The sequence below is a fragment of the Candidatus Binataceae bacterium genome, from assembly GCA_035508495.1.
Classification (GTDB): Bacteria; Desulfobacterota; Binatia; order Binatales; family Binataceae; genus JASHPB01.
In genome coordinates this window covers 56473-113243 of the sequence record DATJMX010000030.1, presented here as the reverse complement: position 1 = coordinate 113243, position 56771 = coordinate 56473, and the positions used below count along the sequence as shown (strand labels likewise).

61 protein-coding genes and 1 tRNA gene (1 of these 62 running past the window's edge) are annotated in these 56771 nt (G+C 62.0%); 10 read left to right on the top strand and 52 right to left on the bottom strand.

The genetic code is table 11. The annotated features are described in order from the left end of the window. Positions 1–7 precede the first annotated feature (7 nt). From VMA09_10565 to VMA09_10555, 3 genes are read right to left on the bottom strand one after another with little or no spacing between them, the layout of a single operon-like run. Positions 8–889 carry a transglutaminase family protein gene (locus VMA09_10565; protein ID HUA34037.1) on the bottom strand — a complete coding sequence of 294 codons (882 nt, stop codon included), beginning with the start codon at positions 887–889 and terminating at the stop codon, positions 8–10. An 8-nt stretch (positions 890–897) separates the two neighbouring features. Next, positions 898–3480 carry a circularly permuted type 2 ATP-grasp protein gene (locus VMA09_10560; GenBank protein ID HUA34036.1) on the bottom strand — a complete coding sequence of 861 codons (2583 nt, stop codon included), beginning with the start codon at positions 3478–3480 and terminating at the stop codon, positions 898–900. A 57-nt stretch (positions 3481–3537) separates the two neighbouring features. Then, on the bottom strand, positions 3538–6861 hold the full coding sequence (locus tag VMA09_10555) for a transglutaminase family protein (GenBank protein ID HUA34035.1): 3324 nt from the start codon (positions 6859–6861) through the stop codon (positions 3538–3540). 244 nt (positions 6862–7105) lie between these two features. On the opposite strand from VMA09_10555, the gene VMA09_10550 reads away from it, so the two are divergent. Beyond that, positions 7106–8242 (top strand): LLM class flavin-dependent oxidoreductase, encoded by a 1137-nt coding sequence (locus VMA09_10550; protein HUA34034.1) that lies wholly within the window; start codon positions 7106–7108, stop codon positions 8240–8242. Positions 8243–8316: 74 nt separating this feature from the next. On the opposite strand, the gene VMA09_10545 is transcribed toward VMA09_10550, so the two are convergent. The 4 genes from VMA09_10545 to VMA09_10530 form a co-directional block, all read right to left on the bottom strand. Beyond that, positions 8317–8877: a class I SAM-dependent methyltransferase gene (locus VMA09_10545; protein ID HUA34033.1), complete on the bottom strand. Its 561-nt coding sequence runs from the start codon at positions 8875–8877 to the stop codon at positions 8317–8319. Between the two features lie 38 nt (positions 8878–8915). Next, the gene (locus VMA09_10540; GenBank protein HUA34032.1) at positions 8916–9899 is read right to left on the bottom strand and encodes a c-type cytochrome; all 984 of its coding nucleotides are present in this window, start codon (positions 9897–9899) and stop codon (positions 8916–8918) included. A gap of 252 nt (positions 9900–10151) precedes the next feature. Further along, on the bottom strand, positions 10152–10970 hold the full coding sequence (locus VMA09_10535; GenBank protein ID HUA34031.1) for a hypothetical protein: 819 nt from the start codon (positions 10968–10970) through the stop codon (positions 10152–10154). Positions 10971–11189: 219 nt separating this feature from the next. After that, positions 11190–11274 (bottom strand) — tRNA-Leu (locus VMA09_10530). Positions 11275–11446: 172 nt separating this feature from the next. Between VMA09_10530 and VMA09_10525 the strand changes: the two genes are divergently transcribed. Both VMA09_10525 and VMA09_10520 read left to right on the top strand, forming a co-directional pair. Beyond that, complete coding sequence (locus tag VMA09_10525; GenBank protein ID HUA34030.1) at positions 11447–12046, top strand: hypothetical protein; 600 nt, start codon at positions 11447–11449, stop codon at positions 12044–12046. 104 nt (positions 12047–12150) lie between these two features. Then, entirely contained in the window at positions 12151–12825 is a 675-nt protein-coding gene (locus tag VMA09_10520; GenBank protein ID HUA34029.1) for a hypothetical protein, read from the top strand. 225 nt (positions 12826–13050) lie between these two features. Here the strand turns inward: VMA09_10520 and VMA09_10515 are convergent, their stop codons facing one another. Together VMA09_10515 and VMA09_10510 are read right to left on the bottom strand one after the other, a co-directional pair. Beyond that, positions 13051–14073 (bottom strand): hypothetical protein, encoded by a 1023-nt coding sequence (locus VMA09_10515; protein ID HUA34028.1) that lies wholly within the window; start codon positions 14071–14073, stop codon positions 13051–13053. Further along, a complete protein-coding gene (locus tag VMA09_10510) occupies positions 14051–14266 on the bottom strand; it encodes a hypothetical protein (protein ID HUA34027.1) in 216 nt (71 codons plus the stop codon). The genes VMA09_10515 and VMA09_10510 overlap by 23 nt, the downstream gene beginning before the upstream one ends. Positions 14267–14332: 66 nt before the next feature. Here VMA09_10510 and VMA09_10505 point away from each other — a divergent pair, with 66 nt between their 5' ends. Beyond that, complete coding sequence (locus VMA09_10505) at positions 14333–16300, top strand: RNB domain-containing ribonuclease (protein ID HUA34026.1); 1968 nt, start codon at positions 14333–14335, stop codon at positions 16298–16300. Positions 16301–16485: 185 nt separating this feature from the next. Here VMA09_10505 and VMA09_10500 read toward each other — a convergent pair whose 3' ends face one another. From VMA09_10500 to VMA09_10340, 33 genes are all read right to left on the bottom strand, one after another. Continuing rightward, the gene (locus VMA09_10500) at positions 16486–16968 is read right to left on the bottom strand and encodes a nuclear transport factor 2 family protein (GenBank protein HUA34025.1); all 483 of its coding nucleotides are present in this window, start codon (positions 16966–16968) and stop codon (positions 16486–16488) included. 556 nt (positions 16969–17524) lie between these two features. Then, complete coding sequence (locus tag VMA09_10495; GenBank protein HUA34024.1) at positions 17525–17719, bottom strand: helix-turn-helix domain-containing protein; 195 nt, start codon at positions 17717–17719, stop codon at positions 17525–17527. 295 nt (positions 17720–18014) lie between these two features. Further along, entirely contained in the window at positions 18015–18857 is an 843-nt protein-coding gene (locus tag VMA09_10490) for an LLM class F420-dependent oxidoreductase (GenBank protein ID HUA34023.1), read from the bottom strand. 141 nt (positions 18858–18998) lie between these two features. Further along, positions 18999–20210, bottom strand: coding sequence for a methyltransferase domain-containing protein (locus tag VMA09_10485; protein HUA34022.1), 1212 nt, complete (start codon positions 20208–20210; stop codon positions 18999–19001). Then, the gene (gene efp / locus VMA09_10480) at positions 20211–20774 is read right to left on the bottom strand and encodes an elongation factor P (GenBank protein ID HUA34021.1); all 564 of its coding nucleotides are present in this window, start codon (positions 20772–20774) and stop codon (positions 20211–20213) included. A gap of 290 nt (positions 20775–21064) precedes the next feature. Next, on the bottom strand, positions 21065–22327 hold the full coding sequence (locus tag VMA09_10475; GenBank protein ID HUA34020.1) for a hypothetical protein: 1263 nt from the start codon (positions 22325–22327) through the stop codon (positions 21065–21067). Between the two features lie 263 nt (positions 22328–22590). Then, on the bottom strand, positions 22591–22824 hold the full coding sequence (locus VMA09_10470; protein ID HUA34019.1) for a GlsB/YeaQ/YmgE family stress response membrane protein: 234 nt from the start codon (positions 22822–22824) through the stop codon (positions 22591–22593). A gap of 19 nt (positions 22825–22843) precedes the next feature. Continuing rightward, entirely contained in the window at positions 22844–23449 is a 606-nt protein-coding gene (locus VMA09_10465) for an HNH endonuclease signature motif containing protein (GenBank protein ID HUA34018.1), read from the bottom strand. A gap of 30 nt (positions 23450–23479) precedes the next feature. After that, entirely contained in the window at positions 23480–24139 is a 660-nt protein-coding gene (locus VMA09_10460; GenBank protein ID HUA34017.1) for a ferritin-like domain-containing protein, read from the bottom strand. A gap of 18 nt (positions 24140–24157) precedes the next feature. After that, the gene (locus VMA09_10455) at positions 24158–24313 is read right to left on the bottom strand and encodes a hypothetical protein (protein HUA34016.1); all 156 of its coding nucleotides are present in this window, start codon (positions 24311–24313) and stop codon (positions 24158–24160) included. 3 nt (positions 24314–24316) lie between these two features. Further along, positions 24317–25051, bottom strand: coding sequence for an enoyl-CoA hydratase-related protein (locus VMA09_10450; GenBank protein ID HUA34015.1), 735 nt, complete (start codon positions 25049–25051; stop codon positions 24317–24319). 50 nt (positions 25052–25101) lie between these two features. After that, positions 25102–26649, bottom strand: coding sequence for an AMP-binding protein (locus tag VMA09_10445; GenBank protein HUA34014.1), 1548 nt, complete (start codon positions 26647–26649; stop codon positions 25102–25104). Positions 26650–26705: 56 nt separating this feature from the next. Continuing rightward, the gene (locus VMA09_10440) at positions 26706–27452 is read right to left on the bottom strand and encodes an enoyl-CoA hydratase/isomerase family protein (protein ID HUA34013.1); all 747 of its coding nucleotides are present in this window, start codon (positions 27450–27452) and stop codon (positions 26706–26708) included. Then, the gene (locus tag VMA09_10435) at positions 27452–29008 is read right to left on the bottom strand and encodes an amidohydrolase family protein (protein HUA34012.1); all 1557 of its coding nucleotides are present in this window, start codon (positions 29006–29008) and stop codon (positions 27452–27454) included. Before VMA09_10435 ends, VMA09_10440 begins: the two co-directional genes overlap by 1 nt. Positions 29009–29056: 48 nt before the next feature. Next, positions 29057–29200, bottom strand: a complete 144-nt coding sequence (locus VMA09_10430; GenBank protein ID HUA34011.1) for a hypothetical protein — start codon at positions 29198–29200, stop codon at positions 29057–29059. A gap of 44 nt (positions 29201–29244) precedes the next feature. After that, on the bottom strand, positions 29245–30273 hold the full coding sequence (locus tag VMA09_10425; GenBank protein HUA34010.1) for a glycine cleavage T C-terminal barrel domain-containing protein: 1029 nt from the start codon (positions 30271–30273) through the stop codon (positions 29245–29247). Positions 30274–30416: 143 nt separating this feature from the next. Next, on the bottom strand, positions 30417–30806 hold the full coding sequence (rsfS, locus tag VMA09_10420; protein ID HUA34009.1) for a ribosome silencing factor: 390 nt from the start codon (positions 30804–30806) through the stop codon (positions 30417–30419). Between the two features lie 81 nt (positions 30807–30887). Next, the gene (gene nadD / locus VMA09_10415; GenBank protein ID HUA34008.1) at positions 30888–31526 is read right to left on the bottom strand and encodes a nicotinate-nucleotide adenylyltransferase; all 639 of its coding nucleotides are present in this window, start codon (positions 31524–31526) and stop codon (positions 30888–30890) included. Positions 31527–31549: 23 nt separating this feature from the next. Continuing rightward, positions 31550–32806: a glutamate-5-semialdehyde dehydrogenase gene (locus VMA09_10410; GenBank protein HUA34007.1), complete on the bottom strand. Its 1257-nt coding sequence runs from the start codon at positions 32804–32806 to the stop codon at positions 31550–31552. Beyond that, positions 32803–33948: a glutamate 5-kinase gene (proB, locus tag VMA09_10405; GenBank protein ID HUA34006.1), complete on the bottom strand. Its 1146-nt coding sequence runs from the start codon at positions 33946–33948 to the stop codon at positions 32803–32805. The genes VMA09_10410 and proB overlap by 4 nt, the downstream gene beginning before the upstream one ends. After that, positions 33936–34949, bottom strand: coding sequence for a GTPase ObgE (gene obgE / locus VMA09_10400; protein ID HUA34005.1), 1014 nt, complete (start codon positions 34947–34949; stop codon positions 33936–33938). The genes proB and obgE overlap by 13 nt, the downstream gene beginning before the upstream one ends. Positions 34950–35263: 314 nt before the next feature. Then, entirely contained in the window at positions 35264–36289 is a 1026-nt protein-coding gene (locus tag VMA09_10395; GenBank protein ID HUA34004.1) for an LLM class F420-dependent oxidoreductase, read from the bottom strand. 86 nt (positions 36290–36375) lie between these two features. Beyond that, entirely contained in the window at positions 36376–36660 is a 285-nt protein-coding gene (gene rpmA, locus VMA09_10390; GenBank protein HUA34003.1) for a 50S ribosomal protein L27, read from the bottom strand. A gap of 4 nt (positions 36661–36664) precedes the next feature. Then, a complete protein-coding gene (gene rplU / locus VMA09_10385) occupies positions 36665–37039 on the bottom strand; it encodes a 50S ribosomal protein L21 (protein HUA34002.1) in 375 nt (124 codons plus the stop codon). A gap of 90 nt (positions 37040–37129) precedes the next feature. After that, positions 37130–37327: a hypothetical protein gene (locus tag VMA09_10380; GenBank protein HUA34001.1), complete on the bottom strand. Its 198-nt coding sequence runs from the start codon at positions 37325–37327 to the stop codon at positions 37130–37132. A gap of 216 nt (positions 37328–37543) precedes the next feature. Continuing rightward, on the bottom strand, positions 37544–38383 hold the full coding sequence (locus VMA09_10375; GenBank protein HUA34000.1) for a VacJ family lipoprotein: 840 nt from the start codon (positions 38381–38383) through the stop codon (positions 37544–37546). A gap of 93 nt (positions 38384–38476) precedes the next feature. Further along, positions 38477–39145, bottom strand: coding sequence for an ABC transporter substrate-binding protein (locus VMA09_10370; protein ID HUA33999.1), 669 nt, complete (start codon positions 39143–39145; stop codon positions 38477–38479). Positions 39146–39164: 19 nt separating this feature from the next. Beyond that, positions 39165–39767, bottom strand: coding sequence for an outer membrane lipid asymmetry maintenance protein MlaD (locus VMA09_10365; protein HUA33998.1), 603 nt, complete (start codon positions 39765–39767; stop codon positions 39165–39167). Positions 39768–39785: 18 nt separating this feature from the next. Further along, a complete protein-coding gene (locus tag VMA09_10360; protein HUA33997.1) occupies positions 39786–40262 on the bottom strand; it encodes an MlaD family protein in 477 nt (158 codons plus the stop codon). Positions 40263–40274: 12 nt separating this feature from the next. After that, a complete protein-coding gene (locus tag VMA09_10355; GenBank protein HUA33996.1) occupies positions 40275–41084 on the bottom strand; it encodes an ATP-binding cassette domain-containing protein in 810 nt (269 codons plus the stop codon). Between the two features lies 1 nt (position 41085). Then, positions 41086–41856 (bottom strand): MlaE family lipid ABC transporter permease subunit, encoded by a 771-nt coding sequence (locus tag VMA09_10350; GenBank protein ID HUA33995.1) that lies wholly within the window; start codon positions 41854–41856, stop codon positions 41086–41088. A gap of 22 nt (positions 41857–41878) precedes the next feature. Next, positions 41879–42526 (bottom strand): 2-phospho-L-lactate guanylyltransferase, encoded by a 648-nt coding sequence (cofC, locus tag VMA09_10345; protein ID HUA33994.1) that lies wholly within the window; start codon positions 42524–42526, stop codon positions 41879–41881. Positions 42527–42599: 73 nt separating this feature from the next. Then, positions 42600–43385, bottom strand: coding sequence for an alpha/beta fold hydrolase (locus VMA09_10340; GenBank protein ID HUA33993.1), 786 nt, complete (start codon positions 43383–43385; stop codon positions 42600–42602). 111 nt (positions 43386–43496) lie between these two features. Here VMA09_10340 and VMA09_10335 point away from each other — a divergent pair, with 111 nt between their 5' ends. After that, positions 43497–44471, top strand: a complete 975-nt coding sequence (locus VMA09_10335) for a tetratricopeptide repeat protein (GenBank protein ID HUA33992.1) — start codon at positions 43497–43499, stop codon at positions 44469–44471. A 195-nt stretch (positions 44472–44666) separates the two neighbouring features. Here VMA09_10335 and VMA09_10330 read toward each other — a convergent pair whose 3' ends face one another. From VMA09_10330 to VMA09_10320, 3 genes are all read right to left on the bottom strand, one after another. Next, entirely contained in the window at positions 44667–44900 is a 234-nt protein-coding gene (locus VMA09_10330) for a hypothetical protein (protein HUA33991.1), read from the bottom strand. Continuing rightward, a complete protein-coding gene (locus VMA09_10325) occupies positions 44888–45154 on the bottom strand; it encodes a hypothetical protein (protein ID HUA33990.1) in 267 nt (88 codons plus the stop codon). The genes VMA09_10330 and VMA09_10325 overlap by 13 nt, the downstream gene beginning before the upstream one ends. Before the next feature lie 81 nt (positions 45155–45235). After that, positions 45236–47149, bottom strand: coding sequence for an exonuclease domain-containing protein (locus tag VMA09_10320; protein HUA33989.1), 1914 nt, complete (start codon positions 47147–47149; stop codon positions 45236–45238). Positions 47150–47437: 288 nt separating this feature from the next. Here VMA09_10320 and VMA09_10315 point away from each other — a divergent pair, with 288 nt between their 5' ends. Then, positions 47438–48181, top strand: a complete 744-nt coding sequence (locus VMA09_10315) for a DNA alkylation repair protein (protein ID HUA33988.1) — start codon at positions 47438–47440, stop codon at positions 48179–48181. A 108-nt stretch (positions 48182–48289) separates the two neighbouring features. On the opposite strand, the gene VMA09_10310 is transcribed toward VMA09_10315, so the two are convergent. Further along, the gene (locus VMA09_10310) at positions 48290–48592 is read right to left on the bottom strand and encodes a GYD domain-containing protein (protein ID HUA33987.1); all 303 of its coding nucleotides are present in this window, start codon (positions 48590–48592) and stop codon (positions 48290–48292) included. 141 nt (positions 48593–48733) lie between these two features. Here VMA09_10310 and sufT point away from each other — a divergent pair, with 141 nt between their 5' ends. From sufT to VMA09_10295, 3 genes are all read left to right on the top strand, one after another. Next, positions 48734–49270 (top strand): putative Fe-S cluster assembly protein SufT, encoded by a 537-nt coding sequence (gene sufT / locus VMA09_10305; protein ID HUA33986.1) that lies wholly within the window; start codon positions 48734–48736, stop codon positions 49268–49270. Positions 49271–49367: 97 nt separating this feature from the next. Further along, positions 49368–49604: a hypothetical protein gene (locus tag VMA09_10300; protein HUA33985.1), complete on the top strand. Its 237-nt coding sequence runs from the start codon at positions 49368–49370 to the stop codon at positions 49602–49604. After that, positions 49597–49944, top strand: a complete 348-nt coding sequence (locus tag VMA09_10295) for a type II toxin-antitoxin system PemK/MazF family toxin (GenBank protein ID HUA33984.1) — start codon at positions 49597–49599, stop codon at positions 49942–49944. Before VMA09_10300 ends, VMA09_10295 begins: the two co-directional genes overlap by 8 nt. A gap of 509 nt (positions 49945–50453) precedes the next feature. Here the strand turns inward: VMA09_10295 and lipA are convergent. The 6 genes from lipA to VMA09_10265 all read right to left on the bottom strand — a co-directional run bounded on the left by lipA (position 50454) and on the right by VMA09_10265 (position 55629). Next, positions 50454–51317 (bottom strand): lipoyl synthase, encoded by an 864-nt coding sequence (lipA, locus tag VMA09_10290; GenBank protein ID HUA33983.1) that lies wholly within the window; start codon positions 51315–51317, stop codon positions 50454–50456. A 5-nt stretch (positions 51318–51322) separates the two neighbouring features. Further along, on the bottom strand, positions 51323–52027 hold the full coding sequence (gene lipB / locus VMA09_10285; GenBank protein HUA33982.1) for a lipoyl(octanoyl) transferase LipB: 705 nt from the start codon (positions 52025–52027) through the stop codon (positions 51323–51325). Between the two features lie 239 nt (positions 52028–52266). Further along, positions 52267–53679 carry a dihydrolipoyl dehydrogenase gene (gene lpdA / locus VMA09_10280; GenBank protein HUA33981.1) on the bottom strand — a complete coding sequence of 471 codons (1413 nt, stop codon included), beginning with the start codon at positions 53677–53679 and terminating at the stop codon, positions 52267–52269. 29 nt (positions 53680–53708) lie between these two features. Further along, positions 53709–54449, bottom strand: a complete 741-nt coding sequence (locus VMA09_10275) for a thiamine pyrophosphate-dependent enzyme (protein HUA33980.1) — start codon at positions 54447–54449, stop codon at positions 53709–53711. After that, positions 54433–55083 carry a ribonuclease HII gene (locus VMA09_10270; GenBank protein ID HUA33979.1) on the bottom strand — a complete coding sequence of 217 codons (651 nt, stop codon included), beginning with the start codon at positions 55081–55083 and terminating at the stop codon, positions 54433–54435. Before VMA09_10270 ends, VMA09_10275 begins: the two co-directional genes overlap by 17 nt. Positions 55084–55089: 6 nt before the next feature. Continuing rightward, entirely contained in the window at positions 55090–55629 is a 540-nt protein-coding gene (locus VMA09_10265) for a PH domain-containing protein (GenBank protein HUA33978.1), read from the bottom strand. A gap of 335 nt (positions 55630–55964) precedes the next feature. On the opposite strand from VMA09_10265, the gene VMA09_10260 reads away from it, so the two are divergent. Further along, positions 55965–56771, top strand: partial view of a carotenoid oxygenase family protein gene (locus VMA09_10260; GenBank protein ID HUA33977.1) — the 5' portion only. It continues 600 nt past the right edge of the window; the window shows 807 of its 1407 coding nt (coding positions 1–807); its start codon is at positions 55965–55967; its stop codon lies off the right edge, out of view.

Sequence of the window (56771 nt, the reverse complement as noted above, 5' to 3'; positions counted from 1 at the left end):
GCGCCCATTATTCGACAGTCATTCTGACCAGCTCCGGCGGCGTCACGCGGACATCCACGTCGATCGTTTGATCGCCGCCGCCGAGCGCCACGCCCTTTACCGGCGGCACGTCTGAGTAATCGCGGCCCCAAGCGAGCGTCACGTGGCGGGTCGAGGGCAGCACGTCGTTGGTCGGATCGATGTCGAGCCAGCCGAAGCCCGGGCAAAAGATCGATAGCCACGCGTGCGAGGCATGCGCGCCGATCGCGTTGTCGCCCGTGCGAAGGTACCCGCTCACATAACGCGCCGGCAGTCCGAGCGCGCGCAGGCACGCGATCATCACGTGCGAATAGTCCTGGCATACGCCGTGCCGCGAGCGCATCGCCTCGGTCACGGGCGTCGTCACCGTCGTCGCATCCTGGTCGTACTTGAAATCGGTGAAAATTCGATGGCAAAGGTCCACCGCGCATTCGAGAATCGGCCGCGCCTGGGTGAACGATTGTTCGGCGTACGCCCTGAATTCCGGAGTCGGCGGCACGCGCGGCGAATCGAGCACAAACTGGTAGGCTTCGAAGGTGTCGGCGCTGTCGTGACGCGCGATCGCCTCGCGCACCTGCTCCCACGGCGGCGTCAGCCCCGGATGAATCGCCTGTCCCGCACCGGTTTCAACCAGGCTCGACGCGGTGATCCGCAAAGTCTCGTGCGGCTGATCGATGATGAACGCAGTCACCGGATTGCCGAAGTAATCGGTGCGCGCAACCGACGAATCCGGACGCGGCTCGATCGTCAGCTCATGCTCAATCAACGACTGGCCGTGATCGCTGCGCGGCGCCAGGCGCACTTCGGTGTGGCACAGCGCGACCGTCTCGCTGTAGGTGTAGGTGGTGGTGTGAATCGCGCGCAGGATCATCGTCGAAGCTAGGATGCGGGCAGTTGCCGCGACGCGATCGAATGGTCGAAGTAATCGCGCGCGATCGTTTCCGAAAGCAGTTTCAACCCGTTGCCAACTCCGCCTAGCAAGTTGTCAATTGCGCTCCGCTCGCCGTCTTCGCTCTGCCGAATCAGCTCGGACGCGTCGCCGAGCTGCACCGCCGTGAGCATCGGCACCACGACTCGCCATTCCGCCGAGCGATGCGCACGAAGGCTCTGCTTGGGCAGCTCCTCGACGTGCTCGCGCAGCCGCGCGAGCTGGAACGCCGCTGAACGAGGGTTGGCTTCGTCGAGCAGCAGCAAGTCGAGCACCAGGTCGGCCTGCATCGAAGTGAGGTAGCGCGAGCGATACGTCAGCGAGCTGTCTGCTATTTCAAGCAGCGCCTGCAGCTCGCCCGAATCTTCGTCGCCGCCGAGACTGAGTCCGCTGCGGAGTATCTCGACCACTTGCAGCGCGCGCTCGAGCCGGCGGCCGATATCGAGAAAGCGCCAGCCGTCGCCGCGCGTCATGCTTTCCATCGCGAGACCGCCGAACGCGCTGAGCGTCATGATCGCGTCGTCGAGCAGGCTGCGCGCGCTGGCCATCCTCAGCGGATCGGCTTGCGGCGGCGCGCTGAACTGCTGATCGAACCGATTCAGCACGCGCCACGCATCGGCCGAAAAGCGATCGCGCAGGAGCCATGCGACACGGCGCAATTGCTCGAGCGTCCAGCCGAGGCTGGTCTTCTCCTCCGAGTCGTAGATCATCGCGAGCATCTCGCGCTCGAGCGCCGTCTCACGCCCGTTGGCCGCTCCGCCATTTGTCGAGGCGAGCAGCTTTTGCGGCAGATGCCCGAGTGAGCACAAAATGCGCACCCCTGCTTCGAGACCGGCCGCGCTCGCCGGATCGGATTCCTGCAGCCGCGACAAAATCGCGCGCGCGATGCGCACCGCCGAGTCGACCCGCTCGACGTAACGGCCGAGCCAAAACAGATTGTCAGCGACACGGCTCGGCAGATCGAACGTCGCCCGATTCACTTCAACCGATGTCGACGCGCTCGTCAGCAGCGTGGTCTGCGGCGTCGGGCCGCTCGACAGCACCCAGGTATCCTTGCTGCCGCCGCCGTGCTGCATCGACGCGACCAGCGAATCGAGGCCCGCGGTCATGCGCGTGAGCCCGCCGGGCATCACGATGTACGAGCCTTCGCTCGCGGTGACGTAAACGCGGAGCACCAGATGGCGCGGCGCGAGGTGACCGCCCTCTTCCCACACCGGCACAGTGGAAAGCGACACCTGCTCCTGCGCGACGTAGTTGCGTGGCGTGCGGCGGATTCGCTCGGCGAGTCGCTCCCGCGCCTTGGCGGTGAGCTTGGCGCCGAAGATCGATTCGCGGCGCGCGCCGAGAAACGTCGGCTTGATCACGAGGCGCGAAATATTCTCCGTGACATAGGCGAGCGGCTTCTCCTGTCCGCACCACCACGTCGCAACCGTCGGCATCTTCAGCTCTTCGCCCAGGAGATGCCGGCAGAGGCTCGGCAGAAACGCGGCCGATGCTGCCGATTCCAGCAATCCCGAGCCGAGCGCGTTGACTACCGCGACGTTGCCGAGCCGCACCGCCTGGACGAGGCCGGGCACGCCGAGCACGGAATCCTCGCGCAGCTCGAGCGGATCGCAGAAGCTGTCGTCCTGCCGCCGCATGATCAGATCGACCGGCAGAAGCCCGCCAAGTGTCTTCAGGAATACGCAGTTGTCGCGGACCGTCAGGTCGCCACCTTCGACCAGCGTGTAGCCGAGGTAGCGCGCAAGAAACGCGTGCTCAAAATAAGTTTCGTTGTATGGACCAGGAGTGAGCAGCACGATACGCGGGTTATCGCGATGGCGCGGGACCAGGCTGCGCAGCGTCTCGCGAAAGGCCTGGAAATAATCCGCCAGCCGGCGCACGTGGCTGGCACCGAAAACGTCAGGCAGCACCCGCTGCGAAACTAGCCGGTTCTCGAGTGCATAGCCCGCGCCCGATGGCGCCTGCGTGCGATCGGCAATCACCCACCATTTGCCGTCGGGCGAGCGCGCGAGATCGGCAGAGTAATTGTGCAGGTAGATATTTTCGGGAACGTTGACGTTGCAGCACGCGCGCAGGAATCCCGGGCTGCGAAAAACCAGCTCGGGCGGGAAAAGATTCTCGCGCAGCAGATTCTGCGGGCCGTAGAAATCCGCCAGCATCGCATTGAGCAGCGTCGCACGCTGAACCATCGCGGCATCGATCGCGGCCCATTCGCGTTCGTCGATCACCAGCGGCAGGGGATCGAGCGGCCACGGCCTGTCGGTACTGCGCGGATCGCCATAGACGTTGTAGGTAACCCCGTTGTCGTGCAGCAGGCGGCGGCCTTCCTGCCAGCGGCGCGCGAGGCCCGCCGCGCCCATCATGGCGACCGACTCGGTGAGCCCGCGCCAATGCGGCCGCACCTGGCCTTCGGCCGTGAGCATCTCATCGTGGAAACTCGCGCTCGATTGATATCCCCACGCGGCGGCGAGATTCTGCGCTACGGCGGCCTCCGCCCCGTTCATCTCCCCGTCCTCTATTCCGCGAGCCATGAAAATATCGTACGACTTTGCGCCGCTCGAAGCCTTATAACCCAGAAATGCAGTGTTCTAGTAGCCGCCGTTGCTTGAAATGGAAAGCGTTCGCCTTAGATCAAGGGTGGTCGGGAACTGCGGATTAAACTCATGCGGCGGCGGTGGAATCGGACCGGGCGTGTGCCCGAACGGCAAGAAACGCGTGGCACGACGCGTTTCGGCCGCGTTGGCGTTGACAGGGAAGGTTTCATAGCTGAGACCACCCGGATGCGCGACATGATAGGCGCATCCGCCCACGGAGCGTCCGCTCCAGGTGTCGTAGAGATCGAACACCAGCGGAGTGTGTACTGGAATCGTCGGATGCAAGCACGACGGCGGCTGCCACGCTCGATAGCGCACGCCTGCCACCCACTCCCCACGCACTCCCGTTGAATGCAGCGGCACGCGGCGCCCGTTGCAGGTCACGATCAGACGATCGCCGGTGAAGCCGTCGATCTTTACCTGCAAGCGCTCTACCGATGAATCGACGAAACGCGCCGTGGCGCCGCCGGCCGGCTCCTCGCCCAGCACGTACCACGGCTCAGTTGCCTGTCTCAGTTCAATACTCACTCCCGAATAGTTGACGCGGCCATAAGTGGGATATCGAAACTCGAAATGAGGCGCGAACCAATCGGGATCGAATGCGTAACCGGCACGGCGCAGATCGTCGAGCACCTCGCGAAAATCCGCGGCCACGAAGTACGGCAGCATGAAGCGATCGTGAAGCTGCGTGCCCCATTCTATCGGCGCGCGCAGGTACGGCTCGCGCCAGAACCAGGCGACGCAGGCGCGCACGAGCAGTTGCTGCGTCAGGCTCATACGCGCATGCGGCGGCATCTCGAAGCCGCGCATCTCGAGGAGTCCGAGGCGTCCCGTCGTCGAGTCGGGCGAATATAGTTTGTCGATGCAGAACTCCGTGCGATGAGTATTGCCGGTGAGATCGACCAGGATGTGTCTGAATATCCGGTCCACCAGCCACGGCGGACAATAATGTCCGCCCGGATTCGGAATCTGCCCGAAGGCGATTTCAAGTTCGTAGAGATTGTCAGCGCGCCCCTCATCGATTCGCGGCGCCTGGCTGGTCGGCCCAATGAACATCCCCGAGAACAGATACGACAGCGCGGGATGATTCAGCCAATAGCCAATCATGCTGCGCAGCAAATCGGGACGTCGCAGGAACGGACTGTCACCGGGGGTCGCACCGCCGAGCGCGAAATGATTGCCGCCGCCGGTTCCCGTATGCCGCCCGTCGAGCATGAACTTCTCAGTGCCGAGCCTGCATTGGCGCGCATCATCGTAGAGCGTCGTGGTTACATCGACGAGTTCTTTCCAGTTGTGCGAGGGATGGACGTTGACCTCGATCACGCCCGGGTCGGGTGTGACGGACAGACGATTGATGCGGTAGTCGGGCGGGGGCGTGTAGCCTTCGATCACCACCGGCGTCTTGAGATGCGCCGCGGTGTCCTCGATCGCCGCGAGCAGATCGAGATAGTCCTCGGTGCTCGTCACCGGCGGCATGAATACGTGCAGACGGCCGCCCCGCGGCTCGACGCAGAGCGCAGTCCGCACCACCCACGGCGCGGATTCGCCGGACTTCGGCTTGCGATCGCGCTCCCCGCCGCGGCGCGATTGCAGGGCAGGATCGGCCGGCGAGATTCGCTGCGGCACGGGCAGCGGCGTATGTATCGCCATCGGATCGACGGTGAAGAAGCCCTGCGCGTCCGTCGTGCTGACCCATGGCAGACTCGGCATCGGCAGCCTGAGCCCGACCGGAGAATCGCCCGGTGTGAGAAAAAGATGCTGCCCGCGGAGCATCCAGATTCCCGTCTGCCACTCCGGTCCACTCTTGCCCCATCCGCGCTGCAACGGCAGCACGAAGCCGACGGGCTCGTTCAGACCGCGCTCAAACACGCGGCGCACGCGCTCGCGCTCGCCGGCATCCTCGAGATGGTTGTCAATTGGATCAACGTTGACAGGCAGTTGACGCTCGCGTTGCAGATAGTAGAGCGGGTCCTCGAAGGCCGGGTTGGCGTAGCCGGGATCGACGCCGAGCCGAACGGCGAGGGTCTCGGAAAAGCGCTGCGCGTCGATCGGACCGAATGACGACGGAACTTCGGCGCGCGCGATAAGCTGGTCGTCGCGCCACATCGGCACGCCGTCCTTGCGCCAGTAGCAGCTCAGCGCCCATCGCGGCAGCGGCTCGCCGGGATACCATTTGCCCTGGCCGTAGTGCAGCAGACCGCCGGGAGCGAAGCGCTTATGCAGGCGGCGCAGCAATTGCTCGCTCAGCCGGCGCTTGTCGGGACCGAGGGCGGCGATGTTCCATTCGGCGCCGTCCATGTCGTCGATCGAAACGAAGGTCGGCTCGCCGCCCATCGTGAGCCGGATGTCGCCGGCGCTGATCTCGCGATCGACCTGGTAGCCAAGCGCCTCGATACGGCTCCACTGCTCATCCGTATACGGCAAGGTGACGCGCGGATCCTCGTGAATCCGCGTCACCGACATCTCATGGTTGAACTCGACCTGGCACGGGCCGACGGCACCCGTGACAGGCGCGGCCGACGATGGATCGGGACTCGCGGCGAGCGGGATATGTCCCTCGCCCGCGAACAGTCCCGAAGTCGGATCGAGGCCGATCCATCCCGCGCCGGGAAGGTAAATCTCCGTCCAGGCGTGAAGGTCGGTGAAGTCCCTGCCGGGTCCCTCCGGGCCTTCGAGCGGCTTCACGTCGGGCTTGAGCTGGATCAGGTAGCCGGAGACGAATCGCGCGGCGAGGCCGAGTTTGCGCAGAATCTCGACCATCAGCCACGCGCTGTCGCGGCACGATCCGGTTTTGAGCGTGAGCGTTTCCTCGGGAGTCTGGATTCCCGGTTCGAGGCGGATCACGTAGCCGATTAGTTCCTGGAGCTGCTGATTCAGGTGGACCAGGAAATCAACACTGCGCAGCGGGGTGAGATCGATCCCCTTGAGGAGCGCGCGCAGCTTCGGACCGACCTCGTGCGTTTCGAGATACGGCGCGAGCTCCTTGCGCAGCTCCGGCGCATACTTAAACGGGATCTTTTCGGCGTACGGCTCGAGGAAAAAATCGAACGGATTGATAACCGCGATTTCGGCAACGAGATCGACCTCGACCGAAAAGTGATCGACGAGCTCGGGAAACACGGCGCGCGCGAGATAGTTGCTCTGCGGGTCCTGCAGCCAGTTGATGAAATGACCGCGCGGCTCGATCTTCAGCGAATACGCAACAATTGGCGTGCGGCAATGCGGCGCGGGCCGCAGCCGAATCACCTGCGGCGACAGCGTGACAAGACGATCGTACTGGTACTCGGTCTTATGGTGTAGCGCGACTCGGATCGACATAACTGCTGATGAACTTCGCGGCGAGCGATACGACAACGATCGCGACTCGACCGCACCCTGCGCAATGAACGAATCAATATTGCAGAGTCATGGCAACAGAGAGGGTCGCACCAAGCAAACGCGTCGCTCGCTAAGCGCGGGCATTGTCGGATTGACAAGTAAACAGCCGTTCACTACGCTCACGAGCATCAGGTAAACGAGCATTTACCAACGCGCCGCACGCTCGCGGGAAGGAATCTTGCCAATGGAATTCGCGCTGCAATACGAGCTTCAGCGAAGCCGTCCGCACTACGACGGCTTCATGTGGGACATCTACCATCAGGCGACCGAGCAAGTGAAACTGGCGGATCGCCTCGGCTACCACTCGGTGTGGACAGTTGAGCATCATTTTCTCAACGAATGGTCGTACTCGTCGGCGCCCGAGGTCTGGTACGGCGCGCTCAGCCAGGTAACGAAGCAGATTCGCCTCGGCCATGGCGTCTGCCTGCTGCCGATCCCATTCAACCATCCTGCGCGGATCGCGGAACGAATCGCCGTGCTCGATATCATGTCGAACGGGCGCGTCGAGTTCGGCTCGGGCCGCTCGATCACCGAAGCAGAGCTCGACGGCTTCCAGGTGCATCCCGAAGATTCCAAGCCGATGTGGGAAGAAGCGATCGCGGCCATTCCGAAAATGTGGACGCAGGAAAAATTCTCGTGGGACGGCAAATACTTCAAGATGCCAGAGCGCGAGGTGATTCCGAAGCCGGTGCAGAAACCGCATCCTCCGATTTGGGTCGCGGCCACTCAGCCCACGACGTGGGAAGCGGCCGGTCACCGCGGCATCGGCGCGCTCGGCTTCGGCATCTCAGAGCCCGGCATCCTCGACGGCCTCGTTAAGAAGTACAAGAACGCGCTCAAGAGCTGCGAGCCGGTCGGCTCCTTCATCAACGATCGGACCGCGGCCGCGACGGTCTGCGTATGCGCACCGACGCGCGAGGAAGCGATCGGGCTTGGCAAGGAAGCGATCGACTTCACGACCCGCAAGGGCGCCGAGCTCTTCACGCCGTTCGCCAATCGCGAGGTCAAGGGCTACGAGTACTACAAGAAGATGGCCGAGCAGGCGGTCGCGCTCGGCGACTATCGCATGTCGCACGCCGATTTGGAAAAGCGCATCGAGGCGGGCGCCGTGATGGTCGGCGATCCCGAGGACTGCCTCAAAGTAGCAAAGATGTACGAATCGGCCGGCGTCGATCTGCTCCTGATGCTGGTTCAGGTCGCTGCGCTGCCGCATGAAAAGGTGATGCAGACGATCGACCTGATCGGCAAGCACGTGATGCCGAAGCTATCCACCCGCAGCAAGGTGATCCAGATCGAAGCCGCAGCAGCCGCCGCACGCTAATCTGAATTCGATCAATCGCGACGAGGGGCGGAGAGCAAATCTCCGCCCCTTCCTTTTTTGCGATCGAAAGCAATTCAGCGTGCGCCGCTCGCAGATCGTGAAGCCGGCTTACTGAAAACCACGCAATAGTAATGAAGGAAAAGACTGCTCGGACACGCGTCGGTGAAACGAGTTTCGTGGAAACCGGCGGCGGTTAGCTCGTCGATGAGTACATTCTCCGGGATGCCGTGGCCGCCGCGGTTGGAGGGCACCCCCTTGGGCTTCCACGGCGCGAGCCACCACGACGGCCGAAAGTCCTGAATCGCGAGCACTCCGCCGGGACGCAGCGAATCGTAGATGCTCGCGTCGGTTTCGATCGGGCGGGTGAAGTGATGGTAGACACCGGTCATGAAAATCACATCGCAGCAGTCGCGCGGCAGGTTGGTGTCGGTGACGCTCGCTTTGATCACGCTGACATTATCGAGATTGGCGCGCTCGACGCGCTTGCGGATGCGGGCGAGTTTCTTCGGCTCGATCTCGGTCGAATAGACGTGCCCGCCCGGGCCAACCTGCCTGGCCACTGCGACCGTCATGCGGCCGTTGCCCGCACCGATTTCGCCGACGCTCATTCCCGGCATCAACTGTAATCCGAGCAGCGTTTCTGCTCGCTGTAGATCCTCGTCGACGCCCTGCGCTAGCGCATCATGCCACCCATCGGCATCTCCGACATTCCAGGCATATCGATCGCCATCCCCATCCGCTGCTGCGCGCGCGCTTCGCGGCCTGCGTTGTCCATCGTGGATGCTGACTTGGCGAGACTTCGCACGAACGCGGCGACGGCCCAGGTCTGATCAGGCGAAAGCGAGTCGGCGTAAGACGGCATCGGAGTGCCGTTCAATCCGGTGCGGACCGTCAGAAAAATCTGCGCGAGACTAGAACCGCGGCGAAAAATCCCGTCATGAAAATCGAGCGGGCGAATCGGATCACCGCTTGCGTCCTTCAGCGATGCGACCGAGGGTCCATCGCCCCTACCCTCGGCGTCGTGACATTCAACGCATCCCGCGTCGCTGAAAATCTTTTTGCCCTGCTCGACGAGCTCAGGCGTTTCCCGGGGTTGCGTTGGAATCTGGATTGATGCGCTCCTGGCTTCCTTTGCGAAGCGAGGCGAGAAGCCCTCGACGTATGCCACCAGCGCCCAACGATCGCGCTCCGAGAGACTGATCCACGGGACCATCGCGGTTCCCTGGAGTCCGCCCGAAATCACTTTCCAGATATCCTCGTCGGCCGGCAGCGTGCCGGTCGGTGTCGAGTGAAATTCGAAGACGCCCTTGGTGAAGTCGCGTGGCCGCGGCGAGAGTTCGTCGGCGCGCCGCCCGGCTCCATTGCCCTTCGCGCCGTGACAAATCGTACAGTGCTCTCCATAAAGTAGCTCGCCGTGCGCAAGCAGCCCTGCATTGAAATTCGGTTGCGGCTCGGTCGGCGATACGCTGATTTCCTCGCCGTTCATCCAGGCCATCAGCTTCGGCATCGAGCCCATGTGCCCGCCGCTCATCATCTGCCCCATGTCGCCGCCCATCATTTGCGCATTGGCGGAGGACGAGAGCGTGCACGCGAAGATTGCGGCGATCGCGAATTCGGTCGCAATCCGGGCAATCTCGAAAAAGCTGATTCGGTTCACTCTTTTCGATCCCCTGCGCCATGGTCCACGCGTCTGCCTCGCACAGCAAGACGATGAAGCCCTGTGAAACAAACAGCACCCCCCGTTTGCCTCTTTCATGCCTTGATTGTTCTCTAAAACTCTCGCGATCGTCCGCGATATTTCGAAATTCGTTTCAGGAGAGCGACTCGCCGCGCGATCTTGCGCGAGAATCGGACCGCGGCACGTAACTCTGGTTTGCCGCAAACGGCGAGGAGCTGGAGGAGCGTCTCGTCAGGGTGCGTCGGTGCTGAATGCTATCTTGAAGTCATCGCTCGCAAACGGGTAGACATGCACCATCCAGGCGAAGATCTGCTTGTGGAAGGTGCCGCCGGCCGCCTGGCAGTCGGCCTCGGTTGAAATCGTGCCGGTAAAGCCGAATCGCGGATCGGCCATGTAACCATAGCGTTCTTCGGCGCCGTGGTTGATGCCGTCCATTGCGCTGGCGGCGGTGCGCTTGGCGTGAATCTCACCAGCCATGACTTCCTGCTCGGTGATGCCCTGCGGCAGACAGATGTTCGTATGCGCATGCCATCGCACCAGGCCCAGCGGAATCAGCTTATCGAGTTGGCCGGGAGTGTCGCTCGCGGGAGCGTCGTACATCGCCCCCACGAGTTTCCATCCGCCGAAGGTTTTCTTCTCGTAGAGCAGCGAGCCCGGCCGGGCGAGATCGAAGTCGCCGGCGTATTCAGCCGCGGTCCGCGGCCGGTTTGCGAAGTGGTACACGTCCTGCGGAACGGTTGGCAAGAAGGGTTCGTAGCCGTCGGCTTCGGCGACCTTGTAATCTTCGTAGCGGGAGAGGTTGTCGCGCATGACGCGGATAATTTCCTGGCCGCGCGCGGTGTCCGCGGGAGTCGGAGCGCGCAGGTCGGTCATCGTCATGTGCGCACCCATCGTCATGTGCGCGCCCATGCCCGCCATCGCATTGGAGTTATTATCATTGCCGGAACCCATGTCCATTCCTTGCATGTCGTCGGCGCGAATCGAAGTGAATGACATGGCGACGACGGCGGAAACTGCGGCAACGATGAGAGCGCGTTTGATATTGCCCATGTTTCACCTCGCGTACCGGCAACTCGCAGGTTGACAACGGCAATTACGCTATCAGATCTCTTGTCTCCCACTACCAGACAATAACACAAGCCCCGTGGTACGGGCATCGTTCGAAACGCCCAGCACCGCCTGATCTTCCAAATACTATGCCCAGGGAACTGGAACGGCAGGTAGAGGCCAAGCGACACAAAGTGTCGCATCTCTGTTGGGGAATCGAGCTGCCGGGGGCGGGACTCGAACCCGCACGGGAGTTGCCTCCCAGAGGATTTTAAGTCCTCTGTGTCTGCCTTTTCACCACCCCGGCCCTGAGCCTCGCGCTTTATGGCGCGTGACTCGATCTCTTAAATCATAAATGCCCTGCTCGACGAAGGTTCCAGGCGGCCCTTCCCATGTCCCACAAAATGCATGTTGCCGCGCGTGCCGCGACGATATAGTCCGATCAGGCGGAAGCTCCAGCCGCATGGTCGAAAATCATCATGAAAACGTCGACGGTCATGTTGTTGCTCGCGATCGTCGCGGTCGCATGCTCGAGCAAGACGCCGCCGCGCGATGTCGCCCAGACTGAAGAGGAGCTGTCTGACGCCGGATTCAACACCGTCATATTGCAATCGCAGGATGACCTTTCGATCGCCGACACTCTGCCCAAGCGCGAAATGCATTACTACGACGCGGCAAATGGCCCTGTCTTCTGGTATTACGACCCCGACGGATGCGGATGCGTTTACGTCGGCAGCCTCGCCGACTATCAACGCTACCAGATGGCGCAACAGCACGAGAGCGACGTCGCTGCATACCTGGCCCAGTCCGACGATTCGCAGGTGACATCGCTGTACGCATTGAACCCGTTCATCTTTCCCGCGCCATTCGTCTATGCCGTTGGCACCAGCTTTAGCTACAACGCGTGGCTCTATTCTTGGCCGCCGCACGTGCCGCCGCCACATCCTTATGGTCCGATTATCATTGGCGGCGCACCGCACGGCGTCCCAATCGGCACGCCCATCGGACATCCCGCAATCGGATTCGGATTCGGAGGTCACGGCGGTTTCGGCGGACACGGCGGAGGGCATGGCCGCTAATATCGACTTGAAACGCACCGATGCCGGGCATCGTATATCGTAATGCGCGTTCGCGCGCGATGGTTTTGGAATATCTTGCAGCGAGCTAGACTTATTTTCTTACGATGACTCGAAAGCCGAATTGGCTGTGCCCTGTCGCCATCTCATGCGCGATTGCGCTGGCCGGATGCGGTGTCGCGCGCGCGCCTATCGATTCGACGCCGAAGCACGTCGCAACGCCGCAGCAGGGCCAGGTGTCCGTATCCGTGCAGGCACAGAAGCCGGTGGGTGACGTGACTCCGGTCTACGTCTCAGTGGCGAACGGCACCGACGATCCGCGCTCGCTCGTGCCGTCGCAGGTTTTTGCGCTCGATGAAAACGGTGAGCGCGTCGCCCCGATCCCGCCGCTCGAGGCCGCGCGCCAATCCGGAAACGCGCGCGAGCTGGAATCCGCTGTTGCGAGCTCCGCGCTAAGCGGCGCGGTGGCCGGCGGAGTGGGTGCCGCGCTCGGCGCCGCTGCGGGCTCGGCTTTCGGCGCGGTCGGCCAGGGATCGATCGTCGGCGCAGCCAGCGGCGCCGGATGGGGTATGTTCCGCGGTGCCGAGAATGGACAAACGAAGGCCGATCAGCAGGCTCTGATGCAGATCGAAGCGCTGTCGCTCAAGCCTGAGGAAGTCCGCAAAAACTTCACCGTCAGCGGCTATGTTTTCTTCCCCAAGGGCACCTACAGCCAGGTCGAGATGCTGATGATCAATCGCGAGACGGGAGACACCGAAAGCGTCCGCGAAGCCTGGCGATAACCGGATCGCATAACAATCCAAAGAAATTTAGTCGCTCTGTATTCAGAAAAAATGCGGGTCGTACAAACTTCCCTTCCCGGTGCGGGAAGGGAAAGAGGGTTAGGTCGTTTTTACTTCTGAGTGGAAGAAAATCCAGAAATCGACCTAACCCCTGGCCCCTTCCTGCATCGGGAAGGGGGATCAGAATCTCCGCGCCTTACTTAGCTTCGGAACGATTGGGAGCGGTTACATCATCGACGAGATGATTACTAACGAGCCCTGGCCTTTGCCTTTTTCGGCGGGGTCCGCGATTACCATCTTGCCGCCGACGAACTTCATGTCAGTCGGATCCATCAGGCCCGATGCGTATGGGCGTGCGAGGCCTTTTTCGAGCCGATACACCGCGCCGTCGCGCTCACCGTTGTTTTCGCTTATCAGCTTGCCGGTATCGACGATGAAGAACACGGTGTCATAGGTCCCGAAGCTCGCGGGCGAGTAGCCAAAGCCCGAAGGCCGGGTGAATCCTACCAGGTAAGGGTCGTCCTTGAGCTTGCCATCAGGGCCGGCGACTCCGATACGGCCAACCTTAGCGCCGCCTGCCATCTTGGGACGCATCCCGATCAGCATCATGTTGGGCGCCTTGGGGTCCGATGCGGGCGCGAAACCGATCGTCGTCAGCTCGAACGCGACCGGCTTGTCGTAGGTGCCAAACGGCGTGGCTTTGCCCGACGAATCGATCGCATAGATTGTCGCGTTGCCGGTCGTCGCAGCGTAGAGCTTGCCCGCAAACGGCGTCCCGCCCGCCCCGAATTCAAGGTCGCGGCATCCGCTCGCTCCGGCTGGCAGCTTCGCGAAACTGCTCACGTCACCTGATTTGCTGACCTTATCGACCTCGCATGGTCCTTTGATATCGGTGGCGTTGAGAACGTAGTAATCACCCGCCGACCCGAATCCCGCTGGGGCGATCGCGACGCCGGCCGGATTCTTGAGCTTGGTCTTGGGCGCGATCGGCGTAGCCTTGCCACCCATCGTCACTGTATAGAGGCCGCCAGCCTGGTCCGAGACGATCAGATTGCCATTGTCGACGGCGAGAAAGTACGGCGCGACCACGCTGCTTTTGAGCGGCTTTATTTCGAACGGGATTTCAACATCGAGTCCGGCTGCGAGTGCGGCCGCGCGCATGATACCTGGGCCGCTCGCGAAGATCGCGACCGCCGCAATAAGCGCTGCGAAGAGGAAGTGCCGGTTATTTCTTGTTTTCAAGTTCATCAAGCGCCTCATTTACGAAGTATTTCTGGTCCGGATCGCGATCGTCGAGCTCCGCCTTGCGCCGCGACACCCATTCCGCCACTGCGATCAGCGCCGTTTCCTCCACCGTCGGGATACCCAGCGCCTGCGCGACGAGGTCGAGATTCTCCGCCAATTCGTCGGGAACTTCGATTTCGATCCTTCTGCCTGCCATCGGTTCGCCCTTCCATATAGTCTTTGCTAATGGGGGTCGTCAAAATGATTTCGGACGCCCCCGATCATGCATCAAACCAGCGCGCCAAAATACGCCGGCAATCTGATCGACTATCTTGACCAGGGGCGCTTTGAGAGTGCCTTTGTTATTCGCGATCAGGAGCGTCACGTCGCGGTCGTCGATTCCGCCGGCCGCGAGCATCTGGTGCCGCGCGATCTCGTGATGGCGCGTTACCCCGAACGCCATATCGATCGCGCGGCGGCGGCGCAGGGAATCGAGGCGCTCAAGGCCGAGCGGGCCGAGCTCCACTCCGAACTCGACATGGAACTGCTGTGGGGCGTGATCAGCGAACAGGGCCGCAGCTTCACCGCGCAGGAGATGGCCGATCTGTTTTTCGGGCGGCATTCCAACGTGGGAACCTCGGTGATGCTCGAGACGCTGCTCAACGATCGCGTCTATTTCGTGCGCCGGCACATGGAGTTCACCCCGCGCTCGCCCGAGCAGGTCGAGCGCCTGCGCGTTCAGGCGAGCCGCGTCCGCGCGCGGGGCGACGATTATAAACGCACGCAGAAAATAATCCGCGACGTGCTGAGCGGTGCGGCAGCCGAACCCGCCGACGATGTGCCTGCGCTAATCGAAGAGCTCACCAAGTACCTCAAGAATCCGTTCACGCGATCCCGCGAGCTCACCCAGATGCTCACGACGGCGGTGCCGGAGGTCGATACCGCCGACGTGGCCTTCGCGGTGCTCGAACGGCTCGGCGCTCATCCTCGCGTGCCGCGTTTCGCACTCATCGCAGGATTGCGCACGGAATTCAGCGAAGCCGCGATGAACGAGGCGGCTGCGGCAATTCCCGGTCCGCGCGCCGTGATGGACGGCGGATATGCGATCACGCTCGACGACGCGGACACGGTCGAAGTCGATGATGCGTTGAGCTGCGAGGTGCAAAGCGACGGTTCGACGCGAGTGCGGGTTCATATCGCGCTCGTTGCCGACTTCGTGAAAAAAGGCGGCGCACTCGATAACGAGGCTGCCGCGCGTGCGACCACCGTTTACCTGCCCGAGACAACAGTGCGGATGCTCCCCGACGTCCTCGGCTGCGACACTGCCAGTCTGCTCGCGGGGCGGGAGCGGCCGGTGCTGACGACCGACGTGACGCTTTCGCCTGAAGGCGAACTGCTGAAATCGTCGATCTATCCGGCAACGATTCCGATCGTCGAGCGTGTCGACTACGACCGCGCCAATGCGATGCTCGCCAACGAGGGTGAGAACTCGAACGCGGCTGGCGCCGTGCGGCGCCTGTTCAGCATGGCGATGCAGATGCGGGAGATTCGGCGGCGCGCGGGAGCGATGCTCACGCAGCGGCGCGAGTCCAAGATTCGCGTTCGCAACGGGCGCGAGATCGAAATTCAGATCCTCGACTCCGGATCGCCCGCGCGCGTGCTGGTCGCGGAGTTCATGGTGCTTAGCAATTTCGTCGCGGCCCGCTATGCGGCAGAGAATCGCATCCCGATCATTTACCGCGTCCAGCCGCAAACCGGGCTCGACTATGCGATGCAGCGGCCGCGGCTATCGCTCTATCCCGAATATCACGCGGGAATCGGACTCGATTACTACGCCCAGCTCAGCTCGCCGATTCGGCGCTACGCCGACCTGGTGCTGCAGCGCCAAATCCTGGCCGCGCTGGCGGGCGAGCCGGCGCCATACAACGCCGACGAATTGCTGGCGGTGCTCGCAGGCGCCGAGAGCGCCGAGGATTCATTCCGCGAACTTGAGCGCCGCGCAAAACGCTACTGGACGCTGCGCTATCTCGAAGAAAACAGCATCGGAGTGCCGCTCAAGGCCTGGGCCACGCGCGATGGCGCCAGCGCCGAGCTAATTGACTACGCAGTCCGCGGCACACTGCACAACGCTCCATCGCTATCGAACCAGGCGGAGATCCTCGTGCAGGTAAGCCGCGTAGATCCGCTGCGCGGCTGGCTGGCATTTGACTATATAGGCGTGGGAGATCGAGAGGCGCGTCGCGCGCCGTAGCATCGAATTTGCATCGCGTCGTTCGCAGCTTCTGATGCTTTCAAAATCTAGTAGGGCGGGCATCCTAGCCGGCCACTGATTGCGCGGAGTCCTCTCGGCGCGACCTTTTTTCACAGCCATGGAAGGCGGCGCAGCGCGCCATCTTAACCGCGGGCAGGGACGCCCGCCCCACCGATTTTTCAGAACTACGGCGCTGCGTTGAACACAGCTTTGCCGGTCGCAGGGTCGAACGGCACGGAATAATGCTCATGCCATACGAGCCACTTGCCGCCCTCCTTCTTATCAATCTGCGTGTAGCGGCTGGTTTGCGAATGCTTACCGTTCTTGTCGGTCCAACTGTTCCGAATGACGTAATGCACGGCGGCCAGGTCGCCGCTTACGACCGAATCGTACGAGTCCATGGTGGCCTGAAAATCGGATGCGGACTTGAAGAAGTCCGTAGTAACCTTGATTAGCGCCGCCTTGTTGAACTGAAGTGGGATAGTGTCCTCGAAGAAGATCGCGTCCGGGTCATTGGAGTAGAAAGCCATGATTGCTGAGGCGTCGTGATGGTTGAAGCCGGCCATGATCTGTTGGTTGAGTGTCTTGACCGCCGCCTTGTCACCGTCGGTCTGGGCATGAGCGATCGGTGTAAATGCAATTCCACCAACGGCAAGTGCTACCAACATTAGGGCACCTGGTTTTGACATGTTCCCCCTCCAGCGTGTGAGCTAATGCCGTCAGTTAGTAAACTGCCCTTTCTACGTCAATTCAGCCTAAGCCCATCGCTCCTAAAGCTCGCTGACGAGGTTGAGGAAGACCGTTAGCGGGTGCGGCCTTGGGTGGCCGTTGATCGAGCGCGGTCGTCTTCGCGCTAGATTTCACAGCCATCGAAGGCGCGCAGCGCGCCATCTTAATGGCGGGCAGGGACGCCCACCCCACTGTATTTTTTTGGAGATGACTCTATCGTCTGATCCTATCGCTGCGATCGAATCCGTCATCCTGAGCGGCTGCCGCGAAGGCTCGGAGTAAGTCGCAGCCAATCACTTCAAATGACTGGCGATACCCTCAACATGGTTTAGGGCAAAAAAGGGGTTTTTGGGGGCCAAATCACCTCGGACCGCTTCGCGCTTCCGCCGCGCTTCCTTGCAGAAAAAACGGTGGCCGCGGCGGGGAGCGTCATCCGCACCCCGCGCGTGGCCACACTCCCCTTTGCCACATCCCCCTTCACCCCAGCCCCGCAGTTTACAGCGCCTTGAAGCTGTCCTGTTCCAGGCGCCAGCGATCGATCGATTCGATATTAAACCGCCAGTCACTGCCGACTTTGAACGCCGGAAGACGACCACGCTTGAGCTGCCGGTAGATCGTCGATGGATGCACTTTCAAATAATCAGACAGTTCTTTGACCGTCAGGACACGACTGCTTTCGTTCTTCACCATTACGCAAACCTCCTCATTCCCACCGTTTGCTCGCCGATTCAAGACTTGTTTGCGTACCTCGCAAGCGGCGTGCCGGAGAATGCGCTCGGAAAAATCACGCATCGTAGCGAAAGATGGCAAAAAAAGGATGGCCTCAGTCGATATGTTTTTGGCGGGGCGACGCAAAATTGACGATCAGGCCACGAAAACGACCTCTTGGCCGATTTCCGCAGCCGTGCGGCATCCTCGTCCTATCGCGGACGCTCTGTCCCAAGTCGGGACGAAAGCAGACTAACTAAACAAGCCGTCAGCGAACCTAGATCTTTCCGATAAGCTCCCGCTCGACCTCGCCAACCTGCTTCAGGATCCCGGCCTCGTCCTGCGCGCGCTGCAGCAGGATCAACCGATGCACGCCGAGATCGGCGAAGCGCTTGGCCGTATCACGATCAATGGGCACGCGCGGCGTCACGCTGATCTCAACGTCGGCGAAATTGCGGCCGGCCTTCGCGCATGCTTCCCTGACGCCATCGATACACTTCTTCGCGCCGTCAACGTCGAGCGCAAACCCATACCATCCCTTGGCGAGGCGCGCCGCGCGGCTGTAGGCGTCGGCGGTATGGCCCCCGAAGACGATCTCAGGATGAGGCTTCGAGGCCGGCCGCGGCATCGCATTGACGCCCTTGAAGTTCACCCACTTGCCGTGAAACTCGGGCTTCTCCATCGTCCACAACGCGATCATCGCGGCGAGGAACTCCTCGGTACGCGGGCCCTTGTGATCGAACGGCGCGCCGATCGCCTCGAACTCCGGCTTGAGATAGCCGATTCCGATACCGAAAATGAGCCGCCCACCGGACAGCGTGTCCGTCGAGGCGAGTTCCTTCGCGAGCACTACAGGATTGCGCTGCGGCAGGATGATAATCCCCGTGCCGAGCTTCACCTTCGTCGTATGCGCCGCGATAAAGGCGAGCGATACCGCAGGGTCGAGCATCGGATAATCGGGAGCGACGGGAGACGGCGCCACCTGCGGGTCGGGCAGGATCACGTGCTCACCCGTCCACAAGCTTTCGAAGCCTGCCGCTTCAGCCGCGCGCGCCACGGCCGCGGCAGTCTTGGGAAATGCGCAAGCGCCGTTATTGATTCCGAATAATCCGAATTTCATGCGACGGGATTTAGCACAAAGTCAGGCAGGCAGAGAACCACAAAGGCACGAAGGCAGAAAGTCAGTAAGGTAATAAACGAAGCGGCGCTGCGCCGCTTCGCTTAGTGTCTTCGTGCCTTGGTGGTAACTGCTTCTGCTTTTTTACTGAGCGCGATTGCGGCCGACGTACACTGCGGCTGAGGCGCCGAGGATCGACACGCGGAAGACTTTGTCGGCTTTGAAGATGCCGCGCTCTTCGAGCTCGCGCATCAGGCGCCATTCGGAGGTGAGCGCGACGACTCGGCCGTCCTTCCTGAGCACGCGGCTGAACTCAGCGAACCACTTTGGATAGAGGCGGCGATTCTCGCCGTGCGTGCCGTAGGTCTTGCCCCACGGCAGGTTGGTCACGATTTTCGACACGCTCGCGGGTTCGATTGGAAGGGCAGCCGCGTCCCATCGCTCGAGCTGGATCGGTTTGTAGCGCGGACCGACGTTGGCGCGCGCCGCTTCGAGCGCCGCGGGATCGCGATCGCTGCCGTAGAGCATCGCATAGCGTCCCAGATGCGCCCGCTCGATGAGAATCGTACCCGTGCCGCAGAACGGATCCAGCACTACGTCGGATTCCTCGGGCTCCGAGAGCCATGCGAGCGCGCCTGCGACCGACGGCCTGAGCGCCGCGATTCGATGCGCCGCCTTGTACTCGCGATGGCGCATGCGCTCGTCGGTGAGCCGCACTTCCAGCACTAATTCGCCCGCGTTCATTGTGGCCCAGAACTCGACGTCGGCTTCCTCGTCAAGGCGCCAGGTATGGTCCTCGCGCTCGGCGATTCCACGTTCGACGGCGTGCTGGAGATCGACGCGGCGAAACTGGTGATCGCCGACCAGGCGCGCCACGACGCGATAGCGCAATCGGCGGCCCGCGCGCGAGCCGGGCGTCATCGTAGCGCGATCGTGCAGGGCGGCTTCGACAAAGGGCGCATCGCGCGATACGCCTCGCACCTTGTCGAGCGTCGGCGGCTCGATACCAAGGCCCGCGCGATAGCCGGCAACCGTGAAGATGTCTTCGGTAGTTCGCAGCCGTGCGAGCGCATCGGCCGCGTTCCTTGCGGAGAAGATCGTGACCCCGGCGCGATCCGGAATCGAACGCCGAGCGACTTCGCGCGCGCCTGCGATCCGGGCGGCAATTTCGTTCGCCGCGATCACCTCGAATCCAGGCTGCGTATATGCCGAGTAGAGCCCCGGCACGAGCCGCAGCGGCGCGGGCGACTCGCGCTCAGGACGCGGCGCGCGCCGTGGACCTCGCGGCCGGCTGGTGTCCGTGGGCGCATTAGCGCGGCCGCGCGCGGGCGCACGCTTGCCGCCAGGCGTCTGCACCTACTTGTTCCGCGAGAGATATTCGCCGGTTTCGGTGTTGAGCGTGATGGTATCGCCTTCGTTGACGAAGTGCGGCACCTGCACGACCATCCCGGTTTCGACCGTGGCATTCTTGAGCGTGTTGGTGACAGCGGCGGTCTTGAGACCCGGGTCGGCCGCGATCACCTTGAGCGTGATCGTTTTGGGCGGAGTGACGTTGAGCGGCGTGGTCTCGTAGAACTCGACTTCGACTTCGAGGTTGGGCGTGAGGTAGCCGACGACGTCTTCGATCAGATCCTTGGGAATCGTGATCTGCTCGTAGTTCTCGGTGTTCATGAAGTGATAGTCGTCGCCATCCTGGTAGAGGAACTGCATCGTATGCTGGTTCAGGATGACGCGCTCGACGCGGTCTTCAGAGCGGAAGCGATTTTCTGTCTGCGAGCCGCTCTTGATGTTGCGCAGTTTGGTCTGCACCATCCCGCGCCAGTTGCCGGGTGTGATGTGAGTGACGCTCATCACGCGCCATAGATCCTTGTTGTACTCGAGCACCATACCGGCGCGGAGTTGCGTCGCTTGAATCTGCATTGTCGAAATACTCTCGTGAAGGTTAAGTAGCCAATTTTACCACAGCCGATGGACGCAGCAAGGCTGCTCCGCGAATGATCAGGGTAGTCGCAGGACTGCGCCTGCCCCCCCGTCCTGATGCGGGAAGGGGCTGGGGGTTAGGTCGTTTGTCTGAGATCTTTTCAGAAAAAGAGACGACCTAACCCTCTTTCCCTTCCTGCACTGGAAGGGAAGTTCGATCGCCCGCGTTCTCTGCCCCGGGCGATTGTTGTGTAAATCCACGCCGCCGCTGATTTGTCGTCGCGCGCAGTTTAGGGGGCGGCACCGTAAGGATATGGACTCGACGGGCGGGCGTTGCTGAAGGTCGAGATACCGGCGCCCGGGGCGAGAGGCTGCTCGACGAAGTCGCTGCCGGGTCCGTAGGCGCGAATCGCGATATTCTTGCGGCCGAGTCGTGAGAAGGTCACGTCGAAGTTGCTGAAGCCGCCGGGGATCAGCGGGATTTGCTTGATCATGCGGCCGCCGGCGTAGATTCCGGCGCGCGTCACGTTGCCAACGATCTGGCCGCTCACTTCGTACTCATTGGTCGCGGTCGGCGAGCGCCGGATCATCGCGATATTGATTTGCACGTTGCCAAGCTCAGTCAGGCGGCGGGTGGGCTCGGGTGAAAGCTCGGGACCGCCCGACGGTGAAATCTCGGCCGTGCTGCTGTCCGAGCCTCCGATCGTCGGCGCCTCTCCCGCTTCGGGTGCGACTCCCGCTTCGGACGCACCGCCCGCTTCGCTCGCTGGCGGTGCTAATGACGGGGCGCTCGAATCGCCCGTGATACTGGCGCTCGCCTGGCGGCCCTCGATATCCGTCGCACTGATGTACTGGTCGGGCTCGGGATCATTGATCTTGAAGGTAAAGTTGAGGCGCTGCTCACCGTGCACGCTCGCGACCTCGATATCCTTGAGCTTGCGGCCACCCTGATAGATCCCGGCGTCCTTGAGATCGGTGCCCTGGATAAAGCCATGCACGGTCAGCGAATCGTCTTCGGGATTTGAAGTGCGCTTGTCGATCACGATTTGCGGTGCGCTGGCGTGACTCGATACCGGCGCCGAGCCGACCGGCGGCGGTGATTCGGCAGGAGGTTCAGATGCAGCCGGAATCGAAGGCGGCGCACCCTGCTCGGGCGGCACCTCTTTCTGTACCAACGCGATCTGGGTCTTCAGCGAACCCCATTCGGCGAGAATTGTGGGCGATATGCCATTGGTGAGCGGCTCAATCGTGCCCTGGTCGCGAACGATCGCGGCCATCGCATGCCGCGCTCCCGAGGTATCGCCGGATTTCACTGCCGAAGCGAGCGCCTGCGCATTGCTCGCGAGTTCAGCGGTAGGCGCAAGCAGCGGCCCGCCGCTGTACTTGCCGGCCTCCGCATTGTTGAGCGAATTGAGCATCACAAACGCAGCATCGGCAAGCTGCCCCGCGCGATCCGCGAGGGTGTCGGCGTGCGCTGGTGCGGGCGCGATTGAGAACGCCACCACGATCGCGAGTGCAAGAAAGATTCGTGCGTGCACGAAGTGAAACCGCATCGTCCAGTATTCTATGCCAATGCGGGACTGAGATCGGCCATCGCCGGGTTGGTTGTTTGGATCAGTTCGAGCTTTCTTGTTCGCGTCCAACCCTTAAGCGTTTTCTCGCGATAGATCGCGCTTAAGGAAAGCGCTTCGCGCGCTTACCGGTGCCGGCCCCTTCGGGGCCTCCGAGATCCTTCGCGGTCACCGCTCTGGATGACGGACTCGATCGCGGCCAACGATTTAAATGGGCGACGGAAAGGCTCGGAGCCTCCGCATCGCTAGCGATGGAACAGATGCGTGATCGCTACCAGAACCACGGCGCCTACCGTGGACATCGCGAGGTAGCCGAGGCCGCCTACTGCGGCGATTCCGAGCGTTGCGAAGATCCAGCGGCCGATCACTGCGCCGATCAGGCCAAGCAGGATGTCGACGAACATTCCGTAGCCGCTGCCGCGCATCAGGATGCCGGCGAGCCATCCTGCGACGAGACCGATCACTATTGTTGCGATCATCGATTCTCCGGCTGCTGTCTCAGGCGGGTTGTTTGGCGCGATTGGTTTCGCATGCGGCGACCGCATCGCGCCACGTTTTCAGGGAGGGCTCCTCGGCGAGCGGCGGGTTCTTGTCGAAGTAATCGACGAATGCCGCCATCAGCCCGTCCCATTCGGCGAGGTTTCCGGGCGGCTGCTCTTTCCATCCGAGTTCCTCGAGTGTCCACGCGCCCTTGGCGCTGTTGCGAATCTGCGAGGTCGTGATCCAGTTCGATTCCGCATCGACGCCCCCGCGCGCGACCGGCACGCGATGGTCAATCGTCGGCATCAGCTCCCAGTAGGCGATATGGCATTCGGAGAGTTTCCAATGCGGATCGAAGGGGAACAAATCGGGCATGAAATGTGACAGCAGCCGCAGGACTCCCGGGAACATCAGGCGCTGGCGATTGGGCGAGTAGCGATCGATAAAGCCGTCGCGCATGAAGACCGAGAGCAGCTCGACCTCGCTGTATACACGCGTCGCGGGCGTCACGAGCTGGAACTCGTACTTGTCCTTGATCGTGAAGCGCGCCTTTCTGAGATCGCTCGCGCATAGCGCAGTGAATACTTCGCTGATTATGGTGCTGTTGTCGTGGACGTTTTCCATCGCGGTTAACTCGCGCCGGTCGGCCCGCGATCAACAGCCGGGAGCGTGATGAATCCCGCTGCGCTTGAAGGCGAGCGTCTGCAGTTCCTCGGCCAGTTCGATCGTGCGCGCCCGCGCGCCTTGCGCGAGCGCCTGCGCCTCGTCGCCGGTCGCCAGCCGCTCCAGGAAGCGCACACCGAGCTCATGATGGAAGCGCTCGTCGGGCTGGATCACGTCGCGGTAGAGGCGCGCCGTCTGGTGGTCTCCGGTCATATCGCATAGTTCGATGAACTGCGCGTTACGCGCGAGTGCGATCGCCTCGCGCGTGAACTGACCCGCCGCGACGCGCTCAACGTCGGACTTGAGCCCCGCGAGAAACTGGAACATCGGGCTGTAGCCCGGCGCGAGCGGATCGTAGCCCGCCAGATCGTCGCCGAGCGCATGGAGGCGCTCTTCGATAAGCCGATAGTGCCGCGCCTCGTCACCCGCCTGCCGCGCGAGCGCGAGCTTCAGCTCGGCGCCAGCAGCGTGCGGCATCCAGAGCGCGGCGATCTCGCTCGCTTCGATCTCGTTCTTGAGCGCGATACGCAGCAGCCGCTGCGGATTCAGGTCGCCGCCGCTTTCGGCCTTGAGGGCCTGGGCAGGCGCGAGTCGGCGCAGGATTTCGTCATTTTCGGAGACCAATTGCCGGACGAAAGCTTCAGCGTCCATGCAGCGCCTCCTGCTCGCCTATTTCTTCTGTTCCATCGGGGCGCCGCAGCACTTGAGTGCGCCGGTGCCGCCCTTGGTGACAATTACCTGCGAGCCGCATTTGCCGCAGATATAAACTTTTCCAAGCTGATTAGGCATCGTGAACCGGAACTCCTTCAGGAATGTAGTAATCATCGATCACGCGCCGCGAAAGAGCGGCTTGCGTTTTTCCAGGAACGCCCGCACGCCCTCGGCGCGGTCGGCTGTCGTTTGTAGCAGGGCATAGAGATCTTCCTCAAGCCTGATGCCCTGGTCGAGCGTCATGTCGTAGCCCTTGAGGACGGCATCCTTGACCAGCCGCGCCGCGACGGGCGCACGACTTATTATAGCCTGAGCGACCTGCGCTGAGATCTGAGCGAGCTGCACATGGCCGTTGGCGAGGTAACTGACGAGGCCGATTCGCGCCGCCTCGTTTCCGTCGATCGAGGCCGACGTGAGCATCATGCGGAGCGCATTCGCAGCACCCGCGAGCCTTGGCAGTCGCTGCGTGCCACCGAAGCGCGGCAGCTCGCCTCGATTCAGCTGCGTCATCGCCAGGCGCGCAGCGCCAAGCGCGATGCGGATATCAGCCGCCATCGCGAGCTCGAGGCCCTCGTCAATCGCAAAGCCGTTGATAATCGCGACGGTAGGTTTCGAGATAACCGCGAGCGATTCGACCAGGCGCGCATCGCAATTGCGCTCGAAGCCGCGGCAGAAATTCGCGCCGCTGCCCGTGATCGCGAGCATCCGGATGTCGTCATCGTCCTCGACCTGCTCGAAGACCTCGAGCAGCGAAGCAGCCATCGTCTCGTCGAGGATTGCGCGCGCGTCGCCGAAGTTGAGCGTCGCCGTTACGCATCCGTTGGCGAGTGCGACCTCGACCGCACCGGCCACGGTGGTTGGGCGAGTTTTCCGCTTTGCGGCGGCTTTAGCTCGGCGCGGCGTCAGATCTCTCCGGAAGCGGCGCGCAGATCTTTGCGCAGGATCTTGCCGAGCGGATTCTTCGGCAGCTCGTCGATAAACTCGATCGTTTCGGGCCGCTTGAAGCTCGAAAGACGGCTGCGGCAATACTCGCTGAGATCTTCCTCGGTAACTTTCGCGCCTTTGCGAGGAACGACGAAGGCCTTGACCGTCTGACCCCATTCCACCGACGGGATACCGATGACCGCGCACTCATCGACACCCGGATGGCTCATCAGCACCGACTCGATTTCGGCGGGCGCGATATTCTCGCCGCCACGGATGATCATGTCGTCCTTGCGGCCGGCGAAGAACACGTAGCCGTCGTCGTCGATCCAGCCGCGATCGCCGGTCGCGCGCCATCCGTCGGCGAGCTTGGCGTCATCCTCGCGCCCAGCGTAGCCCTTCATGATGCGCGGCGTACGAATCACGATTTCGCCGATCTTGCCGATATCGAGGAACGCGCCGTCATCGTCGCGCACGCGAATCTCGACGTCGGGGAGCGGCTTGCCGATCGAATTGAGGCGCTTCAGCTTCAGCTCGACTTCCTCGGGCGTGCCCTGAATCCGATGGTCGTCGGGGCCGAGCACCGTCAGCGAGGAGGTCGTCTCAGTCTGGCCATATGCGTTCACGAACCCGACAGTCTTGGGAAAGACCTCGATCGCGCGACGGATTACCTGCACCGGCATCGGCGCGCCGCCGTAGGCGACGTTGGTCAGGCTCGTGAGATCGGTCTTGGCGAAGGCGGGATCGTCGATAAGCTGTTTCATCATCGTCGGGACGACGAAGGCATGCGTGACGTGCTCCTTCTGAACGAGATCGAGCCACGTCTTCGCATCGAACTGCGGCATAATAACGAGGCGCCTGCCGGTCCAGACATTCGACATGTACGCCGTGGTCCCGGCGATATGGTAAAAAGGCACGCACACGAGCGCCGTGCCGCGATCGGTGCCGTCGGCCATATCGACATTCGCCGTCACGTAGGCGGTGAAGTCGTGGAACGAGAGCATCACGCCCTTGGGCAGCGACGTGGTACCGCTCGTGTACATCAGGATCGAGGTGTCCTCGTCATCGACTTCTGCTTCGCCCTCGTCGGGATCCGACTTCGCAATGATCTCGCCGATTCGCGGCATGCCGTTCCGGCCGTCGCCCATCGCCACGATCTGCTCGACCTTGAGCTTGGGCTGGAGCTTCGCAACGAGATCGAGATAGCGATCGCCGACCAGCAGGACCTTGGCGGCCGCGGTATTGATCATGTACTCGAGCTCGGCTTCCTTGGCCCGGTAGTTTAGCGGCAGGAACGTTAGTCCCGCCTTGGCCGCGCCGTAGTAGCACGAGATATAGAGGTCCGAGTTGGTGTCCAGCACGGCAACCACGTCGCGCTGGCCGAGTCCGAACTGCTTGAAAGCGGTGGAAAGACGCCCCACTCGCTCGGCAAGCTCTGCAAAGTTAAGCCGCTTTTCGCCGAAAACCAGGATTTCCTGGTCGGGTACGATAGCGGACGGAATCGTTACGAAGTTAACCGTGTTCACTAACCGCGAAGCCTCCTGAGCGCTTCAATTCAATCCAATGGCGAGGCGAACGGATTTCAGCCGCGGGCAACCCGCGCCGTAATCTGTTCAAGGCGTTTCGCCAGATGCCGTTCGAGTTCGAGGCCGTCCCGCATCGGCAACTCCAGCCCACCCCACACCGCAAGCTTCAACATTGCGGAGGTTTCGCGGGGCAGGCGACCCACCGCGTGCGCCATTTCGAGGGCGCGGCGCTCGAGGTCCGGGAGCGGCACCACGTCGGCGACCAAACCTACAAGTAACGCGTCTTGCGCGTCAATCCAACGGCCGGTGATGCAGAGATCGAGAGCGCGGCTGAGCCCGAGCCGGCGCGAGGCGGTCTGCGTTCCCGCGACGCCGGGGATCATTCCCGAGCCGGTTTCGGGCAGACAAATCCGCGTATCGTCGGCAGCTATGGCAAAGTCGCAAATGAGCGCCATCTCGAGCCCGCCGCCTACCGTAAAGCCGTGAATCGCGGCGATCGTCGGGATCGGCAACGAGCGCATCGTGCCCCACACGTCGCGGCGAAAGCGGACCCATCGCGCGACGGTCGGCGACGGCGCGGATCCGAACTCGGCGAGGTCGCCGCCGGTCGAGAACGCCGAGCCCGCGCCGCAGAGCACCATCGCGCGGACTTCATGGTCGTCGTGAACGGCGTTGAGCGCGCCGAACAGCGCGTCGCGCATCGCTACGTTGTAAGCGTTGTACTGCTTGGGGCGGTTGAGCGTGACCCATGCGATGGGGCCGCGCTTCTCATAGAGAACCGCGTCGGCGGATGATTCCGGCATCAGGCTGAATGGAGATCGGCGCTGTCGCTATTGGCGACCGCAGGACGGCCGCGCTCATAGACAACGCGTCCACCGACGATCGTCAGATCGACCTGCATGTTCATCAGGTCGGCGGGCTTGAGCGTCGTCGGGTCGCGCGGCAGGACGATCAAGTCCGCAAGATTGTCCGGCTCGATCACACCTGCGCGAAGCCGCGCCAAGCGAGCGCCCGCGCGGGTGAACATCGCGAAAGCCTCGTCGGGCGCAATCTTTTCGTTAGGCCCGAACTCCTTGCCCTGCACCGTCGTGCGCGAGATCGCGGCGGCGATCGCGGCCAGCGGGCGCGCCGGAGTGACAGGCGCATCTGTCGCGCCCGCGAGATGAATCGCAGCCTTGCGCAGGCTCTCGGCGCGATAGAGATGAGGCACCATGCCGGGATCGGCGAGATACTTGGCGCCGCGAAAATAAACGAAGCCGGGATTTGTCACCACCCACGCGCCGCTGGCGGTGATTCGATCGATATAGTTCGGCGGAATCGTGCCGCCGTGCTCGATTCTAAAAACCGGCATCTGCGCTTCGGTGAGCGTCGGCCGGGTCGCTTCAATCGCCAGGAGCGCCTGCTCGAGTTCTTCGACTTCGGTGACGTGATACGCGCAGTCGAGGCCCATCGTCGCTGCCTGCGCTGTCAAAGAGACAGTGGCCTCACCATCGTAGCCCGCGCCCGGCATGAACTTGGCGCCCGCCAGCCGCATGCCGGCGGCGTTTGCGAGTGCGGACGCTTGCTCAGCCGAATCGAGATGCGGCGCGCCGATCATCACGCCAACGCGCTGGCAGATCGAGCCCGATTGCACGTACTTCGCAAACGCTTCCACCTCGACGGCACTGTTGCGCGAGGTCGCATCGGTGAACGCGGTCACGCCGGCGGCGGATAGCTCGCGGCTCATCGTGCGCGCGCGTGCCTCAGCCTCGGCTTTGGTCACCAGCGGCAGATGCCGCGTGATCCATTCTTCCATCCCGAGCACGAGGCCGCTCGGCTTCCCCGCAGCATCGGTGTAGATCGTCGCACCCTCGGGCGGCGCGAAGCCCGGAGCTTCGAGGCCGAGCAGATTGATCGCGCGGGAATTGAGCCACGAGGCGTGGAGCGTCTGATGGCGCAGGCGAATGGGATTTTTCGGAATCGCGAGGTCGAGCTCGGCGCGCGTCGGTCCGCGTTTCTCGGCGAGCAGCGCCTCATCGCATCCGAAGGCGCGCAGCCAATTGCCGGGCGGAGTGCGGCCCGCAGCCACGCGCAGGTCCGCGAGGAGGTCCTTGATCGTCTGGCAGCGCTGAATCGAGACTCCGGTCGTGACCGCTGCGGCCTCGAAGAAATGCAGATGCGAATCGACGAGACCTGGCGCCACGACGCGGCCAGCGAGCTTGATGAGGTGGGTGCGAGGACCCACCACCGACTTTAGATCCGAGTACGAGCCGTGAGCCGTGATAAATCCGCCGCCGAGTGCTACCGAGTCGCTGCCTGGATGTCCCAGGACCACGCCCTCATGCAGCACCAGGTCGGCCTTCCCAGGCGTCGATGTCACTTGCGGCAATCACCACGCCGTCCGCATTACGCGGGCGGTTCCACTACGTCAGTCGGAAGATGGAAGCGGCTTGGCCTCCTTGATCTTCATCTGCACTTCACAACACTCGAACTCGCCGGTGCCGGCCTTGTTGCAGAGTACCTCGGTACCGCACTTCTCGCACATGTATCGCTTTCCAAGAGTGTTAGCCATCTTTTCAACTCCCTGTTTTCACGCTGGCGGCGTGAAAGCATGATTCAATCTAACATTCGTCCGCTCGATTGCGAGGGGATGTCACCAACGATCGCGGCGTCGCCGTCGCCGTCGAGGCTGAGTTTCGTACCCGCGGCCCATGCGCTGTGATGGAGTATCGCGAGGCCAATTGTGCCTGCGCGCGGCGAAATCGCCGTACTCGTCACACGCCCAACTTCCTTGCCGTCGAGCATCAGCGCCGCGCCCGCGGGCGGAATCTTTCCGGCGGGAAACTTAAGCACAAAGAGCTGCTTTTTCAATGCTCCACGCGCGGTCGCACGTTCGATCGTTTCCTGGCCCAGGTAGCATCCCTTGTTGAATGAGATCGCGCGATTGAGGCGAGCCTCGAGCGCGAGCGTCTTCTCGCCAGTATCGACGCCGGCACGCGCGAGACCGTTTTCGATGCGTAGCGTTTCGACGACGGCATCATCGATCGCGGCCGCGCCCGGAATCGCCGCAATGATTTTCGCGGCGATCGAATCCGCACGCTCCACAGGCGCGAGAATCGTGAACGCAGGAGATCCAACCCGCGGCAGGTTGCCGATCAGCAATTCGTTAACTGGCAGATAGCGCCATGATTGCGGCGACGATGCATCGCGAGCGCCGAGGAGCGCGGCAGTATCGGATGATCGCGGACCCTCGACGTCGATGACGGCAAGGTCTGTATCCTCGAACTCAACATCGTCTGCGACGAGCAGTCGTTCGAGATGCTCTCGCGTACGTTGCCATGCACCAGAGTCGATTTCGAGCAGGAGCGAATCATCCGTCACCCAGATAAAGAGATCAGCGATCACATGAGCATGCTCGGTGAGAAAGAGCGCGGGCAGTATCGATCCCGCCGATGCGCCTTTCACATCGGCGCTGCACATCCCGTGAAAGAACGAGACGCGATCGTCGCCGACCACGCGCACGACCATCCGCTCGCGCATCACGCGCACGCCTGCGGCCTTCGTCGCGGCATCATAGCCGGTGGCGAAGGCGGCAGAAGGCGCGGTCACGTCGCCCGCGCTGGCGCCCATTTCATGATGATCCACGATTTTCGCCCAGACCCGTTCGATACAACGCTAAGGATTCATCTAACAGACCCGCGCATCGCGGAACAACCGGCCCACTTTCGCCAGGTCCGAAAATCCCGCTCCCTGACCAGGGAGAGGGGTTGAAGGATCGGGGACAGGAATCAGCCGCTGGCGTGTAGACGCAGTTCCTTCGCTTGCCGGCTGAGAGGCTCCGGGAGCGGGACTGCGTTTGCGTCGAGCCAGTTGGTCTCCAGTCTGTAGAATTCTCTTGCCGGTTCGTAGAAGACGTGGACCACGACGTCGTCGTAGTCGAGCAGGATCCAGTGCGCATGCTGAAAGCCTTCGATCGCAAGCGGGCGAGCGCCTGCGGTGGCGAGGCGTTCCTCGATTCCGCGCGCAATCGCCTGGCATTGAACGTCCGAGCGTCCCGTCACGACCATGAAATAGTCGGCGACCGATTTCAGATGCTCGGCTTCGAACACGCCCAGGTCATAGCCTTTCTTGTCCAGTGCCGCCTCGACGGCAGCATAGGCTTTTTCGATTGCTGTCACTGCTTCCTCTCGCTGCGGCTGCGTGCCGCGGCGGTATGTAGGGCTGATACGGATTGGCGGGGAATACCCAGTTCCTAAACCTCAGTAGAGCGCGTGGCGCTTGATATAATCGACGACATCGCCGGGCACGAGATAGTTGATCGACTCGCCTTGCTGGAGCTTGTGGCGGATCGCGGTGGCAGAAATAGGAAGGAAAGTGGTTTGAACGAAAGAAAGCGTGTTTCCGCTCGGATGCACGTAGTGATCGTCACTGCGACTGTAGCCAAAGCGATCGAGCGTGGCAACCGAAATTCGCGACGGCCCGTCCTGCTCCTCGTTTAATCTTGTGTGAACGGCGAGATTGCACAGCCGCACGAGCTCGTCGGCCTCGCGCCAGGTGTCGAATTCGTTGAACTGATCCATCCCCATCATAAGGTAGAGCGGCGCGGGCTGACGGAGCGTCGAGTTGAAGTAGCGGACGGTCTCGATCGTGAACGAGCGCCCCATGCGCCGCACCTCGATATCCGAGACCATGAAATGGCGATTGCCCTTGGTCGCGAGGCGCACCATCGCCAGGCGATGCTCGGCGGGGGCGAGATCGCCCTCCGCCTTATGCGGCGGCGAGGCGGCCGGGATGAAATAAATCAGGTCGAGCTTCAGCGCCTCGCGCACTTCCTCAGCCGAGCGCAAGTGTCCGAGATGAATGGGATTGAAACTTCCGCCGAACAGTCCTACCCGCACCTGCAAACCCCAAAGACTGCGGCCTAAACGATCCTTACCTGCCCGGTGCCCTCAATCACGTACTTGTAAGTGGTCAGCTCGTTGAGTCCCATCGGACCGCGCGCGTGCAGGCGGTTCGTTGAAATGCCGGTTTCGGCGCCAAACCCGAACTCGAAGCCGTCAGTGAAGCGGGTTGACGCGTTGACGTAAACGGTAGCCGAATCGACCTCGCGTTCAAAGCGCGCGGCCGCGGCCGGATCCCCGGTCACGATCGCATCGGCCAGATGCGAGCTGTGACGCTCGACGAAGGCGATCGCCTGGTCGAGCGAGTCGACGATCGCAATCGAAAGAATCATGTCGAGATATTCGGTATCGAACTCGCTCAGTGCAGCGGGCTTCGCTTGCGGAACGATTCTGCAAACGCGCTCGTCGCCGCGCAACTCGACGCCGGCCGCGATCAATCGCGACGCGATCGCGGGCAAGAATTGCTCCGCAACGGCCGAGTGAACGACCATGTTCTCCATCGCGTTGCAGACCGAGGGCCGCGAGCACTTCGCGTTGAAGCAGATCTCCTCGGCCATCTTCAGATCGGCGGCGCGATCGACGTAGGTGTTGCAGAGGCCGTCGAAATGCGGCAGCAGCGGCACCGCGGATCCCGCGAGCGCGTCTTTCAGCGCGTTGCCGCCGCGCGGGATTATCAAATCGATCAGCGTGGTCTGCCGCTTCATGATCTGAATCGCTTCGCGGTCGGGATTTCGAATCAGCGTGACCGCGTCGGCATTGAGACCCACGCCTTGGATCGCCGCGATGATGAGATCGGCGAGACAGCAGTTGGCCTCGAGCGCTTCCTTGCCGCCGCGCAGTACGATCGCATTGCCGGACTTGAATCCGAGGGCGCCCGCATCGATCGTCACGTTGGGCCGCGACTCGTAAATGATCGCGATCACGCCGAGCGGCACGCGCACCTTTCTGATCGTGAGACCGTTGGGACGCGTGAATTCCTCGAGTACGCCGCCGACCGGATCGGGCAAGGCGGCGACCTCCTCGACCGACTTCGCCATCGTCTCGATTCGTGACGCATTCAGCGTGAGTCGCTCGATAAACGCTCCCGTGCGGCCATCGTCGCGCGCGCGCTTCAAGTCTTTTGAGTTGGCGGCGACGATCGCCTCGCAGTTTGCGCGAATCGAGGTGGCGAGCGCGCGCAGCGCCGCGTTCTTCTGCTCCGTGGTCGCGAGCGACATCGGATGCGCGGCGGCGCGGGCACGCTCGAGCGCGCCAATTACTTCAGCTTCGAGACTCATTCAAGTTCCTTGAGCAAGACAAAATTATCCCGATGTATGATCTCGTCGGCAACCTTGTAGCCAAGCAAAGATGCGATCTCGGCGGAGCGGCGCCCCGCCACTTTCATTACGTCGGCGGCCGGATAGTTGACGAGGCCGCGCCCGAACTCGACGCCGTCGGGATCGCGCAGGCTCACGCAGTCGCCGCCGCCGAACTCTCCTCGCACTTCGCGGATTCCGGAGGCGAGCAGGCTGCGGCCCTTGGTCTTGAGCGCCTCGGCCGCGCCGCGATCGACTGCTAGCTCGCCCGTGGGCCTGAGCGCGAAGGCGATCCAATGCTTGCGGCTTTTCATCCGGATACTGGCGGGAACGATGAGCGTGCCGACTTCGCGCGCCGGATCGAGCGCGGCCGTGATCGTGCCGGGCTCACGGCCCGGGGCGATAATCGTCGCGATACCCGCGCGCGCGGCCTGCCGCGCCGACTTGAGCTTGGTCGCCATCCCGCCGCTGCCAAGCGGACCCGCGCTTTCGGCGACCAGCCCGCGCATCCCGGCTTCAGGATCGGTGATGACGGGGACGAGACTCGCGTCGGGACGCTTGCGCGGATCGCCGGTGAGCACGCCCGGCACGTCGCTCAGGATTATCAGCAACTCGGCCTGCACGAGGCTTGCGACCAGCGACGACAGCTCGTCGTTGTCGCCGAGGCGGATTTCCTCGACCGCGACCGTGTCGTTTTCGTTGACGATCGGAATCACGCCCGCTCCGAGCAATTCCGAGATCGTCTGATTCGCGTTGGCCCTGCGCTTACGCTCGGCAACATCCTGATGCGTCAGCAGAATCTGCCCGACGGTTCTGCCATGAGCCGCAAAGGAGCGCGCCCATGCGGACATCAGCTCGATCTGCCCCGCGGCTGCGGCGGCCTGGCGCGCCGCGATCGTCGCGCCGCCGAGTTTGCCGAGTTTCGCGCGGCCGGCGGCGACGGCGCCCGAGCTTACGATCACGATTTCGAGTTCCGCGCGAACGGCATCCTCGACTTGCGATGCTAACTGATCGATTACGTCGGCACGCAGTCCGTCAGCATCGGAAAGCACGGCGCTGCCGACTTTGATCACGACGCGGCGCGCGCGGGCGACGATTTCCGCCTTGTAGCTCAGGTGGGACATGTGGCGGGCTGATCGAACTCATGCAGCATCGTGGCGAGCCGCGCAACGAGCGGTTCGAGTCCCAGTTTTTTGTCGGCGGAGATCGTCACCACTTCGAGTTTCGTTGCGGATACAACCTCGCGCGTCGCACGCGCAATGTCTTCTTCGCCCAGGAGATCGATCTTGTTGAGTGCGACGAGCGCGGGACGCCCGAGCAGGGACGCGTCGAAGGCTTCGAGCTCGCCGCGCACGGTCTTGAACGCCTCGTCAGGCTTGTCTGCAATATCGAGAACGTAAAGCAGGACGCGGGTACGCGACAGATGCTTCAGGAATCGGATTCCGAGGCCGTGCCCGAGATGCGCACCTTCGATAAGTCCCGGGATATCGGCGATCGAGAAGCTCTCCTCATCAGTGATATGCACGCGGCCGAGATTCGGCGTCAGCGTCGTGAACGGATACGACGCGACCTTGGGCCGCGCGGCGGTGAGCGCGCGCAGCAGAGTCGATTTGCCAGCGTTGGGCAGGCCGACGAGGCCGACTTCCGCGACCAGGCGCAGCTCGAGCCGCACCCATCGCTGGACACCCGCCGTGCCGGGAGTCGCGATACGCGGCGCGCGGCGAGTGGAGGTCGCGAAATGCATATTGCCAGCGCCGCCTTTGCCGCCCTCGGCGATCACGGCGCGCGAGCCGGGCATCACAACATCGGCGAGCACTTCGCCGGTTTCATCGTCGAAGGCGATCGTGCCAGGCGGCACGCGCACGACGAGATCGTCGGCGGAGTGGCCGTATTGCTGCTTGCCGCGGCCGGACTCGCCGTCGCGCGCGATAAGGCGCGGCTGGTACTTGAAATCGAGCAGCGTCGAGAGGCCCTCATCGACTTCGATAATGACGCTGCCGCCATTGCCGCCATCGCCGCCCGAGGGCCCGCCGAAGGGGCGATATTTCTCGCGCAGGAACGCAATCGCCCCATTGCCACCGTTGCCGGCCTTAACAAAAACCCGAGTTTCATCAATAAATCGCATGGCGGTTCGAACAATATAGTTGCTGCGAGTGTATGGGGCCTCTCCGATTTCCCAAATAACCTCGCCCGCATCGCGGGAGAGGTCGCGCGGCGCAGCGGTTGCGTTTTTTTCGCATGCGCCGTGACGTGCGGGTGAGGGTGCGGCGTTCGAAGCTGGCAGAATGTTAGCAGCGAGAAGTTCCTGCACGCTCCCGCCGCTGCACCCTCGCCCGGATGGCAAGCAGCTTGAACTCAGACATCTCAAGCTCCTCGCCATCCGACCTCTCCCGCTTTGCGGGCGAGGTTATTCAGATCGAGCGCTCGCGACTTGGGTCGCTATACCATCTCCGCGAGCGCTCGCACCGTGTCGATCGAGCCGCTCCCGATCAGGATGCTTTTTACTGGGGAGGCTTTCCACGCGGCGAGGCGCTCTTTGATTCTTTCTTTGGGACCGACCAAGGCGACTTCGTCGACAAGCTTGTCCGGCACTAGCGCGATTGCTTCGTTTCTTTTGCCGGTCAGGTACAGGTCCTGGATCTCCACTGCCTCGCCTTCGTAGTTGAGGCGCTTGGCGTAGTCGTTGTAGAAATTCTTTTTGCGCGCGCCCATCCCGCCGATGTACAGCGCGAGCATCGACTTCACCGGCATCCGGCATTTCTCGACGTCGTTGCCCATCACGCAGGTCACGAACGGCGCGACCTCGAAGTTGGCCATCGACTTCTTACCGCCCGACTTCGCGAAGCCTTCCTTGAGCGGCCCGTCGTAAAGATCGAAGCGCTCGGGATTCATCCAGACCGGGATCACACCGTCGGCGATCTCAGCCGCCAGCGCGATTCCCTTGGGGCTGATCGATGCGGTGTAGATCGGCATGTCCTTGCGGCCGTGCAGGATGCTTTTGAGCGGCTTGCCGAGGCCGCTCGCGCCGGGGCCGTCATAGGGGATGCGGAACTCGCTGCCGTGATGCTCGACGGGCACTTGACGCGCCAGCACCATACGCACGATATCGATGTATTCGCGGGTGCGCTGGAGCGGCTTGCCGTAGGGCACGCCGTGCCATCCTTCGACCACCTGCGGTCCCGATGGGCCGATACCGAGGATAAAGCGGCCGCCCGAGAGCGCGTCGAGGGTCATCGCGGTCATGGCTGTCATTGCGGGCGTGCGCGCCGGCATCTGCATGATCGCGGTGCCGAGCTTGATCTTCTTGGTGAGCGCGGCGATCCACGAGAGCGGCACGATCGCGTCGGAGCCGTAGGCCTCCGCGGTCCACACCGAATCGAAGCCGCATTTTTCCGCCTCGAGAATGACGTCCATCGGCATGCCCATCTGGGCACCTGAATATCCGGTAACGAGACCGAGTCGCATGATGAAATCCTCCGGCGTCTGAAAATGAAAAGCCCCGCGGAGTGCGCGGGGCTTATGACGATCGAAATTACGATGCGGCTTAAGCGCTACGCATCGGCCCCGGCTGCTCCGGCGCTGGTCGGGAGCGGTTCGACGCTCACCTGCCGCTTCTCGCCGCGCGGTTCGTACTTAACCACACCATCGACGCGCGCGTAAATCGTGTAGTCGCGCCCTAGACCGACGTTGCGTCCGGGATGGATCCGGGTGCCGCACTGGCGCACGAGGATATTGCCGGCCTTGACGGTCTGGCCGTCGTAAATCTTGATACCGCGGCGTTGTCCGGGACTGTCGCGGCCGTTGCGCGTAGAGCCTTGGCCTTTCTTGTGAGCCACGGCGTTACTCCTGATTCGGCGGCGTTTCAGCCGCGGGTTCGTTCGAGCTCGATGCGACCGGTTCGGAACCGTCGGCCGAGATCGACTGGATCTTGAGCACGGTAAGTTCCTGGCGATGACCGCGCTTGCGGCGATAATTTTTGCGCCGCTTCTTCTTGAAGACGATAACCTTGGTGCCGCGCGGCTGCTGGACAATCTTCGCCGTCACCGATGCACCATCAACGATCGGCGTACCGATCTTAGGTGCGTCGCCGCCGACTGCCAGAACTTCATTCAAGGAAACTTGAGCGCCGACGTCACCCTCGAGCCGCTCGACCGTTATCTGGTCGCCGACGCCGACGCGATACTGCTTTCCGCCTGTCTTTACGATTGCAAACATTTCTCTACCGGAACAAATTTAAGTATCCGAGCGCGCCGAGCCTGTCAATGCGGCGTGGCTTCGCGATTATTGGCTACCAGTTTCAGTCGCTTATGCCGACCGTGGGCGGTCAATTCCGCCGCGAGCGGCCCAGATTACGACCGCGCCCGCCATCACCGTGCCGATCGAGGCCAACGATACGGCGACTGATGCAACCTGATTCTCGCCGGTGGCGCGAGCGGCGAGCAGCACGGTAACGCCGCAGAGCATCACACCGGCCAACACAATGATGATTCCGAGGGTCTTCATTTGACGGCCTCCCTTTGTCAGCGGACTAATCCGAGAGTCTTCCTTCCGTCAGAATCAAGACAGACGACCTAACCCCTGTCCCCTTCCCGCACCGGGAAGGGAAACCTTGGCCAGGCGGCGGCGTTGATTCCGAGCATGTCGAATACGAGGCAGAGCCAAAAACAGCGCGCCGCGAGCATATCGCTCGCGGCGCGCCAGCGTCGAAACTAATTCAGCTTACCACTCTTCTTCGTGGAGCTTCTTCACCGTGTTGTCGCGCTGCTGCATGTACGCATCCTGCACCGCGCCGTAGAGATCGATCGCATAGCGGTCGGCCTCTTCGAACTGGTTCAGATGCATCGAGCGATAGTTCACCGCCTCGCCAATGCGCCATCCAGCGTTCGCCGGTATGTATACGTACCACGGCAGCAAGTAGTCCATGGGATTCATTGCACCGTCGGCGACTTTGCCGATGGTGTCGCCGATCGTCGATGGACCAAAAAACGGCAGCATCAGGTACGGACCAGTCGGCGCGCCCCAGTAGCGCAGCGTCAGTCCGAAGTCGTTGTCATGCTGGTCAAGTCCGAACCAGTCCTTGGCTGGATCGAAAAATCCCGCCACGCCAAGTGTGCTGTTGATTCCGAAGCGCGCCACCTCGACACCCGCCTCAGCCATCTTCAACTGGAAGAGATTGTTGGCCAGGCGTGGGATCACGTCGACGTTGTTGAAGAAGTGACCGACGCTTTTGCGCACCGGCTCGGGCGCGATGAAGGCGTAGCCCGATGCAACCGGATGGAGCACCCAGTCGTCGAGCTTGAGGTTGAATTTAAACATCGCGCTGTTGAACGGTTCGAGCGGATCGGCGCGCACGCTCATGTTCTCGCCCGGAGGTCCTCCGTTCTCGCCCGGGGGCAGCGGCTTGGCCTGAGCCGCCGACTGCGCGGTGGGGTTTTGCGCGATCGGAGCGGCATCCTGGCAGAATGCAGACGACGCGCAGAACAGTCCTGCAACGAATGCCGAGGTGACCAGCGCGCGAAGCGCGGCGGATCCCTTGGCGAGTTTGGCAGCTCGTTCCATCTTGGCTCTATTCTCCTTGAATGGAGGACCGTCGGCGTCAACCACCACCGATTTCAGACCCCGCAGCATAGCGCGGCGCGCACCTTGAATCCATCAATGGTTGGCAAGGGACGCAGCCAGCGCTGCTTGTTTGCTCTTCAGATCCTTGATGAGCGTATCGTATCCTTGGTTGTTCATGACGCGATTAAATTGGTTGCGATAATTCGCGATAATGCTGATCGCGTCAACCGTCACGTCGTAGATTTTCCAACTCGAGCCTTCCTGCTCGAGCAGATAATTGACCTTAATCGCGTCTCCATTGCCGCTCGGCTTGACTATATCGGTGTTTACCTGCGCATAACCTTGCCCAAGGCTCTTGGTCGTCACGAACTGCACCTGCTGGTTGGTGTATTCGTTGATCTTGCCGAGGTAGGAATCCTGGATGAACGCGACGAAGGCGTCGGTGAACTCCTGCTGTTGGTCGGGCGTGATCTGCCGCCAATGGTATCCCAGCGCCGAGCGTGCCATTTCCTTGAAGTCAAAGGTCGCGTCGACGATCTTGCGCAGCTGATCCTGGCGCTGCGGGAGCGGAATCGATTTGTTGCGCAGCACCTCGAGCGCCTGGTTGACGGTGGTTTGCACCACGCTCATCGGCTCGTCGGCCCGGGCTGGTGTGTTCGCGCCGGCTCCAAGGATCGTTGCACAAAGCGCGAGGGCGGCAACGCGCACCATCGCTCGGAGCCGTGAAACCGAAGATTTATCGCTCATCATTAAGTTGGTCATTTGTAATCTCGCTGTTATCTCACTTCTGGCCGGGCTTCGACGCCGCAGACGGCTTGGCCGCGGGCGAAGGTTTGGAATCGGCGACGCCGGGTGGCAGGCTGATATCGTCGCCCGACGCCGGGCCGCCGCTGCTCGCCTGCTTGTCGGAATCCTTGTCCTTGCAGTCCTTGCTCCCGCCCGAACCGAGGTTGTTGATCAATGTTCCAATCGCATCCTCGAGCACGAAGGCTGATTCGGTCTGCCGGATCGTATCGTGATCGGTCAGCATCTTGTCGCTCGGCCCGAGCGCGATCGATACGTATTTGTTGCCGAGCAGACCTTCGGTCTTGATGCCGGCGATCGCGTCCTTATCGATGTCGACGCCGCGGTCGATAAACAGCGTCACGTGTGCGCGCAAATCCTTCAGCCTGACACTTGCGACCTTGCCGATATGCACGCCGGCAAGGTCCACCGAATCGCCGACCTTGAGCCCCGAGATATTGTCGAAGTTGGCATAGAGAACGTAGCCCGGCGGCGCGAAGATCTGCACCTTGCCGAGCGTGATCGACAGCACAATAAGCGCCGCGACTCCGATCAGCGCGAAGATCCCAACCAGGAACTGTGTAGTGCGGCTCGCGTACATTAGGGTAGGTTCCGTCCTCTAGCTATCGCGTCGCAGGCTCGAATGTTGCTCAACGTGGGGCCCATAGGCGCCGATCGCCTGCTCCAGTACAACGGGCCCGTGACACCCGCCGATCGTATCGTGCGCCATAAGTGGCGGCCCGTTCGATTGGCTTTCGATCGAAACGAACTTCGTCACTAACACGCTGTCTTCCGTCTTGAGACTCACCGTTGCGCACCGATTGATCCGAACACCATCGTCGATAAGGAGCGCCAGATGCGTACGCAGGTCTTTGAGGCGAACCGAGAGAACCTTGCCGACGAGCACGCCATTCAACTCGACAGGATTGTTCGCCTTTAGGCCTGACGCGTCTTGATCAAGGGTCGTATAGAGCACGTAGCCCGACGGCTCGAAGATCGCGACGCCGCGGAGCGATGTCGTCAGCACGACGAGCGCAGCTAATCCCGCAAGTGCGAAAATCGTGACCAGGATTTTAGTAGTGCGGCTCGCGTACATGATTATGGTTTTTCAGCCCCCGAGCGAGGCGCCGTCGTCGTCGCCGGCGGCACGTCCGGCGAGGAACCGCTTGAAGACCGCGTCGTCGGCGGCCATCACCTCCGCGACGGTTCCATTCAGATGAGTCTTGCCGTGATTGAGAAACGCGACGCGATCGGAGACCTGGAACACCGCCGGCACGTCGTGACTGACCATCACGGCCGTAAGGTTGAACTTCTTTTGCGTTTCGCGGATCAGTTCGTGGATCGCGCCGGTGCGTGTGGGATCGAGCCCCGTAGTGGGCTCGTCGAGCATCAGGATTTTGGGCCGCCGCACGAGTGCACGCGCGAGCGCCGCACGCTTCTGCATCCCGCCGCTCATTTCCGAGGGGAACTTGTTCTCCATCCCTTCGAGGCCGACAGCGGCGAGGGTCTCGCCGACACGGCTGCGGATCTCGTTTTCAGGCAGCCGCGTTTTCTCGACCAGCGGGAACGAAACGTTGTCGTAAACTGTCATCGAATCGAACAGCGCTCCCGCCTGGAACAGCATGCCGAGGTTTTCGCGGACCGCGTCGCGCCCGCGATTCCCGAGCCGCGTCACGTCGGTTCCGTAAATCGTAATTGTACCGGAATCGGGGACCAGCAACATGTTCAGATGCTTGAGCAGCACGGTTTTGCCGCATCCTGAGGGTCCCACGATCGTCGTGATCTGGCCTTCGGGAATGTCCAGCGACAGGTGATCGAGCACCTGCTGACGGCCGAAGTGCCGGCAGAGCTCGCGAACCTCGATCGCGTTGCTGACTGCGCCATTCTGAAAGGTCCCGTTTGTGGTTCCGCCGCTCATATCAGATGAGGATAGCGCCTATAACATAATCAAACGCGAGGATCAGCACACTTGATAGGACTACCGCCTCGGTGGTGGCGCGGCTCACCCCGGTCGCCATCCGTTCGGCGTTGTAGCCTTTGTAGCAGCAGACCCACATCACGATTACGCCGAACACCACCGACTTCCAGAAACCGGTCGCGATATCATGCAGGTCCATGTTGGACGAGATTCCGCTGAAGTACGGTCCCCGCGGCGCGCCCATCAGCTTCACGCCGACAAGGTAGCCGCCGTAGATTCCGACCACGTCGAATATCGTCGTGAGAAGCGGAAAGCTTATGAGCCCGGCGAGCATCCGCGGTGATACCAGGTACTGGACCGGGTTGATCGCCATCACGGTAAGCGCGTCGACCTGCTCGGTCACCTGCATCGAGCCCAGCTCCGCCGCCATCGCCGAGCCCGAACGCGCCGCGATCATAAGGGCCGCGAGCACGGGACCCAGCTCGCGCACGAGCGCGAGCGCGACGAGCGTGCCGAGCGCGCCGGCAGCACCGAAACGATTGAGCGTGTTGTAGCCCTGCAGCCCGAGCACCATCCCGGTGAAGGTGCCGATAAGAACGATCAGCATCGTCGAGTCGGCGCCGATGATGCGAATCTGGCGAATCCACAGCCGCGGCTTGTAGGGCGGCAGGAAGATATTCAGCAATGAGTAAACGAGGAAAAGTACGAAATAACCGAGATCCAGAATCCCATCTATTATCAGGGCGCCGAGGCGCTCGATCAGTCCAACCATCGATATCGGTCCGGTTTGAATATCAGTGATGGGCAATTCCGAGGCGGGCAAGATGGTTGTGCGTATGCGTCGTCGTGCCGGCACGTACAAACTCCGCGAGATCGGTCGTCAGGTCAAGGTCCAGCGCCGGCCGCATCAGGCGCAAAACTTCGCAGGGAACGCCGCGATTGCGGCAGTCCTCGCGATGCTTGACGAGGCTCATCCGGCCAAAGCGGGTGCGCACCACGCCCGCGGGCGATCGCACGATCACGTTGGTCCCTGAGAAATCGCGCGACGGCACCAGCACCACGCCCGCCCCGGCGGGCGGCATCGCGTGGAAGGCGTCGTCGATATCGTCGCCAGTGATCATCGGGATATCTGACAGCACCGTACAGACCGTATCCGCGCCGAGGTTGGCGAGATGGGCCGTCCCTATCCCAACCGCAACATTAAGCCCGCGCGGATATTCCTCATCGATCGTGTACGCGCCGGCCGCGCGCGCAACTTCGAGCAGCAATCGATCCGATGTGATCACTGCAACCTGGTCGGCCACGCGCGAAGCCAGCGACGCTGCGAGCACGTCGCGGAACATCGCCTCGGCCAGGACGCGCCGCTCTCCTGGCGGCAATGCGGGCGCAAGCCGCGTCTTGGCGTGATCGAGTTCCTTGGCGGCAATCAGAATCGAACGCACGGCGATTCTTTATAACCTACCATCCAAAAGCATCCAACGCCGGCAGCATCCGCTTAAAAGTCGCCTCGCAGAATCAATCCAGCAGGAATTGTCGCAATGCGGCCACCACCGCGGCGGGCTGCTCAATTTGTGGCAGGTGACCCGCGTTTGGCAAGCCCTTGAACGTGGCCTTCGGTAGTTCTGCGGCAAGCGCTTGACCGACCGTAGGCGGCGCGAAGCGATCGCCTTCGCCCCACAGCACGAGCGTAGGCGCTTTCGGCATCGTGTGTTGCGGCAGTGGGCTCGCTCCCAACTTGCCGAGGATCGACATGATTGTCAGCATGTCCGCGCTCAACTCCGCCATGAGTTGCGGCGTGAGCAGATTCTGATCATGAAACATTAGCTTCAGCACCTCGCGCGCGACATCGTCGGGACCAGAAACTTTTCCCGACGCAACAATCTCGGCGATCGCCGGCAGCGGAGCGCCGGGGGCCGGCAGACCGGCGCCGTTAATCACCGCCAGCCGCTCGACCCGCGCGGGATACTGAGCAGCGTAGAGCCGTGCCGATGTTCCTCCGAAGGAATTTCCGACGATTGACAATTTCTCAAGGCCCAATACCTCGCGCAGGTCCTCAACCCAGCCGGCCAGACTCGACAGATTGACCTGCGAGATCGGCATCGCTTGCGATTGGCCAAAGCCGGGCCAATCGGGTGCGATAACGGTGAAATCGCGCGCCAGATCGTCCCAGATCCAATGCCATCCGGTATAGGCGTCGCCGCCGGCCGCATGAAGCAGCAGGAGCGCATCACCAGTGCCTCCGCGCCACACGCGAGTCGGCCTTTGTTGCACGGTGATTACGCCGGATTCGAGGGCTGCCATGGACTCAGCTTGACATCGTTCCGATTGCGTCTCCAACATATTCAACTGTTGTCTGCCGACAACTATTCAGCGCGACGCACCATTTTCCTCTTCCTGGAAAGGAGCCCCTCGATGCTCAAGACAATCCGCCACCTCTACCCGTCGCTAACTGCGCTCGCAGCGCTTGGCGCGGCCATCCTCTTTCTCGGTGGATGTCATCATCGTTCGGTTGACGACGATCTTGCAGCCGGCGACTCCGCGATGCAGACCAATCAGCTCGGGGAAGCAGAGAGCGACTACAACGAAGCGATCAAAGCCGCGCCCAACGATCCGCGCACGCATATCGCGCTGGGCAATCTCTACATCTTCGAGCATAAGACCGCGCAGGCGCAGGCCGAGTTCATGAAGGTCCTCGACCTCGATCCCAAGAATGCCGCGACCCACGTCGCGCTCGGCAACCTCTACATGGATCAGAGCCAGTATCCGCTGGCGGAGAATCAGTATCGCGCCGCGGTCGCGCTCGAGCCCGAGCGGCCCGCTTATCACCTCGATCTGTCGCAGGCGCTAATTAAACAAAACAAGCTCGACGCCGCCGAAGATCAGATTCGCACCGCGCTCGGTCTCGATCCGAAGAACGCGCAGGCCCACTACGCGCTCGCGAATCTGCTCAACACGATTCCGAATCGCCAGGCCGAGGCGCAGACCGAATACGAGCAGGCGCGTGCGCTTGATCCGAAGCTGACGGGACCCGCGCCGGAGAATGCGGAATCGACGCCCGAAGCGGCCGCGACTGTAGCACCGGCAGCGGCGCCGTCGGCCGCGCCGAGCGAGGCTGCCGCGATGACCCCAGCCGCAGCACCGTCGCCGCCGATGCCAGCAATGCCGACTGCCGCCGCCGCAGCGCCGGTGAAGATCAAGCCGCTCAACAAGCTGTTCCTGCTGACGAAAAATTCACCCGTCTATCAGAATCCCGATAACGCGAGCGCCGTCGTCGCCCAGGTGCGCGCCAACAAATACGTCCACGTAACCGGCATCGCCGGCAACTACTTGCAAGTGCGCCTGCGAACCGGCACCGTCGGCTTCATCCCAATCGCCGCCGCGGAGTGAAGGCGCGAGATGCGCGACTGCTGAACGGCTAGGCTCTGATGGTGCTGAGGCCGGGGACTCTTGGGAAGCTTCTCAGGTCGAGGGTCATAACTTGAAGGTCGTGGGCGATTGCGGTCGCAGCGATCATCAGATCTCGCTCACCAACGAGCGCGCCCTTGTTCGCGAGATCGGCCCACAAACCAGCGTGAACGCGTGCTACATGGAGATCGAACGGAAGCACCGGCAGACGCGCGAAGACGCTTCCACAAAATCCTGTCGCCTCTCCCGCAGCTTCGCGGTCCTTGCCCGCATGACACCGTGCAGTAACTCGGCAGCGGTAATCGCGGAGATCCCAAACTGGTCGTCGGGGCGCTGCGCGAATAATACCTGCAAGTCGAATACCGCACGTTCTGCGGCGATCAAGATGCTTGAATCGATCAGCGCTGCCATGGCGACTTAGCAATCTTAGGTTGGCGCCTTACGAGTTCTTCCACCAAATCCAGGTAGCGCTTATCGGGTCGAGGTGCTTTTTCGATCAAGTCGATGAGGTCCCGGCCGTAAGCGAGCTTCGGTTGCGGCGGCACTATTTCGCAGAAAGGCTCGCCGCCGCGCTCGACCACAAAAGACTCGTGCCGGTATGCAACTCGATTGAGGAGGTCAGAAAAATTTCGCGCAGCCTCGGTGGCCGATATTCGCTTGGTCATATTATCTGATTATCAGATGAGCGCGTACCTCAGAAGCTCCCCCAAGCGTGCTTAGCGGTGGTGCTTATCGTACAGGTATCGTCAGGTTTCTTCGCAGCCAACAGCGTTCGTTGCGTTGCTTTCCAATAACCGCTGGTCGAGATGCGCGCCACGTAGATTGATCACCTGGCCTTCGTTGGGGCGGCGCTCTTTCAGCCATCGCGCCACGATCGCCATCGCTTCGAGCTCGGGGCGCTCTACTGCTTTCAATTTCATACGCTCGTAGTTGCTGCCGACGAACGACGCCACCTCGGCCGCCGCTTCGGGCCTGTCGAGCGCGCGGCTCAGCGCGAGCCTGCCGCTGAGGACGATATGCGCCACGCGATCGCTGCCCTCGCCCGTCACGATGACGACATTGTTCTCGGTCACGACCTGGCTCAGGCGGGTCGCGCGATGCGCGAGCGTCGTCAGCGCCTCCAAATCGCGGCGGATACGCCCCGCTTCCTCGTAGCGCAGACTCGATGCGGCTTGATCGCGCGCCCTCACGAGAGCGCCGAGTATCGGACCAGTTCTTCCGCGCATGAATGCGAGCGCCTGCCGCACGCGGTCCGCGTAGGCTTCCTCGCCGATACTCAGATTGCAGGGCGCCGTGCAGTGGCCGATCTGGCCGTACATGCACGGCGAGAAATCCTCGTCGAGCGCGAGCTTGCCGGCACAGGTGCGCAGGCCAAGTATCCGCGAGAGCGCATTCACCGACTTTTCGAGATTGGCGCGGCCGACAAACGGTCCAAGATGCATCGCGCCGCGCTTGGCCGAAAGTTTCTGCGCGACCGCGATGCGCGGAAAATCCTCCATCATGTCGAGCTTGATGAAATACGCCGGCGCGGCCGACTTGAGCATCCTGTTGTACGCCGGCTTGAGCTCGCGAATCAGCCGCGCCTCGTCGAGCGCCGCTTCGAGCGACGATCGCGTCACGCGCGTCTCGATTTTATAAACGTGACTGATAAGCTCCGCCGTCTTCGCGCTGACGTTGGAATTGAAATACGAGCCGAGGCGATCCTTGAGCCGACGCGCCTTGCCGACATATAGGATATCGCCGCGCTCGTTGCGCATGATGTACACACCGGGCGCCACGGGCAGTGCCGCGATTTCCTCGGGCGGCACATGACGCTCGATCCTGCGACCCGCCGCCCCGCGCTGATGATCGTCGAGCAGGCGGTCGAGCCGCGCGACGCCCATCTTCATCGCGATATCGAGAAAGATGCTGAGAATCTCGGCCGCCATCCGCGCGTCGCCGAGTCCGCGATGGCGTCCTTCGGTCGAAAGCCCGAAATGCTCGGCCAGCAGGTCGAGCCGCCGGCGCTTGAGCGAAGGCACGAACCTCCGCGACATCCGAAGCGTGCACAGCACCGGATTTCTGAGGCCCAGCCCAAATAGGCGCCTGAACTCGAAATCGAGAAATGAAAAATCGAACGCGGCGTTGTGCGCGACCATCACGCGATCGCGCAGGAAGTCGCGAAATGCCGGCAGCACGGCTTCGATCGGCGGCGCCTCGCGCACCATCTCATTGGTGATCGACGTGAGTCCCATCACGAAGCGCGGAATCACGCCTTGCGGCCGCACCAGCGTCTGGAACGATTCGACCAGCCGCCGCCCAACCATCCGCCATGCACCGATTTCGATAATGCCACCGGGGCCGGGCCGCCCGCCGGTGGTCTCGAGATCGACGACGACGAATTCGGCCTCGTCCAGCGGCACGCGCAGGCGTTCGCTCTTGCTGAGGCGCCAGAGACTCGTCGCCTGATCGAAAATGAAATTGGGATCGCCGTCGAGCAGCCCGCGCACGAGCCGCGCGCCGAGCTCGGGATCGTTGCCCGCACCGCTCAGCAGCAGTCCGACCAGCTCGCGCGCATCGGCACCCGCCGGGCGCGCCTCGAGATAGGCGTAGAGCTTCTGCCTGATCGATTCGCCGAAATGGCGCTGATGCGCGCCTGCCGATGCCGCGTCTCCCTCCACCGTCCCCTCCTCGCTAGAGCTTCGCGACCGCCTCTCGCTCAAAATCCCTGTCCCTGACCAGGGAGAGATCGGCGCCGCACCCCGGCGCCGGGTGAGGGTCGCCTGACTCTGCGCTGATCCCCGCGAGATCAAAACCCAGAATACCCTCACCCTTGCCCTCTCCCTGCTCAGAGAGAGGGGCAGAGAAAGAGCGTCGCTCGTGAGCTCTGGTGGATTTAACTCCCACAGATGTTGGCGGGCAAGCCGGAAGCTCGCTCACGGATGCTCTCGGATGCTAGTCAACAGGCTGTGAAATCGACCGACCAGAGCGCCGCGCTCGCGCGATTCGTCACGGCAGAGCTGAAGCGGCTCGCCGATCCTGAGAAGGCCGTGCAGATGGCCGCCTATATGAAAACGTCGCAGACCTTCTATGGCGTGCCGACGCCGCTGCGCGCACCGATCATCAAGGAAATACGCACCAGATTCGCGCCGACGGATCGCAAGTCATACGAAAGCGGCGTGCTCGCGTTGTGGAAGTTGCCGCACCGCGAAGAACAGTACATCGCGATCGCCTACGCGCGGCAGCATCGCGATTTCATCGCGCTCGAATCGCTCGCGCTGTACGAGCGGATGGTTCGCGAGGGAGCGTGGTGGGACTTCGTCGATGAAATCGCGGCGCATCTCGTCGGCAACGTACTTAGCGCCAATCGCAAAGAAGTGAGGCCGATCATCGAGCAGTGGATCGACGACGACGACATGTGGATTCGACGCACCGCGCTGATAGCGCATCTGAAGCACAAGCACGAGACCGACGCGCGGCAGCTATTCGCTCATTGCCTGCGCCGCGCTCATGAGAAGGAATTCTTCATCCGCAAGGCAATTGGATGGGCCCTGCGCGAATACAGCAAAAGCGATCCTCGCGCCGTCGGCGCCTTCATCAAACGCAACGAAAAGCGCCTCTCGAACCTAAGCATCGCCGAAGCCTCAAAGCATCTTGCCCGCCCGGGCCGCCGCTCCGTTTCCGGTTCCCCTTCCCGTGCCGGAAGGGGCTAGGGGTTTAGGTCGTTTCTGGATTTTTTACTCAAGCCGAATCCAGAAAAAAACTAACTCTCTTTCCCTTCCCGCACGGGAATTTGGTCGAACGCATCATCCGGCAAAAGCTTACTTGCCTACGCCAGCGACGAGCTTCTTCCACTCGTCGAAGTTGAATGCGCGATGGGTTTCGCTGCGCACGTTGCCTGCCGCCTCGATCTTCAAGACGAGCTGCGAGATCGCCTCGTCGCTCGGCGCCTCGACCAGAAACATCGTGTCGTAGGTCGGATGCCCCATGAAGGCGTAGAAATCCTTGACCTTCGCGCCGTGTTTGTCGAAGTCCTGGCGGATCGCTTCGATCCGTTCCGGCCCGCCTTTGAGATGGTCTAGACCCTGATGAGTGATATGGAAAAAGATAACGTAGTTGGCCATCGCAACACTCCTTTAGCTGATGCGGCGACTATCCCACTCGGCGCGCTTTGCGGCTATGTCTCAATCTGCTCGCAATCGCGCTATGGCGAGCCTCGGGCGCGCAAAGTACAATAGTGGGTCTGATAAGGAAGGTATTGGCAGATGGAACGCGTTGAGATTTCCCGCGAGTGCGAGGCCGTACAGATCCCGGCCGGCACCAAGGTCACGCTCGAGAAAGGACTGGAGGCTTACATCACCCAGTCGCTCGGCGGGACGTTCACCATCCAGGTTCCTGCCTACGGCGGCTTGTATCGCATCGCGGGCAAGGACGCCGACGCCGTCGGCAAGAAGCCCGAGGACGCGGGGAGCATAGCCGCGCAGGGCGGCGATCTCGAAGCGATGGTGTGGGAGCAGCTCAAGAGCTGCTACGACCCGGAAATCCCGGTGAATATCGTTGACCTCGGCCTCATCTACGGCATGGAGATCAAGGACCAGGACGACGGCACCAAGCGCATCGAGGTCAAGATGACGCTGACGGCGCAGGGATGCGGCATGGGCGCATCGATCGCATACGATGCCAAGCAGAAACTGATGGGCCTGCCGAGCGTGTCGGAAGCCGATGTCGATCTGGTATGGGATCCGCCTTGGACGCCGCAAATGATCACGCCCGAAGCCCGCGAACGATTGGGTATCGAGTAACAGAAGTCGAAAGACGATTTTCAGAAGCCCTCGGCACCCGCCGGGGGTTTTTTTGTGGCCTGGAAATATTCTCAAGAGATATCTAATCTAGACATCGATGGAAGCCATTTCCCTCAAGTTGCCCCAAGGCACTCTCGAGCGTAGCGAACGAAATGCCCGCGCGCTCGGGCTCGCCCGCGCCGAATACATCCGGCAAGCGATCGAGCGGATGAACCGCGATACCGAGGCAAGGCTTCGAGCCGATCGACTGGTGAGCGCCTCGCGCAAAGTCCGCAAGGAGAACATGCGCGTAAGCGCCGAGTTCGAGGCGGCCGAGCGTAACCCCGATGCCTAATCGCGGCGAAGTGTGGCTCGCGAATCTGAACCCCAAACGCGGCGCCGAGCCGGCCAAGCTTCGCCCCGTCCTGATCGTTCAGGCTCAAGTCCTGCTCGACGAATCCTATCCCTCGACACTAATCATTCCCTTGACCACCAACACCATCCCGGGTGCGGAACCGCTTCGCATCGGGATGTTGCCCGCGGGAAAGCTGCGCGAGCGCTCCGATTTGCTCATCGACCAGATGCGCGCAATCGACAACCGCCGCCTCATCGAAGGGCCGCTGGTAACGTTCGACGCTCCGCTGATGGCTAAAATCGGCGAAGCGATCAAAGAAGTGCTGGACCTGACGGACTGAAAGCGCAGAAGGTCGAAGTGTCGAGCGACCTCTCGTTATGTCAACACGCTCCGGCGGCTTCTTGAAAAACGAGAGCTGATCTTTATAAAGAGCTGAAACACCCACCTCAGCGAATGCTTGCAAGTTTGTGCGAGCTTCTTCCGAATTGTCTATTTCGATATCCACTGGAACGGTACCCTGGTGTCCATCACCACTGCCCCAAGGTGTCCAGCGTTTTTTCATAGATCGCCTCCCGCAAAATCATTTTCAACCGCAGCGGGCCGAAACGGTAAAGTATTGAAACTTCGTTCCAGTTTCCGCACGGCAGCCCCTGTGCTCGTGAGTGAAATGAGGAGGCAGAACACGAGTGGAAGGAGCTTTTCATCGAAGACGCTGGCAGGTGGCTCGTGGCGGCCCGCTCTGGATGACGGAGTTGATAGCAGCCAACCATTCAGCACGACAAACAGTGAGCAATGGTGCTGTTCGAAAAATAGTAGGGTGGACGTCCCACTGAATTCGTTCGGGCCGAATCAGTTGACGTGTTCCCAGGCGTGGTAGGAGCTGCGCACAAGCGGGCCTGATTCGACGTGGCGAAAGCCTAGCTTCAGCGCTTCGACTTTCAGTTCGGCGAACTCCGCCGGCGGCACGTAGCGCACGACCGGCAGATGATCCTTCGATGGGCGCAGATACTGGCCGAGCGTGATTATGTCGCACTCGATTTCAGCCAGATCGCGCAGCACTGAGATCAACTCGTCGCGCTGCTCGCCGAGGCCGAGCATGACTCCCGCCTTCGTCAGCATCGGATTATGCGCCGCGCGCGCGGTTTCCTTGGCATGGCGGAGCACATCGAGCGATCGTTCGTACTTCCCGCCCGGGCGCGTCGTGCGATAGAGGCTCGGGACGGTCTCGATATTGTGATTGTAGATGTCGACCGGCGAGGCGACGACGGTATTGACCGCCGCGAGCAATCCCTGGAAGTCGGGAACCAGAACTTCGACGCGTGTCTTCGGCAGCATCGACTTGATCGCGCGCGCGGTCGCGGCAAAGTGCCCCGCGCCGCCGTCGGGAAGATCGTCGCGATCGACCGACGTGACCACGACATGCTGCAAGCCCAACTCACGCACGGCGTCGGCGATACGGCGCGGCTCGTCGGGATCCAGAGGCCGCACCTTGCCGTGAGCGACCGCGCAGTACGGGCAATTGCGCGTGCATACGTCGCCCATCAGCATAAAAGTCGCCGTGCGATGCGAGAAGCATTCGCCGATATTCGGGCAACACGCCTCCTGGCACACGGTGTGAAGCTTGCGCTCACCGAGGATCTGCTTGGTGCGGAAAAATTCCGGCGACGCCGGTGCGCGCACCTTGATCCAATCGGGATGTTTCCGCTCGGGCATCGTGATCACCGAGCTTGCGGGATATTCGCGGATGTATCAACGAGCCGCCACAGCGCCGCGCTTTCGATCGTCGTGATGACGTCGTGGCCGAACACCGCGCCGAACGCCATCGCGAGCGCGTCGCCGAACTCGCGCATCGTGACTTCCGGATGGCCTTCGCCGGCTACTGATGCCATCTCACATCCATCAATTCCGCACGGAACAATTGCGGCGAATCGATCCAGATCCGTCGAAACATTGATCGCGAGACCGTGATAAGTCACCCAGCGCTTGAGCCCCACGCCAATCGATGCGATCTTGCGCGTCCCGATCCATACGCCGGTGAGGCCCTTGCGCCGCTCGGCGACTATTCCGTAACGGCTGAGCGCGTCGATCATCACCTGCTCGAGATTCCTGAGATACGCACCCACGTCGCGCGCCGCGCCTTCGAGCCTGAGAATCGGATACGCAACGAGCTGGCCGGGCCCATGATACGTGACCTGGCCGCCGCGCGAGACGCGAAACACCGGAAGATGCGCCCCGTTATCGACGATAAACCGTTCGTCAGCGCCGCGCCCGAGCGTGAGCACGTGCGGATGCTCGAGGAGCAGGAGCGTATCGCCGATACGATCCTCGATACGCGCCGCGACCATCGCAGTCTGCAGCGTAAGCGCCGTCTCATACTGAACGACGCCCAGCCGCGCCACATCGAGTGATCTGTGCGGGCTCATAAAAACTACGCTCTACTACCTGTCGTCCCCTCGATCACTGGCTGCCATCTATTCCGTCATTCTAAGCGGAGTCTGCGGAGTCGAAGAATCTCGGAGCGTCCCGAAGGGGCCGGTTCCGGACAGCGGGCGGGACCGCGCCCTTTCATTATGAAAGCGCTGCGCGCGATGTCTGGCACCAGTCCCTTCGGGACCACCAAGATCCCTCGACTTCGCTCGGGATGACAGAGAGTCATTCATCATCAAAAATTGATCGACTCGCCTTCCGCGTTCAGCGCGGCTTCCATTATACCTTCGGACATCGTGGGATGCGGATGGACGGTGCGGCCGAGCTCGGCGGTCGTCGCTTCGAGGGTCTTGCCCAGCACCACTTCGGAGATCATGTCGGTCGCGTTGTGGCCGATGATCTGGCATCCCACGACTTCGCTGTATTGGGTGGTCGCGACGATCTTCACGAAGCCTTCCGCCTCGTTGATCGCGACCGCTTTGCCGATCGCGCGGAACGGCACCTTGCCGACTTTCACCTCGAGGCCGCGCGCCTTGGCGTCGGCCTCGCTCAATCCCACGGTCGCGACCTCTGGGATGCAATAAATACAACCGGGGATCGACAGCAGATCGAAGCCCGGCTCGCGCACTCCCGCCATGATTTCGACGGCCGCGATGCCTTCGGCTGACGCCTTATGAGCGAGCAACGGCGGGCGCACCACGTCGCCGATCGCGCAGATACTCGGCACGGCCGTGCGGAATGACTCATCAATCTTTATGAATCCGCCGCGCTCGACCTCGATGCCGAGTTTCTCGAGGCCCATGTCGCGGCTGAGCGGCGTGCGCCCGACCGCGACGAGGACAGCTTCGGCTTCGAGGGTTTTCGCAGTCCCTGACGCATCGAGCGTAACCGACCACAGGTCGCCGTGCTTCGCCATCGACTTGTAGCCATGCCCGAGCATCACGGCGACGCCGCGTTTCACGAATGCGCGCCGCAGCTCCTCGGCGACCTCGGCGTCCATCCCGGGGAGCATCTGCTTTTCGAGCTCGACCATCGTCACCTTGGCGCCGAACGATTGGTAGAAATATGCGAACTCGCATCCGATTGCGCCGGCGCCAATGACGATGACGCTCGCGGGCAGCTTGTCGAGCACGAGAGCCTCCTTGCTCGTCACAACGCCGTCGCCGACGTTCATGCCGGGGAAAAGCCGCTCGCCCGATCCTGCGGCGATCAAAATTTTGTCCGCATCGAGCGCTGGCGCCGCTGGTGCCGGCAGACCTTCGGCCTGCGCGAGTGCGACGGTATTAGGCCCGGTGATCGAGGCGCTCGCCGGGTAGAAATCGATCTTGTTTTTCTTGAGGAGAAACAGCACGCCCTTGGAGAGCTTCTCGGCGGCGCCGCGCGAGCGCGCGATCACTTTAGTGAAGTCGAACTTGATCTCGCCGACCTCGATTCCGTGCTCCTTCCCTGCGTGACGAATTTTCTCCATCGTCTCGGCCGAGTTGAGCAGCGCCTTCGACGGGATACATCCCCAGTTAAGGCATACGCCGCCGGGCCGATCGCGCTCGATAACCGCGACTTTCATTTTGAGCTGGCTCGCGCGGATCGCAGCGACATATCCGCCGGGTCCCGAGCCGATAACCACGAGGTCGTAACGTGTGTTCGCCAAGATGAAGATCCTCGATCACCATTTTGGGCCTAAGCGCGATGGCGCGCAAAGCCGCACTCGCGATCGATTTCATCGAGGGCAGTTTGAATGCCCGGATGCTCCGCAACGATTCGCGCGCGCAACGTCGCGTGGGGCTCGCGCTCATGCAGGATGATCTCCTCGTGCGGCGGCTTGAAGCCCTCGGGCTCGGCCGAATCGCCGCGCGGATGATACGTGACGGCATCGATGAGCGCGGGACCCTCACCGGCGCGTGCGTGATTTGCCGCCGCGAGCGCGGCGGCGCGGACTTCCAGCACGTCGGCGCCGTCGACGCGCCACGCCGGAATCTTGTAGCCGGCGGCGAAACGGTACAGCTCCTCCTGGCAGCTCGCGCCGTCGAACAGCGTGCCAAGGCCGTAGAAATTGTTCTCGCACACGAACACGATCGGTAGCGCGGCGACGGCGGCTTCATTCATCGCCTCGTGAAATTCGCCGTCAGCCAGAATCGAGTCATCAAAGAGGCAGCAGACTATCGCCTGTTGGTTACGATTCTGTGCCGTGTAGGCCGGCTCGAGCGCGTGGCGCATTCCGCCGGTCGCGATCTGCGGCGCTTCGTTCGCGAGTTTCAGAACTTCGCGATCAATCTTTGCGACTATACAGTCAGTTTCGCGCATCGGAGAAAGCGCGCCGCACAGGACCGCCGCCGCTGCCGCGACGTCTGCGTTTCCGTTGAATCGACTGACCAGTCCGATAGTTCGATAAAGCGCGAGCAGCTCAGTCCGCGAGGTCATCGGCGTCCACGAAGAGTCTGAGTTGGGCGCTCTCGGCAACGGGCGCGAATGAGCGGCGATGAATCGGCGACGGACCGAGCTTTTCAAGCGCGTCGAAGTGATCCGCGGTGCAGTAGCCCTTGTGCCGGGCGAAGCCGTAACCGGGATGGAGCGCGTCGAGCTCGGCCATGATCCGATCGCGTGTGACCTTGGCGATGATCGACGCCGCCGCGATACAGAAACTCTTGCGATCGCCGCCGACGATTCGCGTCTGCTCGTGCGCCAGGCCGGGAATCCTGCGGCCATCGACCAGCACGTGCTGCGGCGCGACGCCGAGCGCTGTGACCGCGCGCCGGCTCGCCGCCATCGTCGCCCAGAAGATGTTGAGCCGATCGATTTCCTCGACCTCGGCGATTCCGACACCGATCGCCAGCGCTCCCGTGCGAATCAGTTCGTGAAGCTCGTCGCGCCGCTCAGCGGTGAGCTGCTTGGAATCGTGCACACCCCGGATAAATTTTTCCGGCGCGAAGATCACCGCCGCCGCGACCACCGGCCCCGCCATCGGACCGACTCCCGCCTCATCGACACCGGCAACGACCTCGATTCCGGTCTTCCACAGTTTGCGCTCGTAGCGCAGGTCAGGTCGCTTCGACATCGTCGTTCAGGCGAGGCGTTTGAGGCGCGCCTTGCGGATCGTTTCCGCCGCCGCCTCGGGATCATAGATGTCGCGGAGCTGGATCGCAAAATCGGCGCTCGCCGCCGAGGCGATCGTCACGTTGCCGAGTCCGAGCAGGCGCTGCAGGATGCGCCGATCCACTTCGACCGAGCGGATATCCGCCAGCTCCATCTCGCGCCGCCGCGAGGCGAGGTAGCCGCGCCGCTCGATCACGCGATCGGAAGTGATACTCCAACTTACGGCGCGCACCGCGATCACGGCGAAGGTGATCACGAGGATTCCGAAGGCGACCAGCGCGAAGCCGGGCCGCCAGGCGTCGTGGTTGTTGTAAACGATGAAGGAACCCCCGCCGATGATGATCGCGCCGAGTACGAACGCGTGCGCGAATTGCCAGGCCGACGGCCGCAGCTTGGCGAGCGCGTACTCGCGAACGTCAGCCGGCTTTGGGACGTAGAGCCGCGTGCCGCATCGCGAGCAAAAAGCCGCGCCGGCTGCCAGTTCGCTCCCGCACTGCGGACATCGCATCGAAACCTGCCCCTCCTCTCGGCTCAGGCGCTAAGCCGATTATCCGAAAGCACGGCGGCAACGGCAATTGATCGGAGAAAGCTGATGCACAGGGCTGGTGATAAGCGGCTCATCGGACGCGGCTGCATGCGAGCGGCAGCAATTAATCCTCTGCCCCTGAAAATCTGGAAAACCATCATATTCTCCCGACTCAGAATCCTCTTGACAGAAACAATCTTTTCCGCCGGTAACTCAAAGTCAGCAACAATCGGTGAATTTGCGACTTTTTGTGTTGTTTGGATATTGAGGCGCTGCTAGCGTCGGCGATTGTCAGCTTGAAATCGTTGGAGGTGCCTATGGCGACGCCTGTTGCAGCGAATCCATATCTGGCGAAGGGTTTTGCGCCGGTTCGGGTTGAGTACGACGACGCGGACCTGGTCGTTGAAGGTCAGGTGCCGGAATCGCTCGATGGCACGTTTTACCGCATCGGGCCGAATCCGCAATTTCCGCCGTGCGGCATCTACAATCCACTCGGCGGCGATGGGATGGTACACGCGTTTCGAATCCGCGGCGGACGAGTGTCGTATCGCAATCGATGGGTGCGGACGCAGCAGTGGAAGCTCGAAAACGAAGCTGGCCGTGCCCTCTTCGCGACGACGGGAAATCCTTCCGATGCCGATCCAAGCGTCGCCGCGATACGCACCGATGGCGTCGCGAATACCAACCTCGTCTGGCACGGCAGAAAGATGCTCGCGCTAGAGGAAGGGCACGCGCCGATCGAAATCGATCCCGACTCGCTCGATACGATCGGTAGATGGTCGTTCAACGATCGATTGCCGCGCAACATGACAGCGCATCCAAAGATCGATCGTGAAACGGGCGAGATGATTTTCTTCGCCAACTTTCCTCGCGGCAGATTCAACGGCGACGTTGAGCTCTACGTCGCAAACGCGTCAGGCGAGATTGTTCGCTCGATGAGTATGCGCGGTCCGATCCCGGCGCTGATTCATGACTTCGCAATCACGCAGGATTTTATCGTGGTGTGGTTCTGTCCCGTGACCGTTTCGATCAAACGGGCGATGGTGGGGCTTCCGGCGATCGCGTGGGAGCCCAACCATGGCACGCAGATCGGCGTGATACCGCGCAATGGCGGCGCGGGAGAC

Coding starts and splice junctions, on each gene's coding strand:
- VMA09_10565 (HUA34037.1), bottom strand. CDS start 889: ATGATCCTGCGCGCGATTCACACCACCACCTACACCTACAGCGAGACG.
- VMA09_10560 (HUA34036.1), bottom strand. CDS start 3,480: ATGGCTCGCGGAATAGAGGACGGGGAGATGAACGGGGCGGAGGCCGCC.
- VMA09_10555 (HUA34035.1), bottom strand. CDS start 6,861: ATGTCGATCCGAGTCGCGCTACACCATAAGACCGAGTACCAGTACGAT.
- VMA09_10550 (HUA34034.1), top strand. CDS start 7,106: ATGGAATTCGCGCTGCAATACGAGCTTCAGCGAAGCCGTCCGCACTAC.
- VMA09_10535 (HUA34031.1), bottom strand. CDS start 10,970: ATGGGCAATATCAAACGCGCTCTCATCGTTGCCGCAGTTTCCGCCGTC.
- VMA09_10525 (HUA34030.1), top strand. CDS start 11,447: ATGAAAACGTCGACGGTCATGTTGTTGCTCGCGATCGTCGCGGTCGCA.
- VMA09_10520 (HUA34029.1), top strand. CDS start 12,151: ATGACTCGAAAGCCGAATTGGCTGTGCCCTGTCGCCATCTCATGCGCG.
- VMA09_10515 (HUA34028.1), bottom strand. CDS start 14,073: ATGAACTTGAAAACAAGAAATAACCGGCACTTCCTCTTCGCAGCGCTT.
- VMA09_10510 (HUA34027.1), bottom strand. CDS start 14,266: ATGGCAGGCAGAAGGATCGAAATCGAAGTTCCCGACGAATTGGCGGAG.
- VMA09_10505 (HUA34026.1), top strand. CDS start 14,333: ATGCATCAAACCAGCGCGCCAAAATACGCCGGCAATCTGATCGACTAT.
- VMA09_10500 (HUA34025.1), bottom strand. CDS start 16,968: ATGTTGGTAGCACTTGCCGTTGGTGGAATTGCATTTACACCGATCGCT.
- VMA09_10495 (HUA34024.1), bottom strand. CDS start 17,719: ATGGTGAAGAACGAAAGCAGTCGTGTCCTGACGGTCAAAGAACTGTCT.
- VMA09_10490 (HUA34023.1), bottom strand. CDS start 18,857: ATGAAATTCGGATTATTCGGAATCAATAACGGCGCTTGCGCATTTCCC.
- efp (HUA34021.1), bottom strand. CDS start 20,774: ATGCAGATTCAAGCGACGCAACTCCGCGCCGGTATGGTGCTCGAGTAC.
- VMA09_10475 (HUA34020.1), bottom strand. CDS start 22,327: ATGCGGTTTCACTTCGTGCACGCACGAATCTTTCTTGCACTCGCGATC.
- VMA09_10470 (HUA34019.1), bottom strand. CDS start 22,824: ATGATCGCAACAATAGTGATCGGTCTCGTCGCAGGATGGCTCGCCGGC.
- VMA09_10465 (HUA34018.1), bottom strand. CDS start 23,449: ATGGAAAACGTCCACGACAACAGCACCATAATCAGCGAAGTATTCACT.
- VMA09_10460 (HUA34017.1), bottom strand. CDS start 24,139: ATGGACGCTGAAGCTTTCGTCCGGCAATTGGTCTCCGAAAATGACGAA.
- VMA09_10455 (HUA34016.1), bottom strand. CDS start 24,313: ATGATTACTACATTCCTGAAGGAGTTCCGGTTCACGATGCCTAATCAG.
- VMA09_10440 (HUA34013.1), bottom strand. CDS start 27,452: ATGCCGGAATCATCCGCCGACGCGGTTCTCTATGAGAAGCGCGGCCCC.
- VMA09_10430 (HUA34011.1), bottom strand. CDS start 29,200: ATGGCTAACACTCTTGGAAAGCGATACATGTGCGAGAAGTGCGGTACC.
- VMA09_10410 (HUA34007.1), bottom strand. CDS start 32,806: ATGAGTCTCGAAGCTGAAGTAATTGGCGCGCTCGAGCGTGCCCGCGCC.
- proB (HUA34006.1), bottom strand. CDS start 33,948: ATGTCCCACCTGAGCTACAAGGCGGAAATCGTCGCCCGCGCGCGCCGC.
- obgE (HUA34005.1), bottom strand. CDS start 34,949: ATGCGATTTATTGATGAAACTCGGGTTTTTGTTAAGGCCGGCAACGGT.
- VMA09_10395 (HUA34004.1), bottom strand. CDS start 36,289: ATGCGACTCGGTCTCGTTACCGGATATTCAGGTGCCCAGATGGGCATG.
- rplU (HUA34002.1), bottom strand. CDS start 37,039: ATGTTTGCAATCGTAAAGACAGGCGGAAAGCAGTATCGCGTCGGCGTC.
- VMA09_10380 (HUA34001.1), bottom strand. CDS start 37,327: ATGAAGACCCTCGGAATCATCATTGTGTTGGCCGGTGTGATGCTCTGC.
- VMA09_10375 (HUA34000.1), bottom strand. CDS start 38,383: ATGGAACGAGCTGCCAAACTCGCCAAGGGATCCGCCGCGCTTCGCGCG.
- VMA09_10370 (HUA33999.1), bottom strand. CDS start 39,145: ATGACCAACTTAATGATGAGCGATAAATCTTCGGTTTCACGGCTCCGA.
- VMA09_10365 (HUA33998.1), bottom strand. CDS start 39,767: ATGTACGCGAGCCGCACTACACAGTTCCTGGTTGGGATCTTCGCGCTG.
- VMA09_10360 (HUA33997.1), bottom strand. CDS start 40,262: ATGTACGCGAGCCGCACTACTAAAATCCTGGTCACGATTTTCGCACTT.
- VMA09_10355 (HUA33996.1), bottom strand. CDS start 41,084: ATGAGCGGCGGAACCACAAACGGGACCTTTCAGAATGGCGCAGTCAGC.
- VMA09_10350 (HUA33995.1), bottom strand. CDS start 41,856: ATGGTTGGACTGATCGAGCGCCTCGGCGCCCTGATAATAGATGGGATT.
- VMA09_10340 (HUA33993.1), bottom strand. CDS start 43,385: ATGGCAGCCCTCGAATCCGGCGTAATCACCGTGCAACAAAGGCCGACT.
- VMA09_10335 (HUA33992.1), top strand. CDS start 43,497: ATGCTCAAGACAATCCGCCACCTCTACCCGTCGCTAACTGCGCTCGCA.
- VMA09_10330 (HUA33991.1), bottom strand. CDS start 44,900: ATGGCAGCGCTGATCGATTCAAGCATCTTGATCGCCGCAGAACGTGCG.
- VMA09_10325 (HUA33990.1), bottom strand. CDS start 45,154: ATGACCAAGCGAATATCGGCCACCGAGGCTGCGCGAAATTTTTCTGAC.
- VMA09_10310 (HUA33987.1), bottom strand. CDS start 48,592: ATGGCCAACTACGTTATCTTTTTCCATATCACTCATCAGGGTCTAGAC.
- sufT (HUA33986.1), top strand. CDS start 48,734: ATGGAACGCGTTGAGATTTCCCGCGAGTGCGAGGCCGTACAGATCCCG.
- VMA09_10300 (HUA33985.1), top strand. CDS start 49,368: ATGGAAGCCATTTCCCTCAAGTTGCCCCAAGGCACTCTCGAGCGTAGC.
- VMA09_10295 (HUA33984.1), top strand. CDS start 49,597: ATGCCTAATCGCGGCGAAGTGTGGCTCGCGAATCTGAACCCCAAACGC.
- lipA (HUA33983.1), bottom strand. CDS start 51,317: ATGCCCGAGCGGAAACATCCCGATTGGATCAAGGTGCGCGCACCGGCG.
- lipB (HUA33982.1), bottom strand. CDS start 52,027: ATGAGCCCGCACAGATCACTCGATGTGGCGCGGCTGGGCGTCGTTCAG.
- VMA09_10275 (HUA33980.1), bottom strand. CDS start 54,449: ATGACCTCGCGGACTGAGCTGCTCGCGCTTTATCGAACTATCGGACTG.
- VMA09_10270 (HUA33979.1), bottom strand. CDS start 55,083: ATGTCGAAGCGACCTGACCTGCGCTACGAGCGCAAACTGTGGAAGACC.
- VMA09_10265 (HUA33978.1), bottom strand. CDS start 55,629: ATGCGATGTCCGCAGTGCGGGAGCGAACTGGCAGCCGGCGCGGCTTTT.